The sequence below is a fragment of the Stenotrophomonas sp. GD03958 genome (assembly GCF_029839005.1).
GTDB lineage: Bacteria > Pseudomonadota > Gammaproteobacteria > Xanthomonadales > Xanthomonadaceae > Stenotrophomonas > Stenotrophomonas hibiscicola.
Genome location: NZ_JAOBZT010000024.1, coordinates 1 through 57,553, shown reverse-complemented (window position 1 = coordinate 57,553; position 57,553 = coordinate 1). Strand labels below are relative to the sequence as shown.

The following is a 57,553-nucleotide window of genomic DNA, read 5'->3' as shown; positions in this document are numbered from 1 at the left end:
CAGCGGGGCCTCGAGCACCGCCGGCAGTCGAACCGCCCTTCGAGCCACCACCGGCCTTCCCAGCCGATCCACCATTACCCTTCGCCATGTTCGTCTCCTTGTTAGCCCCACACGGGGCAAGGAAATATTGAACGTCGGCGCGCTCCGCTTAAGCCCTAAAAGTTCACAGGTGGACGTTGCGCTGGTGAGGCTGACGTAGGCCCCACCAGAGGGCTTAACTGAAGTGTCCGTGTTAGTGGGGGTGAACCCTCTCGAAAAAACGGAGTACCCCCCATTCATCATCGATGCTATCCTCTCAAAAACTTTTGACGAAGAGCCAAAAGCGAGAAAGTGAAGCATCAGGGGGATGCATGTTGGAAAAAGATTATTACGAAGTACTGGGAATCCGTCCCAGTGCGTCAATCGATGAAATCGATCTCGCGTACAAGGGGCGGCGGAGCCAGTATCACCCGGATCGTTACGCCAGTTCCGATTCCGAAACCCTCGCTTGGGCCACGGAAAAAATGAAGGAATTAAACGCGGCATACGCCATCCTGAAGGATAAGGGTGAGCGAGCCCGGTTTGATCAACAGCGTGGGAAGCAATCCGCCAGACCGGCAGCTTCGCCACCACCCATTCCTGAGCCGGAAGAGCGCAGCCCGTTGCTGGATTTTCTTCAAAGGTATGTACCGGACAATGAGTTCTTCCAGAAGATACATGTCGCTCCCCACATCCCGCAGAAAAAGCTGGGTGGCGCCCTGGAAAGCTATGGCCGTGGGCTGAAACCGCGAAATGTCATCGCGCTGATCGACGACACCGTGTTCGGCAGTGCCAAAGAGGGTGTGCTTATCACGGAGCAAGAGCTCAGGTTCAAGGCGGTCTTCGAATCCCCCCGCTCGGTCCAGGTGGAAAAAATCGGGAGCATCGAGGCTTATAAGAGCAGGATCACGGTCAACGGGCAGGAGTTGGGCAAACTGAACGTGCCGGACTCAGATGAAGTCCATCAATTCTTTGACTTCTTCAATGCCTTTTGTCAGCAGCGCCGCGCCGATGCGCCGCGCGAGACCAAGCACAAGCGCCCGGCTTCTGCCGGGACAGGGCACCAAGCCTTCACGCTGCTGGAAAAGGGCTACTACAAGAGCTTTGAGCAAAACATAGACAGGAGGATCAAGGCTACTCAAGGAAGGGAGCAAGCGGTCTTGCAGCTCGCCAGCCTGCTTCTGCCGATATCCTTGTCGCTTGCAGAATGGATTGAATCGGAGAGCGATATTCCTCGGGAACTGCGCTCACTCTGGATGAGCGACGCCGTTCGCTTTGAGCTCCTTATCTACTCGACGGCCGCCGCTGAGCATCTGATCAGAGCAAATATCCCGGATGGGCGTGAGTATGCGGATGAGATTGCAGCAGCTACCGCGACCACCCTGCTGATCGAATGCATCATCGAGCTCAGTGGTTTCAATAAAATCAGAGGTCTCCACAAGATGGAGACCATCCAGCAGGAGCTGAGGAAGTCGGGATTCTTCAACGAGTTCATGCGCAGATGGGGCCGATACAAGCTCCTGATATCAGAGAGGGATGCCTCCGGCCTGATTGATGAGTTCGAGCATTCCATCCGCTCACCCGCACTTATGGAGCTCTACCCAGTGACCGCCTTCGGCAACGAGTTCCTGGGTTTCATGCAAGAGGCAACAGATAGATATCTGCCCACGAATGCCATTCCCGGGTTTTTGGATGACATCGATGACGATATCGAGAGCGCGCTTCTTGAGTGGATTGCCTAGTGCCAATAGATGACTGCTTCAAATCCAAGGAATGACCGTGAAGAATCTGGCCGTACTTTATTTCATCATTGCAATCATCTTCGCTTTCTACGGGAACTGGTGGGGCGACGACGCTTACAGGGGCTTTGCATACAACCTGGGCAAGTCAATCATCTGGCCTGCAATTATCTTCCCGTCGCTGGGGAAGATACTCGGCGGCATTGTTCTGCTTGGCGTACTCGGTATGGTCTTGGCATCGAAGAGGTGAACCACATGGCGAAGAACGCAACAATCATCCTCATGGCGATGATCGTCTCGATGCTGCTTGTGGCATGCGACGGAAAGTCGCGAAGCAGATATGTGGCCAGTTGTACCGCTCAGGGCATCGCGAAGGAAATGTGCTCATGCACGTACAAGGAGCTGAAAGGCAAGTTCAACAGCAGCCAGATCGACGACTATGTTCGAGTCGAGAAGCTTCCCGACCGGGAATGGAATGGGGCAATGGTCGACGCGCTTGAGAGCTGCGGGGTCGGTAAAGAAGCCGCCTTCCTAGTGAGGCGCGCGTTTGGACTTGACCAGCCGGCAGGCCTTCCCGAGCCGGAACTTGCTCAGCCCCCTGCAACGCCTCAGCAGGAGTCTCAGCCTCCCCTGCAAGAGCCGGCGTTCTCGCAATGCGGAAAGGACACTGACTGCAAGGGTGACCGGATATGTGAGTCTGGCCAGTGCATGGCACCTTCCAATGCCGGTTCCATTCAGTCACCTGCGGAGCCTGCACACTCGTCGCTATCAACTGGCGCAACGACATGCACAAACGCTGAGCGATTGATCTTCAGCTGCACCACCACGAATCAAAAGGAGGTGGCGCTGTGCGATTCCGGCTCGGCACTGCGTTACATCTTCGCACGGCATACGGGGAAGTCCGAAATGAACCTCTCTGTCCCCAACAGCATGGTGTCAGTGGCGCGAACCTCGTCGATGGATACGGTCAGAATTCCTACGGGAAATACGGTCTATAGCATCTTCGACCAGACCAATGAGAGTGGCGCCAGGGAGGCGGGCGTCAATGTCGAGATCAATGGCCGTCACGCCGCAACAGTTCAGTGCGAGCCAGCGTCCGTCGAAAGCCTGATCGACAACCTTCGTCCATAGGTGAGCGTGTGCAGGATTTTTTGTGTCGACGTCCTCCCGTCTTCAGTAGCGGGGCTGTTTAGAGTCCGGTGCTCATCGTAGCGGTATTGGCCGCGAGTTGTCGTGCATAGGCGGCGGGCGTCAGCCCGCCGAGTGCCTTCTTCGGCCGCTCCTCGTTGTATTCACCCCGCCAGGTTTCGATGACGGTGCGGGCCTGCAGCAGGCCGATGAACCAGTGCTCATTGAGGCATTCGTCGTGCAGGCGGCCGTTGAAGGACTCGATGTACGCATTCTGGTTCGGCTTGCCGGGCTCGATCAGGCGCAGCGCGACGCCGCGCGCATACGCCCAACTCACCATGGCCTTGCCGCAGAACTCCTTGCCGTAGTACATCTGGAAGCATCCCCAAGACGTGGGCAGCCACCGTCTCCAAGGTCATCCTGAGGGTTCTCACACACCACAGGAGCTTGCCGACGATGACTGCCCAGCCCAATGCTACGCCTGCGGCCACGTGGGTCGCGATTGATATTGCCAAGCGTCACCATGCCGTCCTGATTGAAACGCCTGACGGCAAGCAGCAGCAGTTTCGGATGGCCAGCTCGATGGAAGAGCACGATCGTCTGGTCGCTCTGCTGCGTGGATTACCCCAGCCTGCCAGGATCGCCATGGAACCCACTGGAGACTGCCATCGAACGCTGGCTTTCCGGCTTCTCACGGAAGGCTTCGACGTTTGCCTTGTCTCATCGGTCGCTGGCGCCCGCTACCGCGAAGCAATGTTCAACTCATGGGGCAAGAACGACCCGAAAGATGCCCGCGTGATTCTCGCCCTGCTCAAGCAGGGCATGACGCTGCGCTACATTGATCCCTTGCTGGCCGGGTACCACGGATTGCAGGAGCTGTCCAAGACTCACTATCAGATCAGCCTGGCAAGGACGCGACTGCAGCACAGCTTTGATGACGCACTATCTGCCGCTGTACTTTCCCGAAATCGAGCGCTACTTCGACAGCGCACATGCGGACTGGTTCGCCCGCTTCATGCTCCGCTTTCCTACTGCGGCATCAATCCAACAGCGTGACTACGAGACGTTCCGCAAGGAGGCGTGGGACCTGGTGGGGCGCAAGGTCAACAAGGCGGCATGGCTACGCGAACTATATGAAATCGCCCTGCGAAGCATTGGCTTGCCTGTCGCCGATGACTCGCTCGAGGTTCAGAGCTTCCGCCTGCAATTGCAGCGCTTCCAGGAGCTGGTCCAGCAGCGCGACCGGCTCGCGGAACAGGCGCACCAGACCCTTTCGGGGCGCCCAGACTATGAGTCGCTGCGTTCGATTCCGGGTATTGGACCTGTGCTTGCACTGACCATTCTGGCCGAGGCTGGCGACCTGCGTCGCTTCGCCCACCATCGCCAGTTCCTGAAGTACTGCGGCCTCGATCTGGCCAAGTGCCAATCAGGCCAATACAAGGGCCAGGAGCGGCTGTCCAAGCGCGGCAATGCGCGCCTTCGCTTCGCCTTCTGGTTTGCCGCCACAGTGGCCATCCGGATGCGGGAGAACAGCTTCCGGGAGAAGTACGAGCGCTACATCCGGAACGATCCATCCAACGCCGACCGCAAAAGAAAAGCACTGACTGCCGTGGCCGCGAAGATGGCGCGTGTCGCCTATGGCCTGGTCAAGCAACAAACCCAATACCGCTGCTACTTCGAAAATGCTTTACCCCGTGGATCGACCCCTCTCCGTAGGGCCGTCGGGACCTCTTAGGATCCTGTAGATAATGCTCGGGCCTTCCACGGGACTCCATGCTGTTTTAGGCACGTTCGAGGCCGTTCCGGACCTCGTGTTCACTATGGTCAGACCAGGAGACCCTGAAGACGTGGAAGCCCACGGGACTTGGTGCAAATAGCGGTGCGACTTGCCTGACCGGACGTCAGCGACGTCCGCGGATCCGTTCGCTCCGAATTTGTTGTTGACTCCAGAGTTAGCACGTTGTCGGTGCGGATCGCCTGGGGCAGGCCGCGACTGAGCGCCAGACGGTCCAGGATCCGCGTCAGCATCAAGCCGGAAATCGCACGCTCCACCTCGATCGCCACCGCCTCGTGGGTGGCGTCGTCGACGATCGTCAGGCACTTGAGCACGCGCCCCTCGGCGGTGCGATCGAACACGAAGTCCATCGACCACACCTGGTTGGCTGCGGACGGCCGCAGCAGCGGCTGTCGCTCGGCAACCGGCACCTTCTTGCGCTTGCGTCGCTGCACCTGCAACTGTGCCTCCTGATACAGCCGCTCCACGCGCTTGTAGTTCACGTGCATCCCCGCTTGACGAAGCTTGAGGTGGATCATCCCGACGCCATAGCGCTTGTGCCGCTGCGCCAATGCCAGGATCCGCGCACGCAGCTCGACATTGCGGTCGGGCCGTGGTGCATAGCGATACGCGCTGGCGCTCATCCGCACCGCCGCCAGCGCCCGCCGTTCGCTCAGTCCCTTCACGGTCATCTGTCGCACCACGTCGCGCCGGACGGGTGGGGTCACGGCTTTTTTCGCAGGACGTCCTTGATCACGTCGTTCTCGAACATCTGTTCGGCCAGCAGCTTCTTCAGCCGGGCGTTCTCCGCCTCCAGCTCCTTCAGCCGCTTCGCGTCCGGCACGCTCATCCCGCCCAATTTGCTGCGCCACAGGTAGTACGAGGCTTCGCTGAATCCGTGCCGTCGGCACAGGTCCTTCACCCCCATGCCGGCATCGGCCTCACGCAGGAAGCCGATGATCTGTTCCTCGGTAAAATGCTTCTTCACGTCCAATCTCCTTGGGTTGCGGGATTGGACTCCAAATCGCCGTGCTACTCAAAACCGGGGGGACGTCGCCAGATCAACGCGAAGTTCGGCAGAGGCACTGTGGGAGTAGGCAACGTGGGCTGGCGGGTTGGTGGAGCCAGACTTGGAGAGCAGTCCAACGTGACTATCAACGCTCAATGGCGACCCATATTGCATTCGTTGTCGCCCAGCTATACAACGAAGTGGGGCGACCTTCTGCAGGTGCGCTGACAAGGATCGGCGACATAGCGATCATCAAATTCTATACACAACCAAAAGGATGGCGGTTGAAAATGGAAAGTAGCAACATCGAACCAGGGAAGTACAAGCCGCGCTTCGACTTCGGGAAAGATCAAGCAACAGACCAATCAACAACTGGAAGCATCAACGATCTTTTGAATGAGCTCAATTACGAGCTTACAGAAACGCCAAGTGGCGGCAAATCAAAACACTCCGATGCCTCCGGAAAAACAATAACCCGCAAGGAGCTAAATGGAGTCATTGGCTTCATCAACTCTACATTGGAACAAGAGATTCCAAACGGGAATTGCACCCTCCCAATCTCTACTCTAAAAACAATCAAGCTCCTTTACCTCAAGAACGACTCCAGCGACACTCAGTTACTCCAAAGAATCTCGAAACCAGGAACCATCAAGGCCACTTTCGAGCACTGGACAGAACGCAACACCCCAAGAAATGAAAAGACCATAAAAGCAGCCTCCTATCTCATGTCCACGCTTGAGCTTGAGATCGACGAGGAGAGACTTAAGCACATCCACATCAACAGACTCACACCATCGAAACTCCTTGAATGCTACGCAAGACACATAAAGGAGCTTATAGAACCTATCTACATGGCTTTCGCCGGCAATGATGAAGCCATTGCAAGCGCCTTTATGTTTGGCGCACATCAAATAGAAAGCTATCAACCCTCAAATGCCTTACTCGGCAAAGAAGGCGCCCCCGTACACGAAAGGCTATACATCTATTTGCTGACTCTCCCATTCCTGCACTTCGTTGGAGAGTATCAGCAGGTTGTCGAATCAGAAAACGAAGAGTTGAGCAAATACAAGATAGAGCCACTCTTCGCTCACGCCATCTCCTCACCGACGGAGTGCGATGCCCTATTGCGACCTGTCACATCACTCGCAGCTATTCACTCCTTCCTGCAAACCCATGCAAATGAGCTGGCACACTTGGTTCACCAAGCCACTGGTTATGAGTTGAGATCCAGCGAGATCAAAAACATAGCCGACGAAACGCAGAAGGTTCTGCATGCCTATGTCTTCCACGAATGGCACAGAATAGATCATGACGTCGTCAACATTTCAATGGCCGACTGCGTTGCAGCCCTTTTAGCCATTACGATACAAAAAAAGATCAAAACGAAGTACACGCCCAACTGGAAAGGACAGAGCTCAAGCGAGAAAACGGTATCTCGCCTACTGAGCCACCTGGACACCTCAAGAGACATCGAAGAGCTATATGAAGAGGACTACATCCCGCAAGGCGCGATGCTCACCCTCTATCATCGATATTGCATCGCCTACGCATTACTTTTCGGCCGCAGCAACCGAATGGAAGCGTTCATGAGATTCCAGATCGCATATCTGAAGCACATGACCGTAGCTCACTCTCATTTCGATCTTGAAGCAGGAAACGAATACGAGAGAAAGATCAACATGTTTTGCGAAGACCTTATTCAATATATCGAAGATCAAGCCACTTCGCATGCGATGTAATTTTTAACTTGCACCACCCTTATACATATGTAGAAACTCACTTGCGTCCTTCGAAGCAACAACACGAAGAACGAAAGGCATCGAAGGGAATAGAAATCAAATAGAACTGACGATGGATTACAGGCAGGGTGTGGTACGCGCACTTACCCTTTCTATCTAATCACAACACTCTTCGATCATGAGTATCTACCTGTGGCCGACAAGAACCACTCTTGTCGGCTTTTTTATTCTCCTTAGAGAAAGGGTGATACAGCAATGGCAAGCTTCCATTACAGCATCAAAAGCGGCAAGAAAGGTAGTGCACGCAGGCACGCCAACTATATCGATCGTAAAGGATCTCATAGTGACAAGGAGGACCTTGTCCAAACAGGACATGGGAACATGCCCGAATGGGCAGGAGATGATCCGAAACGGTTCTGGAGCGTTGCTGACAAGCATGAGCGTGCCAACGGAGCAGTGTACCGAGAACACGAAATCACTCTTCCGAGTGAGCTCAGTACTGAACAGCAGGTCGAACTTGCCGACCGCCTTGCAAAGAATCTCGCAGGGAAAAAACCCTACCAATACGCGCTTCATGCACCTGAAGGAAAACTCGGTGGCGATCCGAACCCGCACATCCATCTGATGTGCTCGGATAGACTGCCTGATGGCATCCCCCGTACACCTGAACAGACCTTCGCCCGCTACAACCCCAAGAACCCTTCCGCAGGCGGATGCCGCAAGGATAGTGGCGGAAAGAGCCCAATGGAGTTGAAGCAGCAAGTGACGGCACAGCGAAAGCTTGTAGCGGACACCCAGAATCAGTTCCTTGCTGAGAACGGATACTCCGCCCGTGTAGACCACCGCAGCTTGCGCGACCAGGGCATTACCAGGTCACCGGAGCGCCACCTCGGCCAACGCTTCGTCAAGGAGATGGCAGATGCAGAGAAGTCACAGTATGCTCAATGCCGTAAAGAAGCGCAGGTAGCTTCAGTCACTTAAAACCGGGCAGAGGCCAGTACCTTACCCAGTGATTCTGCGACAAAGTCGCAGAATCGCAATGGCACCTACTGACCACAGCAAAAAAGCCCCGGACTATCGCCGGGGCTTCCTCGGTGTAAAGACCGCTTACAGCGCCCTCCGATCGAAGTAGTTATTCATCAAGCGCAGATACGTCCTCTTGTCCCGGTACCCACTGCAGATCTGAATTGCTCCCTGGCCTTCAAGAACCGAGATGGCTGCATTCAGCCTTGCTCGGTTACGTACAGGTCCACAGCGCAAAACCTGGTTCTTGGGAACGCACGTATCCGAATAAATCCCTCTCCACCACTTTGCATGCAGATACCGATCCAGAGCTTGAGCATCGGCCTGATCCTGCGATACCACGAACGCAGGTGAGAACAGATGCTTGTACTCATCAACATGCCACCGAACGATCTCGAAGGCACGATTGATCGTATCGAGGGTGATGTCACCTCCCTCTCCACTGAAGTACTGCATCGATGCAGCGAGTCGTGCCACGATCTCCATGATCTTTGCCGCGAAGTCATTGATATCGCTCAAGTACTCCCCGTCGCGCAGCAAAGACTCAGTTTCTGATGCCAACTCTACCCAGCGTGCCCTGGCATCGATGGAGAAGGACACCACTTCACGAACAACGGCGCCCGAGGCTGAAAGCTCCTTGTACTTCAACAACAGCTCCGCGACCCGCTCATGGAATGCGGGCAAATGCTCCCACACCGGTTCCACGTCCTCGATTCGCCGATAGCCCATCATGGAGCGAGGCCACGCGACCAAATAGCGTGCCCAGTGCCCACTCCCCTTTGCGACAGAGCCTCGCCTATTGAGGAACTGCTTGAGCGGTTCGTACTGGGTCATGATGCTCACAGACACGCGCGGATTCATCGCAATCAGATGCTCGTTCTCCGCTCGATCCAACGGCATCATTCCTGGTGAATCCCAGAGACGATTGAGCAAGCCCACATTCGCCATTGCCTCGCTCTTGAACAGCATGTGACCTTCATCAGTCGTGATGGCGATGGACTCACCATCACCCTGAACGGCCTCCATAATGGCCTTGGCCGTGATGTCCTGCCGCAGGAAGCAGCGCAAGCGAGGCTGCAGAGGTTTCTTTTCTGCGTGCTCCTTCAGCTGTGACTCGAGTGCTTCCGCAGACTTACCTGCTGCAACTGCTTTACTGATCGCGCTCCTCAACCCCTTCATCTTGGCCGTCCAGAGTCCGTACTCGATCTCATAAGCCTCAGTCTGCTGCTTGAACGCAGTCATCGCCTTCGTATCTGCATTGCGGAAAGGCGCCTGCAGCAGCTCGAACACCGTCGACTTGCGCTCACCAGACTCAGCAACAAGCATCAAATTCTGTGTTACAGGCCGGGTCTGCCCGGTTGGCAACTTGACATCAATCAGCCCCTGGCAAGCCATCGAGATGGCATTGATGAGACCCATGCCAACCATGGCATCAGGAACCTGCACGTTGCGGAAGAGCTCAAGACCAGCCTCACGCGCAATGTGATGGAAGCTTTCCAGGGGATATTTGGGGGCATAACGCTGCCAATGGGTAGTCATCATGCATCCTCCTCTGCCGCGCCAAACGCGGTCTGCTCTTCAGCCTCGACCAACAGATGGCCACAGCTCTGGCACCGAGCAGCATCGCCCTCCGCATGGCGACGAGCACGCTCCTCATTGAGCAGCTTTCGGAACTGAATCAGGTTCAGCTCATGCTTGTACGCAGCATTGAACTGATCTACCAGGATCTTCTTGCGCATCTTCTTTGCGATGTGCTGTTCCAGGATCGGATAGGCCTGCCTGAAGTCCTGCTCGAGCTTGCTCTTGCCCTTGGACAGCTGCTCATCCAGAGCATGCTTGAGCGCCTCAAGCGGCGAGGTGTGAATTCCGTAATTAATCGCCATCACTTCACCTCCATCGCACGGCGGAACTTGGCTGCACGCCCTTCAGCCCATGCCATGGCCTCATGCGTCCAGTAGAACTTCGGGGACAGTTCGCTGTCATAGAGCGGAATGCCCTTCGGAAAGTTCGGGTCGGACTTCATCAGTTCGTACGCCTTGCTCCTGCTGACACGGAGCAGCTTGATCAGCTCCTTCAAGCGGAGCGTCGGGCTATCCGGCCACCCTGCTTTCCAGCCAGTGTTGTTCTCCTCAGCCAAAGGCATGCTTTTGTCTACGCCCTGGCGCAGACTGGACGTCATGTGCTTCATTTGTTGATTCCTTCGTTGTGTTGAACGTTTCAGGAAGGAATCCGGCCGGTTTCCTATCGAAGGGGATTGGCCTCCGACGTGATCAGTGTCGATATGCTGCTGTTGGGGGTACAGGGAAAAAAAATCCAGGTTTTTTCCAGGGACGCGCACAACCGACCAGATCAAAGAAAAATCAAACACTTACATGCTAGGGAGCTTTCGCCCCCTAGCATGTCTCGCCCTCTGCGCCCACAAATCGGTCCGTTTCATCCTCTGTCTGCTCAGGACCTGAACTGCCTCTCGTCCGAACCTGATACGAGTCCGAACCGGTGCTGCTCTCCTACGACGCCAACCGGGACGCTTGCGCTTCCAGCCTATCCTTGAGACTTTCCTTCGCAGGAGCCTGTGCAACCTCGCCATGCCCTGACGGATAGAACTCCTCGACCACGGCCGGCACGTCTTCGTCCAGATCCTCGAAGGCTCCATTTGCGAAGCCCTGTCTCGCTGCCTCATCCAGTGCAGCTTGGTCGATCCCTGCCGCAGCTCTTGCGGCGTGTCGGTCCACCGCTTCTGCGACCGCCGATTCGAGCGTCAGCCCGCTCCGAACCACCAGATCGACGTAGTAGATCGCTGATCGGTAGCTCATCGTGGTGGACTTACCTCGTAGTTTCAGCTCTAGGGGCAGACAAGACAGCCGACGACCTGACACCGCACTGAGGTAGTGCAGTCGCGCTGCGAGTGTCCGGATGGTGTTGTAGGAGGTAGTGCGCAGAACAAAGCTGCCCATCGCATCCCCCTCCCCGTCCCCAATGACCACGTTTAAACGGGCATAGGCTTTGCAGCCCCCATTGGCAAACTGACACGCATCCGGCCCTGGGCAAGGCAGCGTCTCCATGCCTTCTGGCCCAGCACGTCGACAGGTGTCTCCGTTGCCTACGCACAGCGGCCTTCCGTTCTCTCGATTGAACAGCGAGTAGTCCGCTCGCAGGTTCAGTGTTGGGTCGTCGAAGAGCAGCCGTACCGGGATGGATCGCAGCTTGTTACCCTCCGATGTCTTCCGTAGCTCCTCATCCAGTGGATGCAGTACCCAGCCCTCCCGGTTCTGCACCTGGCTGGTAAGGGTGAACTGATCGTCCTTTTCGGGTAGTCGCTTGCCATTGCGCTCCACTACCCGGCCAATGGAAATACGCCCAATCACGGGCGGTGTTATAGCCAGTCCCTTCAGCATGATTTGACCTCTTTGATCGTGGTGTTGATCCGGAAACGGCGCGAACCCGGACGGACGACCGTGCAGGCTGCAGCGATCTCCGGGTACTCGGCTGCAAGCCGCTTGGTGTCCAGGGACGTGCCATCCTTGCTGCGGCGGTAGATCACCTCCCCCAGCGAGCCAAATCTGGCAACGGATGCGTCGCCCATGGCTTGCTGCAGCGTTTGTTTCAGCAGCTCTGCCTGCTGTTCTTGCACTGCTACTGCCTCATTGAGAGACACCAGGTTGGAGAACGTCTCGACCAGCGCCTCGTCCTGACTGAAGTCGACAACCGTGTCTTTGCCCGGATACAGGCTCCGAAGCGCCCGAGCCGCTGATTCCGAGCCATCGGCTGGAGGCTCGATGTCATTGATGACGTGCTCCCAGAAACGGGCTTCCAGCACCACCAATCGACTGATGATTTCTTCGTCTCGCTCGATGCGGTGGATCTGCAGAGCCTGACCGCACAACAGAACAGCCACCTCAGCGGCCTGCTTGCCCGTCACAGCTAGCTGGTGCTGAACCTGGAGCTGTACATACTCGGGCACCCCGTCTTTCCACAGCCGAGAGCCGAACTCCCCAGCTGTCTTGCACTCAAGAATTTGGACCGCCGGGGAACCAATTACCTCTCGATCGAGGTTGGCCAGCATGTGCGGGAAGGTCGGATGCTGCAGAACGGCGTTGACCCGGCGTACCCGGTTCCCCGTGCGCTCCTGGTAGGCCGTGGCCACCATGGGTTCGAGCAGGGTTCCCCAGTAGCGGGGATCCTCTTGTCCAGGGGGGATCTCTTCCATTGGCTTTCGGCCCGTCTTCTCCTGCCACAGCTCCAGCTGGCTCTTGTAGGGGTTCAACCCGACGGCGGTGGCAGCATCCGAACTACCGATGCCGCCATTGCGGACCTCCAGCCACTGCTGGCGATCCAGTGAACGCGTATCAACCAAACGCAACGCGGTGTGCTTGCTCATTGGCAATCTCCGGAATAGAAAAGGCCGCCTTGATGGGCGGCCTTGGTCAGGTCTTTCATTTCAAGCTATCGATGTGGGCAAGATGGATGGGCGAAGCGACAGCACTGATCGCTGCAGCTCTGTCAGACCATGCCTTGAGAGGCCATCGAGACCACCTCATGGCTGGTGACAACGAAATGGTCCAACAGCCTCACGTCCACGGTGTCCAAGGCAGCCTTCAGCCGCGCCGTGACTGCCCGATCTGATGCAGATGGCTGCAAGCTACCGCTTGGATGGTTGTGAGCCATGAGTACCGCCGATGCATTGTGTGCAAGTGCCCTCTGAACCACGATCCGAGGATGGACCTCGGCTCCATCAATCGTCCCTGAGAAAAGCCGCTCAACTGCGATGAGCTGGAACTGCGTGTTGAGAAAGGCGACCTCAAAATGCTCGCGGTCTTCACCCCCCAGACGTAGCCGGAAGAACAATGCGCTCTGGGTTGCTCCTCCCAGCACTTCCCCTGGCAACGATGCCCGTTTCTGCAGGATCTGCAGCGCCCTCGCAATCGTCCTGTCCTCACGTACCCGGATCCTGCTGTCTTCCTCTTTGGATCCGGCCCCTGATGTGGTCAAGTGATAGGCCTGCGCTTCCATCAGGCCACCAACTTCATCACTTCATCCCACGCGCGCTGCTTGAGCTGAGCTCCAGCACCGAACCATGCCGCATCACGGCGGTGATCATCGCTACGAGCTCGTCGGTGGTGGTCAACGTACTCCGTGACGCTGTTGAGTACACCCCAGGCCGTTGCACGGCTGGAAGGCAACAACGCGCCTCGACCGCCGCCCTCATACAGGGCACGGACACTGGCCAGCGCCTGTTCGTTGACGACCTCAGCGGCGCTGCCCTGGCCTTGGTAGGTAAGCACCCGTCGCAACAGACCATCGACCGTATCGGGGTTAACTGGATGGTCGCAGAGGGCTTTCATGCGAGCCACGAAGCTGTCCCAGGTCGAGACGGTGATCCCCAACTGGCGCTTCACAGCATCCGGGTCGAACTGACTACGATGCGGGACCTTGATGGCTCCGCTGCTGTCTCCCAGAGCGATCTGCAGGGTGTTGTTGCACACCACCCGCACCGAGGTGAACTGCGCCGTGGTGGCCAACGTACCGTCACAGGCAGTAGCAAGCAAAAGATAGCCATCCACCCGGTCACGTCCCTTGAGCGAAGTGCTCTGGCCCGTCCGAGCCATGGCCCAGAACTTCTTGCCACCCTTGAGCACCCCCGCCGTCTCCAGTTCAAAGCCACTGTGCTGCGTCAGATCACGGTAGAACTCCAGGATCTCTCCCGGCTGGACAACCTTGAACCGCTTGGAGACGACAGCCAGCGGCTTCCTGGTATCGGAGCGATAAAGCACCTTCTGCTCCGGGAAGGAGTGGATGGCACCGATGGCATTGCTACCCGTGATGAAACGGACCTCGGAGTCCTCGATCTGCCAATCCATGCCTGCCTGACGCTTCCAGACCTCAATGGGCTGGTGCTGTTCAAGCTTATTGCCCAGACCATGCCATGGCTTAGCGCCCGCATAGGCCATTGTTTCAATCAGATGCATCGTATTTTCCTCGCTTCTTACGACACAAACGCACAAGGCCCGGACGATGCCGGGCCTTGTGCGTATGCCAATGCAGTATCAATTAAAGGGTTCGATGTCTTCACTGCCCGAAGACAGAGCACACCGAGCAACCGCAGCGATGATGGAGGCTGCGACAACCAAAACACAGTACAGACAATCGGATCTTTCTTTCATACAGCCATACCCAAGGAAGATGCTTCATTGCGGAGCATCGACACGCGAAGCCAGCAACCACCGGCATCAACTGGGTAATATGTGTTTGAAATTTAATAGAATGATGATTTTCCTAATCAAAGTGAAAAAATCAGAAACTAACATCCCTAAAAAGCTAACTCCAAGCTGTACTCATCAGAGTAGCCAGATCGCGTCTTGATAGAACCTCCGTGAACTCACGCCAATCCTTGTCCGGTGGCATCATCGTGCCGGTGTAGCGTAGATCAAAGCCCGTCGCGGTTTTCTGCGCGTTGATGTAGTCATCCAGCTGCTCACCCAGCGTTTCGATGTCCTCGATCCACTCATCCTTGATGGTGTCTGGCAGCGACCCGAAGAGGTCGTAGCGGTTCTTCATGCGCTCGGAAAGGCGCTCGTAAATCTTTTCGTCCACGGTCTGCTCGAACACGAGGTTCAGCATGTCAACGGTTTCACGCCGCTGTCCGAAGCGTTTGATGCGGCCAATCCGCTGTTCGAGGCGCGTTGGGTTCCACGGCAGATCGACGTTAATTAGCGTTCCCAACGTTTGCAGGTTCAAGCCTTCGCAGGCGGCATCGGTAGCCACCATGATGCGAATCTGGTGCTCGGCGACCATCCGCTTCAGGGTTTCACGCTCGACACTAACGCTGTCACCACGTTGGTACAGACGGCTCCGGCCCGCACCCGCATAAAGGCCGACAGCTTCTTCCGGGTAACGCGACGCCAGCAAGTCCGCCAACCACTTCGCTGTGTCGTAATACTGACTGAAGATGATGACGCCCAATTCCAGCCATTTCTCCTTGTCGAGGAAGTGGACGACGGCCTCCATCTTCGGATCGGCTTCTAACCGCTCGAGTCGGGTAATCAGACGTTGAAGAACCTCGCGCTCCTCACCTGTCTCGACTGTGAGATCAACTTCCAATTCTTCGTCTTCCTCATGCTCGGCATCGCCTTGTAGCAAGCGCTGGGCCGACGCTAAGCCCGCGTGTACGCTGGAGCAGATGCGCTGCTCCATCATGTTCTTCATGAAACCGCTGCCTTTACCGCGTTTGGCCAGTGCCTTGCCGAACGCACGTGCTTCGCCGTACGCCTGCCTGAAGTCTTCGGACGTGCGCAGTGCTTTGCCCTCGAACAAGGCATCGAAAGCGCGCTGCTCCGATATTTGCCCTCGTTCCGGATGCACGTCCACGCCGACGCGAGCCAGTAGCCCAGCGTCTTCAAGCTGCTGGCGTTTGCGAAGAACGACATGGCGTACCAGCGGGTTTTCGCGCTGAAAAAGCGTTGCACCTGATATACGGCGCTCCAACTCCTCTTCCAGAATCTCCCGTGTTTCCTCCGTCAGATCTGCCAGCGAACGGTTGGTTTGCCACTCGCCGTTCTGCAAACCCAAGTCTTGCCGGATAGCTGAGAACAAGCGACGAGCGCGAGGCTCACTGGTTGATTCCGTGCGCGGAAGCGGCGAGCGCAACAGTTCCCACGCATGGGTGAGCGATTCGACCTCCACGCGGCCCGCGAGAATGTCAAGCACTTCGTCGGGTCGGTGCCACGTCGCCAGGTCGTGGCCGAGCACGAAACGGCCTGGGCCTTGATGCAGGATGCCAAGCAAGTCCCATAGATCAGCAGGGTTGGTCTGTATCGGCGTGGCCGTTCCCAGCAGCACGTGATCTGCCCGGGCGGCGATCTCGCGCATGAAGGCCAGCAGCTCATTTGGTGTTCCAGCTTCCTTTCCGAAGCCCTGGCGGGTTCTGGCTTTGTGCGCTTCGTCGAGAATCACTACGCCGAAGCGCATACCCAGCAGGTACTGCTTTTCCAGCGAGTCGCGCATCATCAAGCCGGTGGAGACAATGCCGATGCGCAACGGGCAATGAGCAATTTGCTCGCGCCCGGCAGGCGACAGCACTCGTTCGTCAGCATCCAGCCAGACTTTGCCAACGGTATCCCAGCGGGCGGTCGGGATGCCCAGCTTGTCCAGCATTTCGGTCTGCCATTGTTCGGTCAGCGTGGCAGGTGCAAAGATCACGACCGGACGACGCGGCCCATTGTCCTTGTCGGACAACAAGCAAAGCGTCAACGCGGCGGTAGCGAGCGACAGCGTCTTACCCAGGCCTACTTCGTCTGCCAACAGCAAGCGCACCGTGCCGTACAGACGCTGGTGGCGTAGGCACTCGGTCAGAAAGCCCTGCTGCCACGGCTGGAGTTGTTGACCTTCTCGGTACAGCGGTGATTCGATCAGGGCTGCAGGAGCAAGACTCTCGTCATCATCGATCTCGATAAACTCGATCTCACGCCGGTAGCCACGCCGATGTACCTCGCGAATCACGGCCTGCGGGAGGGACTTGGCGGCGTTCCAGAGGAAGTCGAATTCTTCCTCGATCCACGCCACGCCCTCTGGCGATTCGTCCTCCCACAGGATTTCGTAGTGGCGCTGCCAGCCGTTTCGAGTCTCATTCATCGACCCGAGGAACCCCAGCCTACGGCTATCAGCCAGGGTAATCACACCTGCCTTGCCATGCACAAAACCGCAGATATCGTCCGGTGCTATGCGCACCGCCTGCCCATGCTTGGCGAGGAAGGCGTCCAGCCGCCGATAGCGTTCGCGGTTCAGCAGTGCCTCGGCCTCCAGGGCGCGCTCGTTCCAGCGGCCGAGCATCTTGCTCTCGCGCAGTTGCGCCACTTTCAGATCGTCCGGGTGGATATCCACGTTGCAGACGATCTTGACCTCAGGAATGTGCTCCAGTGCTTCCCCTGCTACCTCGAACAAAGAACTGGTGAAGTAACCAGCGATGCGCTTGTAGCTTTTGGCACCGGCCAGATGCTGCATCAGGAAGCTAGCATCCAGCCGATGGGTACGCGAAGAGAAACGCCGAATGCTCATAAGTGTTAATTCTTGGGTTTCACGCCGCCGCGGCGACCCAAGCCGAAACCGACGCGGTACAGGTCGGGCATGTCGATGCGACCATCCTTTCTGACTTCCAACAATCCCAGGCGCTGCAGATCCTCACGTACACCGCTCCAGCCACGATCAACGTGCTGTGCGGGCAGCTGGGTAGTGCTAATGCCTTGTGCGCCGTCAGGAAACGCCTCTTGCCACTTAGCTAATACCACATCGAAATCAATTGGCACGTTCATACCGCTCAGAGCGGCGAGGACCTCAGGCACCCACGGGTAGTCTTCGGCCATTTCCTGCACACGGATTTCCGATGCCTTCTGAATGCCGCGCTTGATGCTCTCAAAGTGCAAGGCATGGTCATGCTGCGGATAGCGCTCGCTGGAATCTTCCGCCGCGCGCCTAATGGCTGCGAGGAAGGAGCGTGGCGAGGTCTGGCCGCGCCCATCGGCCAAATGACCCACCGACCATGTGTAGGGCACACCCCGACGCCGGTCACGCCCCATCCACGGCCCGGCCAGGGTTGCAAATGCCTGCTTTTGCGCCTCTGACTCCGATTTCATCGGCTGCGCGACACGCCACACGCCATTTTGCTGTTCGTGCGGACAAACATCGCGCAGACACACGCCACTTGGATCGGGCGCATTGATCAGACGTTGCCAGAGCAGGCCATGCAGGTCATGTCTGGCCCAAGTCAGTTCAGCCTTGGTGGCGGTGAGCTTGGAGGCATCCGGGAAATTGAACACGGTGCGCTCGGCCTGGTCCTCACGCAAGAACACCTTGGCGTACAGACCGGCAAAGGCCTTCAGCCAAAGCGTTGCCCGCAGTAGACCGCGCACGATGCCGTCCATGCGCCGCCAGTCGGTGCTGGTGCGATCCAGCGCATCAAAGAGCACCAAGCCTTTCCAGTTACGTGGACGTTGCATCAATCGCGCCGCGTCTTCCGGCTGTTGCTTCAACCAATTGACCGTTGCTTGCCAGCTGGTAAGCGGAATCTGCTCGCCGGCCTTTTGCGCAACCCTGCGCACAATCACGGCGCGCCACAAATCATAGGGGTCGCCATCCTGGTCAAGAAAAGCGGCAAAAACGTCGGCATTCGGATAGTCGTCAATGGCCTCGGCATTGCTGAAGCCGACGAAAACTTCAATGCCCTGCAACTCAGTGACCGCAGTGCCCAGTTGCTGGAGAAGCGGGTTCGATTGCAGGGCTGCCGTCCAGAATGATTTGCCCACGCCTCGCCCCCCTACAACAACGTGCGCATCCAACCTCAATGCCTTGAGGTGCGAAGGGGGTAGATACAAGGTTCCGGCTTGCGGGGTTTCCGCGAAATTGCTGGTTTCCAGGGGCGCGGCCAGAATGGCTTCGCGCAACTGCTGAGCTGACGTCATGACAAACTCCTTGATTCAATGGCGTCGCGCACACCGCCGATCAGCGGGCCGAAAACGGTCTGCACCTCCTGCGCATCAATGCTGGCGAGCCGACCCTGCAATGAGCGCAGACCGGCAAAACTGCGGTGCCAGTTCACTGCCCACGGGTAGTGGGGCGCGCCTTCATCCGCCTCGTCAAAGTTCCAGCCTTCTACCAGCTCCTCAACCCGCCACTTCCCGTCACCGCTCGCGCTCGGCCCGATGGCGGCTGGATTGGCCGGCGCAATCTCGTCGTAGAGGCTGTCGGCAAAAATGCCATATGCGCTCTCGCGCAAGCCCTCCAGATAAGTCACCCGATCCAGCTCAGGCACGATGGCGCCTACAACCTTCAGGCGCTCACGGATTTCTTCGGCCACCTGGGCACGCTGCCATTGCTCGAACAGCATTCGATAACCGTTCCAAGTCTGCTCACCTTCGAGCGCAAACAGCAGAATCAGATTTGCACCCATATCAGTGATGCAAGCAGAGGCGATTTCGTCGATGCCGGAGCGCGAGTCGATCAGCAGCACATCCGGCTGGATACGCGCCTCCAGCGTATGCAACAAGCGCTCAAGCCGAGCCGACCACGCCTCGCGCCTTCCATCAGCGTGCAATTTGGGCATCCAGACGCGGCCCAACTTTGCGATGTATTCACCGTGTTTCGCACCATGAGCAGGAACAACATGGATTTCACCGTCATGAGAGAGATTGCTGGTAGCAACCATGCTGTCGAGAACGACATCGCCGTTGCCCACCATGTCTTCAACTAGCCAGTCGGTGATGCCGTACATCGGCTGCCGTTCCACCGGCAATAACGCGGAGGACAGTCCGGGCGACTCCAGGTCAAGGTCCAACACCAGCACCCGCTTGCCAGCCTGCGCCAGTTGCCACGCCGTGGCAGCCAGCGCCGTAGAGCGGCCAACGCCGCCCTTGATGGAAAAGAACACAATGCGCGGAGCACCTTGCGTTTCCGGCGCGATACGCGCCCAGTTGGCCTCGGTGGCCAGTCGGTCCACCACCCACACGTTCTCGAATCCGTTCACGTCATAGCTGGATGCGCCCTGCCTAGCCTGCTCTAGATTGGCTTCATACAAAATGCCCATCGCCGGCTGATAAGCGTGCGGCGCCAGGCGCTCGGCCAGTGCTTGGTAAACAGCCTCGATAGTCGCACGCAGGCCCTGGTCCTCGCGGACTTGCTCTGGTGCAATAAAGCGCACTCGCCCGTTAAGGTCGCGATTGATGATCAACCATTCCAGCCGCGACAGTGTGTCGCGATGAGCCGCCAGCACCCCAGTGGTGATCGGCAGAATCTGATCGAAGGTGGTCATAGCAAGCCCTCGTATTGCGCCTTGGTAATCAGGCTGCGTACTGTCTGAGCGCCGGCTTGATGCCCCTGCGCTCGCGCTTGATCGAAGTTGGACTGATGGGCATAGCGATCGGAAACGCCCCAGTCTGCAAATGGATTACCGGGCGACAGCGCATAGCTCGTCCCTTGCGCATGGCCGCTGCGATAGCTCTCGAAACGCGCCCAAGTGCCATCCGCATGCACCCGGTCCTGTTGGCTGGCAGGTCGATCCTTGATTGCATCGTATTGCATTCCAAACGCCAGCATCAGCCGCTTCATTCCACACTCCGCCGCCATGCCGTACAGATGATCGGCATTGGCCCAGCGCTGCGACTGAAACAAGCGTTCCGCATCATCCCAATGGCGTTCATGTGCATCGAGAAAATCCGCCTGCATGTAATTTCCCTCAATCGCCGAAGCGCATGTTCTTCAAACGCGCACCCAACACCTCGGCGGCAGAGCGCACCTCAGATTCGGGCGCTTTGCGCTCGATGAAGCCCAGCATGTCCACAAGCAGGGATCGGGCCTCCAGGAAGTCCGCCATCTCGGATCGCAGTTGTTCGACGATAACTTGCGCCTCCGTGTCCTTGAGCAGCTGTTGCAATGCGATGATGAGCTGACCCAGCCGCGTCACGCCGATCTCGGCGGCATCTGTCAGATCGCGCGAAGCGTATTCGCTGACGCGCTTGAGGCGTGCGTTGTTGGGGCGCATGTCGCCCATCACGCGGCTGTAGTCCGTCACGCGGAACGCCTTGGCGAAGTTCTGATAGTTGTCCAGCTTGGACGTGCCTGCGGTTTCCATGTCCATCATCCGCAGTACAAAGCGTTCGATGCCAGTGAGGCGCCCCCACGCGTCGGCGGTGAGGCCCTCTGGAACGAGCAGGCTGGATGCGGTTTCCGCTGCCTGCTGGACGATTTCGTCCACCACGGTCACTTCACCCCGTGCGCGCGGGCGCAGGGCAAAGGTGGTGACGTCCTCGTCGCCGATGCGTGTGTAGGCGGTCAGCACCTTGAGCGCTGCCGCATAACCGGCCATCTGCAAATCGGAGTCGCCCCACACCGGCTCACCGTGATGGGCGGCCACGGTGTCGTTCAAGTGCATCATGGTTTCGATCTGGCGCGCCACTTCCTGCCGCACAGCGGGTAGCAGGCGCTGTTTGAAGCCAGTTCGCTCGCCAGCCGCTCGCTTCTTGAGCATCAGGATGACGGTGCCTTGGACAAAGCTTCCCTTCTTGATGGCTGCATTGGTTTCCGTTGCGATGTACCACGCCGCCACAACTTGTAGGCCCGCAGCCCAGAAGATGCCGATCAGGTCGCCCCAGACGGCGCTGTCCTGATGGGTAAACATCACGCACTGCATGCCGTTGTCAGGCATGTGATCGGCCATTGCTTTGTAGGCGGCAGCCATGCCACGTCGAAACTCGTCGTGTGACCCCTTGATCGCCAGTGCGCGGCGCGAATCCCACACCCAGTCATCGAAGGGTTTGGGTGGGTTCTTGCGCAACCAGGCAATGAAGTATTCGGTGATCTCGTGGTAATTCACCGCATCCGCATAGGGTGGATCGGTGATCCAGATATCGGCGTCGTCTTCAAGCTTGGCTGCATCACGGCACTTGATCGACCGGCGAGTCTCTGGAAGCGGACTGTTGGCAAAGCCGAACGACCGGCCTGCTTCGTGGCTGAAAAAGCAACGGATGCCGTAGTTGTAGAACGTGTTCAACGCTTGGTTGTAGAAGACGTTGTTGGTCTTCTCCCAATGGTTCATCCAGTTGGCGATCCGGGAGTTCCAATCCAGCGACTTGGCGTTGAAGACGTAGTCTTCCGGCGTGCGATGCTGGAAGTAGCGCGAGATCAGAAGAAGCTGGCGGGCGTTGAACAAATGGTGCCAGTGCGTCCAGCCGCGTTCACGGAATAGACGCGTCGTTTCGTCCCCGTGTTCGATGGCCATATCCGGAACCAGTCCTTCATCCTGCCACTGGCTCAGCTTTTCGGCGACGAGCGTTTCCACGCGGCGCTCACATTCCCAATCGGCGTCGGTCGGGGCGGCAAACCAAGTCTCCTGCCGGGACTTGGTGAGCGAGTCCTTGGCGATCCAGTGAATGGCGTAGAGCCGTTCCTGAAACACATCATCAGGGCGAGGCTTGAAATCGTTCTTCTCCCAACGGCGTAGGCGGTTGCCCGTGCTGCCATCGGCATTCCGATAGTCGCCGCGCAGCGTCTTGATGGGCGTGCGATAGGTCTTTCCGTCCAGCGTATAGACCATGTCGCCGTCTTGTACCGTACCCTGATCAGCAGCCGCTGCTTCCTTGTCCGAAACGCCACTGACAATCTCGATGTCGAATCGCTTGTTGCCGTGATCCGGCTTCAGGCGAGCGATGATGTTCCGGCCCTTAGAGATCACCCACGAGGGAGACAGAGGAACCATCCATCCCGTCTCCGGGCAACGGGCTTCTACGCAATAAAGATATGACTTGGCTCGATTGCCTTGCTTGTCGTGCTCGATGCCCAGCTTCGTAATCTCCGCATCCACCGACTTGGCAACACGTTCCTGTGACTTCTCGATTTCTTCGCGTCGCTCCGGGCTTGAACCAATGATGTTCAATGCGCCCCAAGTCAGCATGCATGCGATGGGATTGAGGTCGGAGGCATACACGTCGCAGCCGATGCGCGCAGCCTCAAAAGGGATGGAGCCGCCGCCGCTAAAAGTGTCGCCCACGCGGGCGCGGTGGCCGTAGCGCAATACGCCCAGCTGTTCCACCAGCTCGGGCAAGGACTGCACGCTCAAACCGAGATGAGCATAGTGACGGTTGACCTCTGCCCACACCGGGGCGAAGAGCCAGTCTTGATCCAGTTCTTCGGGGCGTTTGCTGATGCTGGCCTTTTCTTCGTAACCTGACAGGGTGGCCAGCGCCTGGCGGTACAGCACCAGCTTGTCGTCATCGGTGATGTCGCGTCGCCAACCACGTCCGCCAAAGTAGCGCTCCGGGTCCGAGATGGGGATCATCTCCTGGAGCTTGGACACCGAGAACGCGTTGGCAGCCAATGCCCGCCGGGCCAATCCTTCATCGTCGAAGGCCATAAGCTTTTCGAAGATGGCGAGATCGGCTTCCGCGTCGTCAGTGGGCGGTAGCAGAGTGCCAAGCACGATGGCTCGCACCAAGATCAGTGGCTTGCGACCCTTCCAGTAGGAGCCCAGCCCGGTCAGGGTTTGGCCAAGATTTGCCTTCCGCTCCTTTTGTGCCTCGAACGACACCTTCTGGGCGGGAAAAACCGACTCGATTAGCGCGGGCGCATCTTTCAGGGCCAAGGGCGTGAGAGTGATTGTTGTTTTTTGCATTCCCTGATGAATCCTTAATGGGCCGAAGCCACGTCAGGTGATAGCCAGCCGTGGGAGCGCAGCCGCTCTTCGGCAATGGCAAGCTGGCGCGGGGTGAACTGCTGCTTGCGTACGTTCCAGCTGTAGACCTGACGTTCCACGCTTTCGTGCTGTGTGGCACCCTCGCGGCTCATCACCCAATGCACTGTGGCGAGGAGTTCTAGCCCGTAAGGTGATTCGAAGCCCTCGACCAGCTTGGTGACGCGCTCGAAACGGGCGCGGCTGATGTCGTGCTGATCCAGGTAATCCTTGGCGTCTTCCACCGCACCGGGCACCAGCGTGAGCGGCTTGTCCGGCGCATCGCCGCCGTCGGCATAACCCGCGATCAAATGGCCTTCCACCGCCTTCAGCACATGCCGAAGGTTCTCGGCGTAAGGGCCGTAGTGATGCTTGACGTACTGGAGACGCAGCGGCTCGCCTGCTTCCTGCATGAAGTACATCAGCTTGTGGACTTCCAGCAGGTTGACAAAGGGGTCAAGTAGGCCGCCAAGATAGCGCTGCATCAGTTCCACCAAGGCGGCGCGACCCGCCGTCATCTTGGGTACCTCGCGCACGTGTGCCATCTTGTCGTTGGCAGGGGCTCCCTTGGGCTCAAACACCAGCACGCGTACTTCGGCAAGCTCTGCCAGGGCGCGCTCAATGCGTGGTCGCACCTCGTTCCAGTCCAGCCCGCCCAGGCCTGCGCCCAGGGGCGGAATGGCGATGGAGTGAATGCCCTTGTCGCGTATGACATTGACCAGATCGACAAGGCCCGCATCGATGTCTTCAATACGGCTCTTGCCGCGCCAGTGGCGTTTGGTCGGGAAGTTGATGATGAAGCGCGGCAATGTGAGCTGCCCCGTCTCAAAAACGAACATGCGACCAGTGTGCACGGCTTCGCGTTTGCAGGCGGCCTCGTAAGCCTTGAAGTTTTCGGGGTAGACATTCTTGAACTGCAAGGCGATGCCACGCCCCATCACGCCGACGCAATTGACGGTGTTGACCAGTGCGTCGGCCTCACACTGGAGGATGTCGCCCGAGGTGTACTCGATCATGGCTGTGCTCCTCTCATTCAGTAATACCAGTCCGGGCGCACTTCGACCGGAGGCCGGTGTCCGTGCGCCGGAAGGGCGTTGACGACTTGTCGATAGACCGTGGCCGACTGCACGCCGATGCGTTCGATCAGGTGCCACGGAAAATGTTGCTCCAACAGGAACTCGGCTTGTTTGCCTTCTTTCAGGCCGCCACTCCAGTTGTTCGCCTGCACCGCCGCCCAGTTGATTTCACCAAGACGCGCCAAGTCATTGCGGTCTTCAAAAAAATACGATCCGGCGTTTGATAGCGTGAACGCCCAGCGAGCGGGTTGCGCGTTGGCCCAGGCCACAACTGCGCCCAAATCCGCTTGCAAGTGGATGATGGGTTCCTGACCACCTTTATAGGCCAGTTCTGCATTGCGCCGGTGGATCAAATACAGCATCACGGAGCGCGGACAGAAGTAAAACGGCACGCAGGCACCGACGAACAAGCCGGGGTGGCTGGCAAGTTGAAGCTCGGTCAGTCGGCGCTGTTTGATGTGGTTCATGCCCACCATCGTTCCGCCCAGCGCCTGCGCTTGAACCAGCGCATCCGACAAAAGCCCGCCCGTCGCCACGATGGACGGCAGACGATCCACATGGGCAATGTGATAAATCTTCGGCTGCTGGGGCACGGGCACGGCGTTCATGGCGCGTCTTCCCCGAACAGGCCCAAGGAGATCTGGACAGCGTCTTGTTCCGACTTGACACGTCGCGCACGCGGTGCAAGCAGTTCGCTCTGCGCCACATCGCCCAAGGCGTGTTTGAGCGCTGCGCGCCAGCCCTTGCCCCCATCCATCACCCCGCCGGTGCTCATGGCCGTCATGCCAAACAGCCACCAACGTTCCTCCGGGCGCAGCGCCAACCAGTTGCGCACAGCGACTTGAATCTTCTCCATCTCCATCTGCTCGACGGCCCAGGCCAGTACGCACAATTCCTTGCCGAGCAGGCGATCCACCGGGTTGTCGCCGACCTTCCACGTACCAGGCTTGATGCCGTGCGCGGCCAGACGAGCGTTGAAGGCTCGTTGAACTTCGGCGCGGATGGCGGACCAGCGCGGCCGATCCAGTAGAACGCGGTCGATCACTGCGTTGTCGTTGCTTGCAGACTGCAAGCCAAGGTGTTCGCTGATCTGAACTTTGCCCGTGCTGGCCTTGGGAATAACGACCTTGAAGTGATGAGGATCAGAAGTCGCAGGCACGCCAAAACCCAGCGTGTGCAGCACTTGCGCACGTGCCTTGGGCAATGGTGTGTTACCTGCAACTTTGGACATCCTCATTCCTCCTGATTGATGTCGCCCGGCTTCAGCTCTATACCGGCGAGCTTGGCGAACTCTTTGAGTGCAAAGCCGGTATCGAAGGCGATGCCGTCGGCAATGGCAATGTTGAGCGGGGCGTCGGGCTCCTTGAGCACATCGCGCAGGCTGTTGACCACGCCTTCGATGATGGCGGCGGTGACTTCGCGCTCTTGGAAGCGCACGGTTACGGTGTTCTCGCCCTCACCGATTTCGACGCGCACGCCTTTGAAGCGCGTGCCCGGCTGGTCGCGAAAGCGGTTGATGACGCTGAAGACACGGTCGGTGGAGTCAAGCGCAACGCGCTTGCTTTGTAGGCGTGCAGGCTTGCTGTCGACGATCTGCACGGTTTTGTCGCCGCTGGCCGGGATCTGGAAGTCCGCTGTCTTGTTGGCCTCGCCCGCGCGGGCAAACACCAGCAGGCGGGCACTTGCGGAACCGATCTCGAACGGCGCGTCGTAGCGGGTGCCGTCTTTGGGATTGGAGCCGTCCAGGGTATAGAAGATGTCGGCGTGCGGTGTAGCTGCCAGGGTGACGCGGCGCTTGTCCGCCGCAGGCTCGATCTGATGACGAATCTTGAGATCGGCCAGCCAGCGAGTGGCGGGGCCGCTTTCGTAGCGCCCGGTGGGCTCCTTCACCATGAAGTAGACCGTGCCCTCGCCGGTGGCGAAGTTATCCAGGTCTTCGACTTTGTTGTCCTTGTCGGAAACGTCGGGCTTGCTCGACCAATAGACGATGGGGCTGTCGCCCGCGTGGCGAGGCGTGAGGCTCAGAATCGTTTCGCCGGTGTCTGGCTTGACGTTGATGACCGAGACGTTGACGGTTGCCTTGTCCTTGGGGAACGGGCCCTTCTCGATGTAGCCATCCTCACCCAAACGCCAGCGGCCTTGCTTCAGGGCTTCGGTCTTGAGCGTGTCGAGGCCGCTGGAACCCGGCATCCACGGCCAGATCGGCGAGCACTTGGCGCGGGTGGTGACATCCTTCCAAGGGGTGCGGCGGTTGTCCTTGCCGGACGGCCACAGGTACTCCTCGGCCTGCGCGAAGCATTCGTCGAAGTTGTCCTTGCCTAGCTCGGCTACGAGTTTGTAGTCGGCGCGCGGGCTAGCCAGCAGTTTTTCGATCTGCGCCTCAGCGGACTGATCGCCCTGGCCAAGCTTGAGGCCCTGATCAATAGTGACTCCAGCCAAGACGTCACGCCCATCCACCGGGTCGTTGGCTGGGAAATAAATCCGGTTGTAGGCTGCCGACAGGGCCTTGCTGAAGCGATCCTCGGATTCCTCGAAGCGGTCGCGGGCCTCATCAAACAGAGTGTCACCGGGCTTTAGGCGTTTGTGGATTTGCTCGATGGCATACAACTCGCGCAACCGCTCCTCAACTGCGTCGGCTAACAGGCTGTCCTGGCCGCTCAGCACCAGCAGGTTATTCTTCTCCTGCTGGTAATCGAAGAAGTTTTGCAATTCGCTCGGCGGCACCTTGCCATCCGGCTTGATAACGATCAGCGTGCGCGGGCCACCGAGCTTGAGTTCATCCAGCCGGGGCAGTACCTGCACGGCCTGATAGGCGATTTTGCTGACCGGGGCAAGGATGCCCGAAAGGCGATTGATGAGCGCCTGATCGACCTTGGTTTGCGGAACTTCCTTGGCGTTGCGCTCGATCTGGCGCGAGAGATTCTCGGTTTCCTTGATGAAGAAGCGTTGCTCTTCACGGTGGAGGTACCACGCCGATTCGCGCAGGCGCTGCAATGCCTGCAGGAACTCGTCGGGCTTGCGTTGCGGCGCAGCCAGGAACTCGATCAACTCGCTTTCGGAGAGACCGATACGGCCACCGACAGCACGCGACAGGCTGGATGACAGCAGCAAGGTCATGACCTGCTGCGCGGCATCGTCTGCCAGTTCGATGTCGATATGCTCGGCGATGGCGTTGCCCGCATCTGCGATATCGCGCGTCACAGCCGGCATCAGCTTGGGCGCAATACGCTCGATCTCGTCCTTGACCTGCTCGTCGTTCAAGTTCAGATGCTGTGTGCCGATCAGGAAGACATCGTCGGCTTCGCGCTCACTCACACTCTTGAGCAAGCGTGCGGTGAACTGCATCAGGCCACGGGTCTGGCGGAAGCCTTCGTTCTCTTTGAACAGCGCGACAAGGTGCTTGAAGGACGGGTGGAAGGGATAGGTTTCCCTGACCTGCTCGGCGATTTGCTCGATGCTGCTGGCGACTATATAGCCGCCATCCTCGGCCTTCTTGATCTGCTGCGCGTACTCCTCCGCAATGTCGGAGATGACGCGTTCGTCCGGCAGTTCGTCGATGAGACGCTTCTTCAGGATCTCGTAGATTTCGTTGCCCGCCAGTTGCACAGGCGTGATGGTCATCGCCTGGCGGCGGGTTTCCTGCTGCAGGTTGGAGATGGCATCAGCCAAGGCCTTTGTCTGAGCCTTGTAACTGCCCGAGAGGTTTGCAACCACGATGGCGCAATTAGGCAGTTCTAGCGCAGCACTCATCAGGCTGGAGAGGCTGTAAACCGCCATGTTGGCAAGCGTGCCTTGGCCAAACACCTGAGTGCTGGCGTTGTCCAGATAGGGCGGCAGTTCATCGAGCAAGATCAGCGTCGGCTTGTCGCCGATGATTTCTTTCCACTGACGCTGATCGACGGCCTTGGGGCCGTTCGCCCAATAGGGCTTGATGGCTTCTGCAGCTCCAAGTTGGGTGGCGATCTCGCCCCAGATGAAGTTGTCGGGGTTGTTGCGACCGTTGAACGCAGCAATACGCGCTTGGCCAAACTCGATGCGCGAGGCCAGATCCGCAGGCAGAACATCCTTGCGCAGATGCGAATGGCGGGCGAGCAAGCCCAGCGCGATCATCATGTGCGTTTTACCGCCACCCATCGCTTGGGTCAGCTCGAAGACGGCCTGGTCGGACTTGCCGGACAGTCGCAGCAGAGCTTCGCGGAAGAGCTGATCCATGCCGTGGGTGACGAAGTTACGCGAGAAGAACTCGCTGCCATCGCCAGCGTCATTGATGAGGTCTGCGAGGTTCTCGATGCCCTGAGCCATACGATAGTCACGGATGACGGGATTGAACCTGCAGGCCTGCTTGACAGTCTTGATCATGAACGCACTCCGTTGCTGTTTGGTTTTCCGACCGAGCGCTCTACATCAATGCCATGTCGCTCGCAGTGGCTGCGTATAAGAACTTCGATCATGTTCGCAATCGATCGATGCTCATGCTCAGCCGCAACTCGAAGAGCCTCCTTCAAGTCTGGATCGATCCGAAGTGTCAGTGTGGCAGTCTTGGACGTGGCCATAGCCCCCCAGGGCGGCTGCATATGTACTGCGGTATACAGTACCAAAACATCAGCTAATTTTGTCAGCATCGTCTAGCTACTGCCATTCATTTGAATGGCCAGCGAAGCCTATCGCAAGGCACACAGCGACGTGAGCTGCTCCGTATAGCGATCTATGGCATGCAAACGTCCCTTTCAGCAAGGCACACCATCTGTGCCAATTGCAGACGCGCCCCGTCCAGATGGATCCAGCAGCAGCCAGCCCCCGATGGCATACCAGATGGCATACCAGCCAGGCCACAAATGAAAAAAGCCCTTGAAATTCAAGGGCTTAGTTCAAGTATCTGGCGGAGAGGGGGGGATTCGAACCCCCGAGGCGCTATAAACGCCTGCCTGATTTCGAGTCAGGTACATTCAACCACTCTGCCACCTCTCCGGGTGGTCCCCGGCGGACCGGGGACGCGCATCATACGAGGAAGTGAGGCCGACGACAAGTCATTCCGGCCCATGAAGTGAAAATTTCCTGGGCGCATGCCTTGCCGGATGCGTGCGGCCACCCGATGATGCCTGTCTCCCCAGCAACACCCTGCCCCAGCCCCCATGATCGAATTCGGACACCTCACCCACCCCGGCATGCGCCGCGAGCTCAACGAGGACACCTACTACGGTGACAGCGAGCTGGCCCTGTGGCTGGTGGCCGATGGCATGGGCGGGCACGCCTGCGGTGAAGTGGCCAGCGCGCTGGCACGCGAAACCATCGTGCGCGAGATACGCCGTGGCGCGCCATTGGCCCAGGCCATCCGCACCGCCGACGAAGAGATCATCCGCACCTCACGCCGTCGCAATGACAGCCTGCCGATGGGCACCACCGTGGTCGCCGCGCGCGTGCAGGGCAACCGCTATGAAGTGGCCTGGGTCGGCGACAGCCGCGCCTACCTGTGGCGCGATGGACAGCTGGCACAGCTCAGCCAGGACCACAGCGTGGTGCAGGAACTGGTCGCGCAGGGAAACCTGACCGCCGAACAGGCGCGTGCGCATCCGCATCGCAACGTGGTTACCCAGGCGCTGGGCGTGACCGATCCGGCACACCTGAACGTGGCCACCACCAGCGGTGAACTGCGCCCGGGAATGCAGCTGCTGCTGTGCAGTGACGGCCTGACCGAGGAGGTGGACGACCGCAGTATCGCCCGCACCCTCGCCTACGAAGATGCCAGCGCGCAGGAATGCGTGGACACGCTGGTCGCAGCCGCACTCGACGGCGGTGGCCGCGACAACATCAGCGTGATCCTGGTGCGCTGCCATTGACCGGTAGATCCACGCCACGCGTAGATGCGGTAATGCCGGCCGCTGGCCGGCTCACCGGGAAACCCCGTATCACGTAGATGCCGGCCAGCGGCCGGCACTACCTCGATGTATTACGCGCTGACGGGTTCTTCCACCTTCGGGCCATCCCACAGCGCGTGGCCGGCCTTCTTGCGCAACCGCTCCAGCCGCGCGGCATGCGCTTCCAGCTCCGACCGCGTGGCCACTACGCGCGGGCGCGGCAGCAGCTTGCTGGTATCGAAGGCCTGCAGCGCCGCACCGGCGCCACCGCCATCGTCATCCCCCAGGCCGAATCCGATCTCTTCCTGCCCCGAGGTCAGCGCGATGTAGACGTCACCTAGGATCTGCGCATCGAGCAGGCCGCCATGCAGCGCACGGTGCGAATTGTCCACGCCCAGCCGCTTGCACAGCGCATCCAGCGAATTGCGCTGGCCCGGGAAGCGCTCGCGCGCCATCACCAGGGTATCGATCACCGTGCAGCGATCGGTGATCTTCCCGTACTGCGGGCCCAGCAACGACAGTTCGTTGTCGAGGAAGCCCAGGTCGAACGCCGCGTTGTGGATGATCAGCTCGGCGCCATCGATGAAGGCAAGGAATTCATCGGCGATCTGCGCGAAGTCCGGCTTGTCAGCCAGAAACTCCAGGGTCAGGCCGGTGACTTCCTGCGCGCCCTGTTCGAACTCGCAGTCCGGCTTGATGTACTGGTGGTAGTTGTTGCCGGTCGGGCGGCGCTTGAACAGCTCCACGCAGCCGATTTCGACGATGCGGTTGCCCTTCTTCCACTCCAGGCCGGTGGTTTCGGTATCGAGGATGATCTGACGCATGGGCTCAGTTTACCGGGCTGGCGTCGCGGATCTGGATGGCCGCGTTGCGGGCCAGGGTATCCACCCGCTCATTGTCCGGATCGCCGGAGTGGCCCTTCACCCAGCGCCAGTCGATCTGGTGCCGCAGCGTGGCCGCATGCAGGCGCTCCCACAGCTCGCGGTTCTTCACCGGCTCACCGCCGGCGGTCTTCCAGTTCTTGCGGATCCAGCCCGGCATCCACTGGGTCAGCCCCTGCCGCACGTACTGCGAATCGGTGTAGAGCACGATGTTGCACGGCTCGGTCAGCGTCTCCAACCCGGAAATGGCGGCCATCAGCTCCATCCGGTTGTTGGTGGTGTGCGCTTCGCCGCCGCTCAGTTCACGCTCATGGCCCTTGTAGCGCAGCAGTGCAGCCCAGCCGCCGGGGCCGGGATTGCCAAGGCAGGAACCGTCGGTGTGGATTTCGATGCTTTTCAATACAACTCCAGAATCAGGTGGCTACGGTGCCGTGCCAGCGCACCGGCAGCGGTGTCGGCCCGGGCAGGGCCAGCGTGCGCTTTTCAGCATGGAACAGGCAGGCCGCGCGCAGTGGCGCCCACCCGCCCGGGCGACGGCTGCCGGCACCGCGCCAGAGGGGGCCGATGTAACGCATATCGTCGCACTCCAGCCCGTGGCGGCCGAGCAGCAGGCGAATCCGCTGCGGCGTGCGCACCACCAGTCCGTGCTGGCGCCAATGTGTACGGTAGGGGCTGAACGGGTTGAGGCTGCTCAGCCACAGGTGGCCGCCCGGCATCAGCACGCGCTCGCACTCATCCAGCAGCTGGTCGGCATCGCCGGTGGTCACATGCTGCAGCACGATCGCGTTGACACTCTCGTTGGCCAGCGGCAGCGGCAATGCGCAGCGGGTATCGCCGGCATAGCCCTGCCCCTGCCGGAACAGGCGCAGGCCACGCCCGCCGAGCTGCGCATCATCAAGCCAGCACGCGCTTGGCGCGATCCACAACCAGGGTTGTGCCGGCAGCACTGACAGCTGCGGCAGCAGTAATTGCCGCTCCAGCATGCGCAGGGATTCCGCCGGTTCACTGTCGAACCACGGGGTCTGGCTCGCTTGACGGGTGCTCTGCAGCGCGGGCATGGTCCAATTCTATGCGACTGACTGCCCTGCCCGCATTTGCGGACAACTACATCTGGACGTTGATCGACGACGATGGCGCCGCCGTGGTCATCGATCCCGGCGATGCCGCGCCGGTGCTTGCGGTGGCCGATCAGGGCCTGCGCGTGGACACGATCCTGCTCACCCATCATCACGATGACCACATCGGTGGCGTGCCCGCGCTGCAGGCGCGTTTTCCCGGCGTCCGGGTGATCGCGCCGGTCGAGGAGCGCATTCCCACTGCGACCCACCGCGTCGGCGAAGGTGAACGCGTTCAGGCACTGGGCCGGACGTTCCACGTACTATCCGTGCCCGGGCATACCCGCAGCCACATCGCGTTTCACACTGCTGAACATCTTTTCAGCGGAGATTCGTTGTTCAGCCTGGGCTGTGGACGCCTGTTCGAAGGTACGCCGTCCCAGCTGCTGGCGTCGATGCGCAAGCTGGGTGCCCTGCCCGCGCAACTGCTGCTTTGTTGCGCTCATGAGTACACCGTGTCAAATGCCGTCTTCGCGCGGCATGTCGACCCCGCCAACGCTGCCCTGTGGCAGCGCCAAGAGGAGGCTTTGGCCATGCGCCGCGATGACCGTTCCACCCTGCCGGTAACCCTGGCCAGCGAATTCGACTGCAATCCCTTCCTGCGTGTGCACGCGGCGCCGATCCGTGCGTCGGTGGCGGCGCACCTGGGCCGTGACGTCGTGGACGACGTCGACGTGATGGCCGGTCTCCGGCACTGGAAAGACGGCTTCCGCGCATGATGCGCCGAAGTCTGCCGCTGGCCCTGGGTCTTGCGCTGGGGCTGGCAGGAACCGCAGGCGCACAGTCGCTGGGCGCAGGCATCAGCCAGAACCTGACCGCTGCCGCTGCGCTGCCGCTGGATCCATCGGCGCTGCCGGCCGCTTCGGTACGCAACGGCCAGGAGATCTTCACAAGCTTCCGCGACGGCCTGGCCGAGCCCAGCTGCGATGCCGAGGCCACCAGCCCGCGCTGGCAGAAGCAGTTCGCCCATGCTCCCTCACGCCTGGCCAACCAGGACGACGATGCGCTGGTGCTGTTCGGCTACGTGGTCGAAGAGCTGCGCAAGGCCAACCTGCCCACCGAATTCGCACTGATTCCGTTCGTGGAAAGTGGCTATCGGCCCAATGCACGCAATGGCAGCGGTCCGACGGGCCTGTGGCAGTTCATCGCCACCACCGCGCGCAACCATCGGGTGCCCATGTCCAACGGCTACGACGGCCGCCTGTCGGCGGTCGATTCCACCCAGGCCGCGGTACGTTACCTGAAGACCCTGCACGGCATGTTCGGCGGCGACTGGCGCCTGGCCACCATGGCCTACAACGCCGGCGAGTACCGGGTCCTGCAGTCCATGCGCAAGGCCGGCATGAACGCGCAGAACGCCAAGCCATCGGCGCTGCCCGGCCTGTCACCGGTCACCCATGCCTATGTCGAGAAGCTGCATGCCCTGGCCTGCGTGCTGGAGGACGTGGAAGACCAGCCCGGCGTGATGGCCTCGCTGGACCGCACCGTGCCGGTGCTGAAGGACCACACCCTGCCGGCCGGCACCAGCATCCAGCAGTGGGCCGCACAACGCGCCCTGGACCCTGCCAGGATCGCCCGCCTCAACCCGGCCCTGGCCGCGGGCAACCGTGCCTCGGGAACCACCCGGGTGCTGGCCCCGGTCTCGGCCACCAATGCGACGGTGACGGAAACCGCGACCACGCTGGTGGCCAGCACCGCACCGGCTGCCACGACCACACCGACGCCGCAGGCGGCCAAGACCGTCGCCACGATTGCCGATCGCCCGCGCAGCCGCCGCCACACCGTGCGCGATGGCGAGTCGGCATGGACCATCGCCCGTCGCTATGGCATGCCGGTGAAGGCGCTGCTGTCACTGAACGGCCTGAGTGGCAGCAGCGTGCTGAAGCCGGGCGCGGTGCTGCGCGTCGAGGACTGACGCGCCAGCCAGGCCCTCCTGTAGAGCCGAGCCCATGCTCGGCTTCTTCATGCCTGCGCGCAGCAGATGCAGTCGAACACGGCTCGACTCTACAAAAGGCGGTCGAGCAAGCTCGACCACTGCCAAAGCGCAAGCGCGACACAAACGACGCGAAGACAAAAAAGGCCCGGCAATGCCGGGCCTTCTTCGATCTGCTCGCCGCGAGGCTTACAGGTTCGCTTCGGTGGTCTGGATCATGAACTTCTTGCGCATCGCATCCACGTAGGCCTTGGCTGCGGCCATGCCATCGATCTGGCTCAGCTGCTCCTTGAGCTGCTTCTGCTGCTCGGCGGTCACTTCCTTGATGTCGCCCGGGTTGACCTTGTTCACTGCAAACAGCAGCGCGTGACCGTTGACGTCGACCTTGCCGTAGCTCGGCTTGCCTTCGGCCGGCACAGGCGCGCTGAAGATGGCGCGGTTGATTTCCGGGGTCGGCACCGGCTGGCTGCGCGGCAGGCCCGGCATCGGGCTCAGCTGCAGCTTCTCGCTTGCGGCCAGCGACTGCAGGGTGGCGCCCGCCTTCAGCTTGGCCAGGATGGCATCGGCCGCCTTGTCGCTGGCCTGGCGCTGGCGGTCAGCGCGGATCGCGGCGATCACCTGCTCGCGGGCCTTGTCCAGAGGCAGGGCCTGTTCCGGGGTATGGGCGGCCACTCGGATGACCACACTGTGGTTGGTCGTGCCGCCCAGCGCAATCGGGTCGCTGGCAGTGCCGTCCTGCACCAGCACTTCAGAGAAGGCGGCACGCAGCACGGCCGGGTCAGCGGCGATGCCACTGGCGGTTGCGCGGGTGATCGGCCCCAGGGTCTGCAGCGGCAGGTTGACTTCCTTGGCCGCAGCGGCCAGATCGCTCGGGCTCTTGTTGATGGCATCCACCAGACGACCGGCCAGCTCGTTGAAGCCGCGTTCGCCGTCGGCCTTCAGCTGCTCGGCGGCCAGCGTGTCACGTACTTCCTCAAACGACTTGCCTTCCCCGCCACGCACCGCGGCGACCTTGATGATGTGGTAGCCGAAGTCGGTCTTGACCGGGCCGATCACGTCACCGGCCTTGGCAGCGAACAGTGCGTCTTCGAACGGCTTGACCATCGCACCGCGCTCGACCCAGCCCAGGTCACCGCCCTGGTCCTTGGAGCCCGGATCTTCCGAATTGGCCTTGGCCAGCGCAGCGAAGTCGGCACCGGCCGCCTTGGCTTCGGCAGCGATCTTGTTCGCCTTGGCTTCGGCGCCGTCACCGGTGATCAGGATGTGCGAGGCCTGGCGCTGCTCCGGCGAGGTGAACTTCGCCTTTTCTTCTTCATAGCGCTTGCGCAGGGTCGCTTCATCGGCCGGAGTCGGTGCCGGCAGGTTCGCACCGTTGATCTCGACGTATTCCAGCGAGACGCTCTCGGCCTGGCGGAAATCCTTGCCGTGGCTGTCGTACCACTGCTTGATCTGCGCGTCAGTCACCGGCGCGGTGTCAGCCGGTACTTCCGGCAACGCGGCCAGTTCGACGTCGCGGGTTTCACCCAGCAGCTTCAGCAGGCGCTCGGTTTCGGCCTGGGTGACAAAGCCCGAATTCTGCAGGCCCGACGGGATCACCGACTGCTGCAGGCTCTCGCGCACCAGTTCCTGGAATTGGGTCGGGGTACGCGGCGGATTGCCACCGGCCAGGGCCAGGCGATAGTTGTTTTCGTTGAACTTGCCGTTCGAATCGAGGAAGGCCGGGATGGTGGCGATGTACTCGCGCACCGCACCATCGCCAATGACAACGCCGGCTTGTTCACCGACCAGGCGCACGACCTGCTCATCGATCAGCTGGTCGAGCACGGCCAGCTTGTTTTCGGTGCTCTCGAAAGCGCGCGGGTCGAAGTTCTCGCCCTGCTGCTGGCGCTCACGCATGCGCTCCTGCTCGAAACGGGTGCGGAAATCCTGCGCGCTGATCTCATGGTGCTGCCACAGCATGCGCACCGGCCACCACGACGGTGCCGAACGCCACCAGGTCGGCGGGGCGGAAACCTTGGCCACGTTCTGAGCGCCAACGCCACCGAGGTAGCTGTTGTCGATCACGAACAGGAACGGAATCATCAGCAGCCCCAGGATCACGGTGACGATCCAGCCTGAGGTCTTGTCGCGGAGTTTCTGCAGCATGGTGAGGAATCACAAGGCCTGATTGGCGAGCCCGGCAGTGTAACCCGCTTCGCCGCAGGGACCAAAAGCAGCGGCGGCGCGGCCTGCGCATCACTTTGCGACGGCCTAAAGAAAAAGCCCCCGGCTTGCGCCGAGGGCTTTTAGAGTTGGCGGAGCGGACGGGACTCGAACCCGCGACCTCCGGCGTGACAGGCCAGCATTCTAACCAGCTGAACTACCGCTCCGCGCTGAAACTTTGCAGGCGCCCAGTATATCCGAAGACTCCCTGGAAACCCAGCCCGATGAACACTTTTTTCAAAGTTTTTTCACAGGGATTTAAGACTCTGCAATGGCGGAGCGGACGGGACTCGAACCCGCGACCTCCGGCGTGACAGGCCAGCATTCTAACCAGCTGAACTACCGCTCCATTCTTGCAAGAACCTATTCGCCTTCTTCCCGAACCTTCCGGGGAGAAGACAAGGCCCCCAGCTTTAGGCCGGGGGCCTTGATGTAGTGGCGGAGCGGACGGGACTCGAACCCGCGACCTCCGGCGTGACAGGCCAGCATTCTAACCAGCTGAACTACCGCTCCGCATTGTTGCTTTTTTGTTTTCCCATCGGCCTGGACCTGGGAGAAAACAAAGCCTCCAGCTTTTGGCCGGAGGCCTCGTTGAATGGCGGAGCGGACGGGACTCGAACCCGCGACCTCCGGCGTGACAGGCCAGCATTCTAACCAGCTGAACTACCGCTCCACACTCAAACGTTACCGCGGTGCTGTGGTGGGTGCTGAGGGTTTCGAACCCCCGACCCTCTCCGTGTAAAGGAGACGCTCTACCGCTGAGCTAAGCACCCCAGCGAGCCGCTTAGTTTACAGCATCCTTCAGAGCCTTGCCAGCCTTGAACGACGGATTCTTCGAAGCAGCGATCTTGATGGTGTCGCCGGTCTTCGGGTTGCGGCCGGTGCGGGCAGCACGGTCGCGGACCTGGAAGGTACCGAAGCCAACCAGGGTGACCGCATCGCCGTCCTTCAGCGCCTTGGTGATGGCAGCAACGACGGCATCGACAGCGCGGCTGGACTCGGCCTTGGTCAGGTCCGCAGCTTCAGCAACGGCATCGATCAATTCGGTCTTGTTCATTCTCTACAACTCCTTTGGCGGTGGGTTCCGCTTATTCGACAGGGAAGCAACCGCACGCCTTCTGCATGCGGCCGCCATGTGGAAACGGTTCGCCGATTCAGTCATCGCTGACAGCGATCACTCATTCGCGAGTGCTGCTTTTATACCAGTGGCCCTACCCCCACGCAAGCTGGAAAGCCAGCAACGACGCGGGTTTCGGGCCATTGGACGGTGCGCGTCAATGCTTGACGCGCGCACTTCCACTCGGTTTGGCCTTGCTGCGCACCGTGACACGCTGCGCACTCTTGCGTGCCTTCTTCGGTGCCAACGGGCGCTCCAACGCCAGGTCCAGCACTTCCTCGATGTACTTCACCGGCACGATCTGCAGATCGCGGGTAACGTTTGCCGGAATGTCTGCAAGGTCCTTGCGGTTCTCTTCCGGAATGATGACCGTGCGGATGCCGCCCCGCAATGCGGCCAGCAGCTTTTCCTTCAAGCCGCCGATGGCGGTGACACGGCCACGCAGGGTGATCTCACCGGTCATCGCCACGTCGGCACGCACCGGCACCTTGGTCAGCATCGATACCAGCGAGGTGACCATCGCCGCGCCGGCACTCGGGCCGTCCTTCGGCGTAGCGCCATCGGGCACATGCAGGTGCACGTCGTGCTTCTGCAGGAAGTCGCTGTCGATGCCGAAGCCGACGGCGCGCGAACGCACCACCGACAGCGCCGCTGAAGCCGATTCCTTCATCACGTTGCCGAGCTGGCCGGTCAGGATCAGCTGGCCCTTGCCCGGCACCAGTGTCGATTCGATCTGCAGCAGATCGCCACCGACCTCGGTCCAGGCCAGGCCGGTGACCAGGCCGATCTCGTTCTCTTCCTCGGCACGGCCGAAGTCGAAGCGACGCACGCCCAGGTACTTGTCCAGGTTCTTGCTGGACACATTGACCAGCGCCTTGGGCTTCTTCGCGCCCTTCTTCGCCTTCACCGGCTGCGGGCCGGCCAGCGCGATCTCCTTCACCACCTTGCGGCAGATCTTGGCGATCTCGCGTTCCAGGTTGCGCACGCCCGATTCGCGCGTGTAGTAGCGCACGATGTCCTGGATGGCGTCACTGCCGATCTCCAGTTCTTCCGGCTGCAGGCCGTTGGCCTTGACCTGCTTGGGCACCAGGTAACGGGTGGCGATGTTGAGCTTCTCGTCCTCGGTGTAGCCGGGGATGCGGATCACTTCCATGCGATCCAGCAGCGGGCCGGGAATGTTGAGCGAGTTCGAGGTGGCCACGAACATCACTTCGGACAGGTCCAGGTCCACTTCCAGGTAGTGGTCGTTGAACGCGTTGTTCTGCTCCGGGTCGAGCACCTCCAGCAGCGCCGACGACGGATCGCCACGGAAGTCCATCGACATCTTGTCGATCTCGTCCAGCACGAACAGCGGGTTCTTGCTGCCAACCTTGTTGAGGTTCTGCACGATTCGGCCCGGCATCGAACCGACGTAGGTACGGCGGTGGCCACGGATCTCGGCCTCGTCACGCACGCCGCCCAGCGACATGCGCACGAACTTGCGGTTGGTGGCCTTGGCGATGGACTGGCCCAGCGAGGTCTTGCCCACGCCCGGCGGCCCGACCAGGCACAGGATGGGGCCCTTCATCTGCTTCACGCGCGACTGCACCGCCAGGTATTCAAGGATGCGCTCCTTGACCTTCTCCAGGCCGTAGTGATCGGCATCGAGGGTGTCCTGCGCCACCTTCAGGTCCTTGCGCACCTTGCTGCGCTTCTTCCACGGCACGCCCAGCAGCCACTCCAGGTAGTTGCGCACGACGGCGGCTTCAGCCGACATCGGCGACATCTGCTTGAGCTTGTTCAGTTCATTGCGCGCCTTGGCTTCAACCGCCTTCGGCATGCCGGCCTCGGCAATCTTGCGGGCCAGTTCTTCCAGCTCGCCCGGCGCGTCGTCCAGGTCACCCAGTTCCTTCTGGATGGCCTTCATCTGTTCGTTGAGGTAGTACTCGCGCTGGCTCTTCTCCATCTGCGACTTCACGCGGCCGCGGATGCGCTTCTCCATCTGCTGCACGTCGATCTCGCCGTCGACCAGGCCGACCAGCATCTCCAGGCGGTCACCGACGGCCAGCGTTTCCAGCAGGCGCTGCTTGTCGGCCAGGCGCACGCTGATGTGCGCGGCGATGGTGTCGGCCAGGCGTGCCGGCTCATCGATGCCCGACAGCGTCTGCAGCAGTTCCGGCGGCAGCTTGCGGTTGGTCTTCACGTACTGCTCGAACAGCGACATCAACGAGCGGGCGATGGCCTCGACCTCGCGCGCCTCGCGCTCGTCGGTGGCATCGATTTCCACTGCCTGCCCGTGCAGCGAGCCGTTGCGCTCGTCAACATGGGTGACCTGCACGCGCGACAGGCCTTCGACCAGCACCTTGATGGTGCCGTCGGGCAGCTTCAGCAGCTGCAGCACCTGCGCCAGCGTGCCGACCTGGTAGAGGTCGGCCGCATGCGGGTCGTCGGTCTCGGCCGACTTCTGCGCCAGCAGCAGGATGCGCTTGTCTGCCTCCATTGCCTGTTCGAGCGCGTGCATGGACTTGTCACGGCCGACGAACAGCGGGATGACCATGTGCGGGAACACCACTACGTCGCGCAGCGGCAGGACCGGCAGGTCGAGGGTTTCACTTGGGGAACGGGCCATGGGGGCTCCAGGGAAGGGGGAAAACCGCCTCCGGGAGGGCATCTTCCGGAGACAAAAAAAGCCGATGGCCCCGTTATGGGGCCATCGGCTTTCAGATGCAAGGCATTCCTTGAAAATCCTTTCCAATCAACAACCTGGAAGGATCACTCGGCGCCTGCGGCCTTCTGTTCAGGGGCCGCCGGGGTCTGGTAGATCAGGTACGGCTCGGACTTGTGCTCGATCACCGATTCGTCCACCACCACCTTGCTGACGTTCTCCTGCGACGGCAGGTCATACATGGTGTCCAGCAGGACCGATTCGACGATCGTGCGCAGGCCGCGGGCGCCGGTCTTGCGCTTGAGCGCCTTCCTGGCGATGGCCGACAGCGCGTCCGGACGGAACTCCAGCTCCACGTTTTCCATCTCGAACAGCTTCTTGAACTGCTTGGTGATGGCGTTCTTCGGCTCGGTGAGGATCTTGATCAGGGCCGGCTCATCCAGCTCTTCCAGGGTCGCGACCACCGGCAGGCGGCCGACGAACTCGGGGATCAGGCCGAACTTGATCAGGTCTTCCGGCTCGACCTCAGCCAGCACCTTGCCCACTTCCTGCTTGCGCTCGCTGCTCTTCACCTTGGCACCGAAGCCGATGCTGCCGATGTCGGTGGAACGGGCCTGGATGACCTTGTCCAGCCCGGCGAACGCACCGCCGCAGATGAACAGGATGTTCTTGGTGTCCACCTGCAGGAATTCCTGCTGCGGATGCTTGCGGCCGCCCTGCGGCGGGACGCTGGCCACGGTGCCTTCGATCAGCTTCAGCAGGGCCTGCTGCACGCCTTCGCCGGATACATCGCGGGTGATCGACGGGTTCTCGCTCTTGCGCGAGATCTTGTCGATTTCATCGATGTAGACGATGCCCTGCTGCGCCTTCTCGACATCGTAGTCGCACTTCTGCAGCAGCTTCTGGATGATGTTCTCCACGTCCTCGCCCACGTAACCGGCTTCGGTCAGCGTGGTGGCGTCGGCCATGGTGAACGGCACGTTGAGCAGGCGGGCCAGGGTTTCGGCCAGCAGCGTCTTGCCCGAACCGGTCGGGCCGACCAGCAGGATGTTCGACTTCGCCAGTTCGACGTCGTCGTTCTTCTGCCGGCTCTCGATGCGCTTGTAGTGGTTGTAGACGGCCACGGCCAGGGTGCGCTTGGCGCGGTTCTGACCGATCACGTACTGGTCGAGGACCTCGAGGATCTCGCGCGGCTTGGGCAGCGAACTGCGTGCCGACTGCGCCTTCTCCTCAAGCTCCTCACGGATGATGTCGTTGCACAGCTCCACGCACTCATCGCAGATGAATACGCTCGGACCCGCAATCAGCTTGCGCACTTCATGCTGGCTCTTGCCGCAGAAAGAGCAGTAGAGGATCTTGCCGGTGTCCGTGGAACGACCTTGGCGGTCTTCGGTCATGCTTCGCTTACCCAGTTACCCCACCCGCTGAACGGGGGTTCGATTCGAGAATAGCACAGGGCCGAGGGGACACCAGTCCCGCCCGACCCTGCAGGAACGGGGCCTCCATGGCCCCGTGAAGGCCGGTCAACCGGCCTGGATCGACTCATCCGGACGACGCTCCAGGACCTGGTCGACCAGACCGTAGGCCTGCGCCTCGAAGGCGCTCTTGAAGTTGTCGCGCTCGGTGTCGCGGGCGATCGTCTCCAGCGACTGGCCGGTGTGCTTGGCCAGGATCTCGTTCAGGCGCGAACGCAGGGTCAGGATCTCTCGCGCATGGATGTCGATGTCGGTGGCCTGCCCCTGGTAGCCACCCAGCGGCTGGTGAATCATCACGCGCGAGTTCGGCAGCGCGTAGCGCTTGCCGGCTTCGCCCGCGGCCAGCAGCAGGGCGCCCATGGAGGCGGCCTGGCCGATGCAGGTGGTGCTCACATTCGGCTTGATGTACTGCATGGTGTCGTAGATCGCCATGCCGGCGGTGACCACGCCACCCGGCGAGTTGATGTAGATGTTGATGTCCTTTTCCGGGTTTTCCGATTCCAGGAACAGCAACTGCGCCACCACCACGTTGGCCATGTGATCGTCGATCGGGCCCACGAGGAAGATCAGACGCTCCTTCAACAGGCGCGAATAGATGTCGTAGGCACGCTCGCCGCGGCTGGTCTGCTCGACCACCATCGGAACCAGGTTCAGGGCTTTGGTTCGGTTGTCCATTACGTGAGGTACCTATCTTGGGGGGCAACAACCCCGCGCCGGCAAAGGCGCGGGGCATCCGGTGATCCGCGGACTTACTGGCGGATCGCGTCCTGGAACGAGAGCTTCTCTTCGGTGTGCTGGGCACGCTCGGCGATCCAGTCGATCACCTGCTCTTCCATCACACGGTTCTGCAGGCCAGACATCAGCTGGGGGTCGTTGCGGTACATCTCAATGACCTGCTCCGGCTCTTCGTAGGTCGAAGCGATCAGACGCATCGTTTCGTTCAGGCGCTTGGCTTCCAGGCGCAGGTCGTTGATGCGGGCCACTTCACCGACCAGCAGGCCGACCAGCACGCGCTTGGCGGCAGCGTCCTTGAAGCCTTCGTGGGCATCGGCCGGGATCTCGCCGACGTTCTGGCCGTTGCGGCGCAGCTGCTCGACCTGCTGGGCCAGCATGGCGCGGGCTTCGTTCTCGACCAGGCGCGGCGGCATTTCGACCGACGAGTAGGCCGCGATCAGCTGCTCGCCGACTTCACGGCGCAGGCGGTTCATCAGCGCGCCCTTCAGCTCACGCTCCAGGTTGGCGCGGATGTCGCTGCGGAACTGCGCGACGTCGCCACCCTTCACGCCGAAGCTCTTGATGAAGGCTTCGTCGACCGCCGGCACGACCGGCTCGGACACTTCGGCAACCTTGACGGTGACCTGCACGGTCTTGCCGGCCAGCACCGGCACGCGCCAATCAGCCGGGAACTCGACGTCCAGGGTCTTCTCTTCGCCCTTGGCCAGGCCGACCAGGCCCTTTTCGATGGTGTCGAACATCATGCCCTGGCCGAGAACGATCGAGCCCTTCTCGGTACCCTCGGCCGGCAGGCGCTCTTCGCCGGCCTGCGACCAGGTTTCCACCGCGACCAGGTCGCCTTCCTGTGCACCACGGCTGACCGGGGCCCAGGTACGACGCTGGTTCTGCAGGTTCTCGATCATCTGGTCGATGTCGGCTTCGGTGATCTCGGCGGTGTGACGCACGACGGTCAGCTTGCTGACGTCGATGTCGCCGAAGTCCGGCACCACTTCCACGGTGGCCACGAAGGAGAATTCACCCTCGTCGCCCTTGTCGATTCGCGGGCTGCCGACGACGCGCAGGTCGTGCTCGCGCACGGCCGCGTCGAAGGTTTCGCGCAGCAGGCCGTCCAGCGCCTCGCCACGGACCTGCGCGCCGAAGCGCTGCTCGATCACCTTGGCCGGCACCTTGCCCGGACGGAACCCCTTGATGCGGGTGGTACGGGCGATTTCGCCCAAGCGGCCGGCGATGTGGCTCTGCAGACGCTCTTCCGGCAGCGAGAAGCTCAGGCGGCGTTCCAGGTTGCCGGTGGATTCGATCGAAGCTTGCATGTTGACTCCTGCCACCGGTGGCCCACGCCCCCGGCTCGATGATTGGGATGAAACGGTTGTAAGGACGCGACGTCTGGGACGCGCCTGCTTGCCGCAGCCCTTTAGTTTCGCCCAATTCGGCCTGCACTGCCAGCGCGTGCCGGTCAAGGGGCGCAGATGGCCCGATCAGGGCGGGGACAGGCCGGCACTGGTGCGAAAGGGGGGACTCGAACCCCCACGCCTTGCGGCACTGGAACCTAAATCCAGGGCGTCTACCAATTCCGCCACTTTCGCGTGGCCGGCTCAGGCGTTCATTGTCGCAGGCGATGGCAGGAATCGGAAGGCCTGCACAAAACTGAACATGGCGATCGCGCGGCGCGCGCGTTGGACCACCCCGGGGAGCGCAAGCTGATCCGGGGTGGCAGGGTTCACTGCTGCGGCCTGGCCTTGGCCGGCGCCGTATCGGACCCCGACTCGGCCGGAGGATCCACCTTGCGGATCTCCACGCCCTCGTCTTCGGTGCGCCGCAGTGCCGCCGACTCCGGCGTGGCCTTGCGTACGTCCACCGAACCATCCGCATTGCGCTGCACGTCCACCGCGTCGGGCAGGGCCTCCCCTTCCGCGGGCTGAGCCGGCTGCATCCGCATGGCCTCACCCACCGGGCGCGCCGGAGCGCTCTCGGTGCCAGCATCGCGTTCGACGGTCTGCGCGGGATCGTTGGCCGGCGTGCAGGCCGCCAGTGCCAGCAACGCGAAGGGAACCCACAGCGTGCGGTGCAATCGATTGATATCAGCCATCAACATCTTCCTTCGTGCATGCGCCACTGGCGCGGAAGATCCATTGGGTGCGATACAGGACGCGACGCGGTGAGAAGCAGCGCACAGCATTGAAAACACTGATGACGCGTATGCCCCTGATTTCAGCATCGCTTCAGTAGATCCACGCCATTCATGGATGACGTGCGACCGGGCGTGCAGGCATCCGCACGCTCAACCCGGCGCGCAGACAAGAAAAAAGCCACTTGGCGAACCAAGTGGCTTTCGTCTGGTGGGCTGTCAAGGATTCGAACCTTGGACCTATTGATTAAGAGTCAACTGCTCTACCAACTGAGCTAACAGCCCGAAATCGGGGCGCGAATTATGACCCGATCCGCTCGGTGGGTGCAAGCACTTTTTTCAACGCCGTTGAAACCAGCACTGCGATCCCGCTGCCGTTGCAGATCCGCGCCGAGCGGGGCCTGCAACGCGTGATCCATCCAAATGAAGGAGTCACACTTATAAGAAAAAAGCCACCTGGCGTACCAGATGGCTTCTGTCTTGGTGGGCCGTCAAGGATTCGAACCTTGGACCTATTGATTAAGAGTCAACTGCTCTACCAACTGAGCTAACGGCCCGTGAAACTCAGACGCACATTGTAGCGTGCATTCTTTTTATTGCAATACCGTTTCGGCTGCGCCGGCACGGTTGAAACAGTGGGGTGGCTGAGGGGATTCGAACCCCCGACCACCGGAATCACAATCCGGTACTCTAACCAACTGAGCTACAGCCACCACTGAAACTTTCGCTCCACCGCCGATACCGCCAGCACTGGAACCTTGAAACCTTGCCTGGAGACTGTCACCGAAGTTCCGGTCCGCCGAAGCGAGTCCGATATTCTGGTGGAGTCTTTACGCTTTTGCAAGCACTTCTTCACATCGGCCGATGCGATCCCGGTACTCGCCGGTGGCGCGCCCGACAGGAATCGAACCTGTAACCGCCGGCTTAGAAGGCCGGTGCTCTATCCAGTTGAGCTACGGGCGCCCGAACCGGAACGGTGTCCAATCCGACGTGACGTGGGATTGGTCGGGGTAGAGGGATTCGAACCCCCGACATCCTGCTCCCAAAGCAGGCGCGCTACCAGACTGCGCTATACCCCGGTCTTGCAATCCCCTCGGGCCAGGCCCGGGGAGTCGTTCATTGTGGCCAAGCACATCGTGAGCTGTCAACGCAGGCGAGACCAGCCATGAAACCGCCACGGCGCGATGCGTGGTCATCGGCTATGCTCGCAGACATCGGCCGGACGGCCGTCCCGACCTTTCATTCGCACGGAGAACACGCATGCGCAGCGGCAATCCGGCTCTTTCCGAGTCGACCTTCCTCGACCTCGCCAGCGGCTCGGTGGTGACCAGCCCCGACCAGGCAATGACCCTCAACGGCACCGTCAACAAGACCGGCTTCCTGTTGCTGTTGACCGTGCTGACGGCCGCTTTCGCCTGGAACCAGACCATCGATGACTACGGCCAGGTCATGGCCGGAGCCAAGCTGTATGCCATGGGCGGCGCCATCGGCGGCCTCGTGCTGGCGTTGATCACCGTCTTCAAGAAGGAATGGTCGCCGGTCACCGCGCCGATGTACGCGCTGGTGGAAGGCCTGTTCCTCGGCGCCATCTCGGCCGTGTTCAACGCCAAGTTCCCCGGCATCGTGTTCCAGGCCGTGCTGCTGACCTTCGGCACCCTGTTCGCGCTGCTGTTCGCGTACCGCAGCGGCCTGATCAAGGCCACCGAGAACTTCAAGCTGGGCGTGATCGCGGCCACTGGCGGCATCGCCCTGCTCTACCTGGCCTCGTTCGTGCTGGGCTTCTTCAACATCAACGTGCCGGTGATCCATGACTCCGGCTGGCTGGGCATCGCCTTCAGCCTGTTCGTGGTGGTCGTGGCCGCGCTGAATCTGGTACTGGACTTCGACTTCATCGAGACCGGTGTCGCCCAGCGCGCGCCGAAGTACATGGAGTGGTATGGCGCATTCGGCCTGATGGTGACCCTGGTCTGGCTGTATGTGGAGTTCCTGCGCCTGCTGTCGAAGATCCAGCAGCGCTGAACCGGATAGAGCCATAAACGACAAAGGGCGCCTTCTGGGCGCCCTTTTCTCTTTGTTACGCATCGCTGCATTTCCCGGCTAGCCAGTCGCGCCCACCTGTGCAGCGTAGTGCGCCGCAAGGTGCTCGACCAGCGCGCGCACTTTCGGCGCCAGCGCCCGCGCATGCGGATACAGCGCGAAGTAGCGCCGCTGCCCGGCGTGCCAGGCGGGCAGCACACGGATCAAACGACCGGCGCGCAGGTCTTCCTGCACGGTCAGTGCGGTGAACAGGCTGATGCCCATGCCCGCCAGCGCGGCGGCATACAGCGCCGGCGTTGCATCCACCCGCAGGCGTTGCCCGGCCTCGATGCTCGCGCTGGCGCCGCGCGGCCCCTGCAGCTGCCAGGGCGACATCGCCGCTGCAGGACTGAACCCCAGCAGCGCGTGCTGCGCAAGGTCCGACGGCTGACGCGGCAGGCCATGACGCGCCAGGTAGGACGGTGCAGCGACCAGGATGCGCGGGCAGCTGGCCAGTTCGCGCGCGACCAGCTGGCTGTCCGGTAGCGAGGCTGCAATACGCAGCGCCAGGTCGAAGCCACCACCGACGACATCGACGAGCTGATCATCGGCCGACAGATCCAGCGCGACCTGCGGGTAGCGCTGCAGGAAGGACGGCAACCAATGCGGCAGCTCCTGGCTGGCCACCACCTGCGGCACGCTGATCCGCACCCTGCCACGGGGTTGCGCCTGCCCGGCGCGGGCACGATCGTCCGCCTCCTGCAGGCGGTCCAGCAGCATTGCCGCCTCGCGATAGTAGTCGCGCCCGGCCTCGGTCAATGACAGCCGGCGGCTGTTGCGATCGAGCAAGCGAACCTGCAGATGTTCTTCCAGCTGGCGCAACTGCCGTGACATCGCCGAGTGGGTGGTTCCCAAGCGTTCAGCGGCCGCCGTGAAACTGCCCGCGTCAACGATGGCGCGCAGCGCACGCAGGGCGGCGAAGTGATCCATCGGCTAGTGGCTCCACGTTGCGGTGCCCACGGCATGCGGGCCCCGCCAGCTTATCAAGCGCCGTCGCCAGCCTTGCGCACCGGCAACGCCAGGATCGCGTCGGTACTCATGACATCCCCGAACGCGTCTTCGATCTGCGCCAGCGAGGCGTCATGCAGCGCGCGATGGCCAATGCGCTGGCCACCGGCCAGGTCCAGGTCGCGGCTGGCGCTGGCGTCGGACGAGACGATCACCCGGTAGCCACGTGGTGCGGCCGCTGCGTCGCGCGCAGCACCGGCGACGCAGGCATGGGTCTGCAGGCCGGTGACGATAAGGGTGTCGATACCGGCATGCTTCAGCACCGTGTCGAGCACCGCGGCCGAGCTGCCAGCGAACACGCTGACGTTGTCCTTCTGCACCACGGTCTCGCCCTTGCGCGGCTGCAGGTCGCGATGGAAGTCGGCATTGACGCTGCCCAGCGCGAACAGCGGTGCGCCGGCCGGCAACACATGCTGCACGTGGATCACGCGGATGCCGTGGGCATCGGCGAACGCGACCACCCGCTTGGCCTGGCGCAGTGCGGCCACGCCATCGGGAATGACCATGCGGCCACCGGCGAAGCCCGGCGCGGCGCTGGCGTCGAAGTACTCGTTCTGGAAGTCGATCACCAACACCGCAGTCTTCGCCGCATCCAGCGAGGCCGCGACCGGCGCGCCCGCCATATGGCGGATGGTGGGATGGGCCGGCTCGGCGGCGACGACCGGAGTGGTGGCGGCCATGCCGATCAGGCTGGCCAGGCCGAAGGCGGTGAGATTCATGGAGCGACTCCTGTGCAGTGGAAAGTGGGCACAGGATGCGGAGCGAATGGCGCACCAACCAGCCACGTATCGGTACATGATCTGTGCGATTTTTGCACAGACGGCTCATGTTAGTGTCGAGCTCTACCAGGCCAGCTTGACCCCATTGAGTCGCACGATCATCGCGTGGTCACGACCCAGCACCACTTCGGCGGTATTGCTGCCCATACGCACGGCACGTGCAAGGCCCGCCGGATACTTCACTGGGACGCCGGCCAGCGTCTGCACATGCTGGGCCGGAGAGATCCTGCTCCTGATCACGAATGCCGCACAGCTGCCTTCGAGCAGATACACAGGCAATCCTGCCGGAAATTCGACCAACCGCAGGATGCGCGCCTCGCTCTCCCGCAGGCTGCGGAGGGGCACCCCATGCCTGCTCAAGCGGCGCAGCGCACGCTGGGCACGGGACCACGGCCAGTAGAAGGTGGCGTAGATCGCCACGCCGATGGCATAGACGGCAACGGCCGCCACGACCCACACGGCCGCCTCAGGCATCTGGAAACATCCTGTTGGTCAAATCCCGCGATTGAAAACGTAGACGGGCCGTACAAGGACGGCCCGTCTTCAACGCTCCGCGTCCCCGACTGGACGTCGCCCGAGGGCGATCTCCAGCCGGAATGCCAGCCGCTTACAGGCGGCTGGCGATGGCCCGGGCAAAGCTCATGGTGGTACCGGTACCGCCCAGGTCGCCGGTCAGCGAATCCTTGGCTTCCATGGTCGCCACGATGGCCTTGCGCAGGCGTTCGGCGTTTTCCGGCTGGCCAATGTGGTCCAGCATCTGCGCGGCTGCCAGCAGCAGCGCGCACGGATTGGCCTTGCCCTGGCCGGCGATGTCCGGCGCGGTGCCGTGCACGGCTTCGAAGATCGCCGCGTCCTTGCCGATGTTGGCACCCGGGGCCAGGCCCAGGCCGCCGACCAGGCCGGCGCACAGGTCGGAGATGATGTCGCCGAACAGGTTGGTGGTGACGATCACGTCGAACTGTTCCGGACGCATCACCAGCTGCATGCAGCAGTTGTCGACGATCATTTCCTGGAATTCGATGTCCGGGTACTGCGCGGCCACTTCACGGGCGACGTTCAGGAACAGGCCCGAGGTCGACTTGATGATGTTGGCCTTGTGCACGGCGGTGACCTTCTTGCGGCCGGTGCTCTTGGCCAGCTCGAAGGCGTAGCGCACGATGCGCTCGGAGCCCTTGCGGGTGATGCGGGTGCCGGAGAACGCGGTCTCGCCGTCGGCAGACACTTCCTGGCCTTCGGCCAGGTAGGCACCTTCGGTGTTCTCACGAACGGTGATCAGGTCGACGTTGTCGAAACGCGACTTGGTGTTCGGGAAGGTGTGGGCCGGACGCACGTTGGCGTACAGATCGAAATGGCGGCGCAGGCTGACGTTGATCGAGGTGAAGCCACCACCGACCGGGGTGGTCAGCGGGCTCTTCAGCGCGACCTTGTTGCGCGCGATCGATTCCAGGGTCACCGCCGGCATCAGGTCGCCGTGCTTTTCCAGGGCCACCAGGCCGGCGTCAGCGTCTTCGTACTCCAGGCCAGTCTTGAGCTGGTCGAGCACGAACAGGGTGGCGTCCATGATTTCCGGGCCAATGCCGTCGCCGCGGATGACCGTAATTTTCTGCGTCATTGATCGATGTTCCGAACAGGGGGAAAAACGCCGTCCGGACGTGCCCGGAAACGCCGGCGCAAAGGAAGTTTCACCGGCAATTATGCCTTAGCCGGGGCTGGCTACCCAAGTAGACCATGGTCCTGACCCCGGCAAAGGCATAATTGCCCGCGCATTCTTCCTCTACCCCCGCCTGTCGGCGCGCCCCTTCAACAAGAAGGGGCTCCTGGGCTGTTGGATCTTGGGGAAGGCCCCTCGCGGGTGCGGTAGTGCCGGCCGCTGGCCGGCAGCCCCGGCCATGCCGGGTTCAGGCGATGCCGGCCCGCGGCCAGCACACCCCTCAGTGCTCGTGCGCGGCTGGCGCGGCGGCGCCGCCTTCGAGCTGGTCGAGGAAGTCGACCGCGCGGCGCAGGTGCGGGATAACGATGGAACCGCCGACCACCAGGCCGACCGAGAAGGTCTCGAAGAACTCTTCGCGGGTCACCCCGGCGTCCTTGCACTGGGCCACGTGGTAGCTGATGCAGTCGTCGCAGCGCAGCACCATCGAAGCCACCAGGCCCAGCAGTTCCTTGGTCTTCACGTCCAGCGCGCCGGCCTGGTAGGTCTGCGTGTCCAGCGCGAAGAAGCGCCGCACCACCTGGTTCGGTTCGCCCAGGATGCGTTCGTTCATGCGCTTGCGGAAGTCGGTGAACTCGGCGATGCGGTCCTTGCTGCCGTCGTCGGCCGCGCTCATGCCTGACCCTGCCCGGCCAGCAGCGGCTCGAGCTTGCCTTCACGGTGCAGGGCCATCATGTCGTCGTAGCCGCCGACATGGACGTCGCCGACGAAAATCTGCGGCACGCTGGTACGGCGGGTCTTGGCCACCATCTTCTCCCGCTCGGCCGGGTCCAGGTCGATGCGGACCTCGGTCCACTGCTGGCCCTTGCTCTTCAGGAAGTTCTTGGCGGCCACGCAGTACGGGCAGACGGCGGTGGAATAGATGGTGATGGCGGGGGCACCGCCGGCGGTCTGGGCTGTCACGGGAAACTCCACGATGGATCGACGGTCTACATATGGTACCGGTGCGCTGGAATTTCCACGCCACGGCCGCAACACTGTGGATTAACGAATGGTTGCCCCCTGCCCTGCCACGCTTGGCGCGCCCCGCCCGAGGACCCCCTGCTTGCGAGCCCTGCTGCTGACTACCGCCGTCACCCTGGCCCTGGCCGTGCCGCTGGCCCAGGCCCAGGAGAAGCTGCCCGACATCGGCTCCTCGGCCGGTGAGCTGCTGACCCCGGCCCGCCAGGCCGAGTACGGCGCGATGATGCTGCGCGAGCTGCGCAACTATGGCTACCTGCTGGACGACCCGCTGGTGAACGACTGGCTGCAGACCATGGGTACCCGGCTCGGCTCCAACAGTGACCAGCCACGGCAGCCCTATACCTTCTTCGTGATGAAGGACCGGCAGATCAACGCCTTCGCCACCCTCGGCGGCTACATCGGCGTCAATGCCGGCCTGGTCCTGACCGCCGAGCGCGAGGACGAGGTGGCCGCGGTGCTGTCCCACGAAATCGCCCACGTTACCCAGCAGCACGTGCTGCGCGGGGTAGAGCGCGCCCAACGCGACCAGATCCCGATCCTGCTGGGCATGCTGGCGGCGGTGGTGGCCGCGCAGGCCAGCAACAGCACGTCATCCGGCAACGCGACCATGGCCGCGATCAGTTCCGGCATGGGCCTGATGCAGCAGCGGCAGATCAACTACACCCGTTCCAACGAGTCCGAGGCCGACCGCCTCGGCATCCGCACGCTGTCGCGCAGCGGCTACGACGTGGATGCCATGGCCGGCTTCTTCGAACGGATGGCATCGGCGATGCGCGGCAACGAAGGCGGCTACAGCGTGCCCGAGTTCCTGCGCACCCACCCGGTCAACATCACCCGCATCAGCGAGGCCAAGGCCCGCGCCGAGCAGATGAAGAAGGACACGGTGCTGCTGACCACCACGACCCCCAGCGGCGAGCGCAGGGAGCGCGTGGACCCGGCCGACCCCAGCCTGGCCGAGCCCCTGCTGCGCGGAAACAACCCGCTGCTGCCCAGCAACGTGCTGCGCATCCCGATGGGCCAGCTCAGCCGCGGCGCCAGTGGCGACTTCGACTGGGCGCGCGAGCGCCTGCGCGTGCTCAGCGCGGACTCCACGCCCGAGCTGGAACGCGAGTACGCCGATCTGGCCAAGCGCCAGAAGGACGGCCTCAACGATGCCCAGCGCTATGGCCAGGCGCTGGCGGTGATGCGCGGCGGACGCGCCGGCGCCATCCAGGCCCGGCAGACCTTGGCCGGCCTGCTGCAGGCCCGGCCGGACAACCTGTGGCTGGCACTGGCGCTGGGCGAAGCGGAGTCGCGGGCCGGCCAGGCCGCCCAGGCCAACAGCCGCTTCGAGCAGTTGCTGCGCCAGCACCCGAACAGCCGCCCGGTGGCACTGACCTATGCCGAGATCCTGAACGAACAGGGTACCCGTGAGGCCGGCCAGCGCGCGCAGGCCATGCTGCGGCCCCTGCTGTCGCAAAGCGGTAATGATCCGGTCTTCCAGCAGCGATATGCCCGCGCCAGCGAGCTGGCCGGCGACAGCGTGCGTGCCAGCGAGGCCTATGCCGAGGCGGCCTTCCTCAGCGGACGGCCGGAGCAGGCGCTGCTGCAGTTGCAGGCGCTCAAGCGCAACCCGGCACTGGATTACATCGGCCGTGCGCGGGTTGACGCGCGCATCGAATCGATCACCCCGACCGTGCTGGAGCTGCGCCGCCAGGGTGTGCAGGATCCGGACCTGGACCGGCGCTGAGCGCTGCATGACCGGCCGATGGCAGTCCCAGCCGGTTCCAGGCCGGGTAGTCACAAACATGTCATCAAACCGTAGTCTACTGGCACCACTCCAGTAACCGAGCCCTACGGTGTCCTCGTGCAGAAACGCATCCTGATCGTCGATGACGAGCCCGCGATCCGTGAAATGGTCGCCTTCGCCCTTCGCAAGGGCGATTACGAACCGGTCCACGCCGGCGATGCCCGGGAGGCCCAGACTGCGATCGCCGACCGCGTCCCCGACCTGATCCTGCTGGACTGGATGCTGCCCGGTACGAGTGGCCTGGACCTGGCCCGTCGCTGGCGCAAGGAAACGCTGACCCGCGAAGTGCCGATCATCATGCTGACCGCGCGCGGCGAAGAGAACGACCGCGTTGGCGGCCTTGAAGCCGGCGTCGACGACTATGTGGTCAAGCCGTTCTCGGCGCGCGAACTGCTGGCCCGCATCCGCGCGGTGATGCGCCGCGCCCGCGAGGACGACGAGGACGGCAGCGTGGCGGTCGGCCCGATCCGCATCGATGGCGCGGCGCATCGCGTATTCGCCAATGACCAGCCGGTGCCGATCGGCCCGACCGAATACCGCCTGCTGCACTTCTTCATGACCCACCCGGAGCGCGTCTATACCCGCGCCCAGCTGCTGGACCATGTGTGGGGCGGCAGCGTGTACGTGGAGGAGCGCACCATCGACGTGCACATCCGCCGCCTGCGCAAGACGCTGGAACCGTTCAACGCCGAGAACATGGTGCAGACCGTGCGCGGCGCCGGCTACCGTTTCTCCACTGCCACCTGAGTCTCGTCGTGCCGGCGCCACGCACCTGCGGGTGCCGGCGCCGGCAACTCTGCTATAACCCTCGGTTCACCCCAGTGAACCGCCGCACCTCAACGACGAGATCGCAATGCCCCGCCACATCCGCTCTGCCTGGTTGAAGACCCTGGCCACCGTTGCCGCGGTGCTGCTGTTCGCCGGACTGGTGGGGTGGCTCTCGGGGCATCTGTGGCTGTGCATCGCACTGGGCGCGCTGGCCACCCTGGCCTGGCACTACTGGCGGCTGCGCAGCGTGCTGCGGCGGCTGACCGCGCGCCAGCGCTGGGACACTGCCGAGGAAGGCAGCGGCGTCTGGAACGAGCTGGACCGCCTGCTGTACCGCAACCAGGTGGAAATGCGCGTACGCAAGCGCCGCCTGCTGGACATGCTGCGCAGCTACCGCGCCGCTGCCGCCGCGCTTCCCGATGCGGTGGTGGTGCTGGACCGCAACAGCCAGCGCGTGCAGTGGTTCAACGAAGCGGCTACCGCCCTGCTCGGCCTGCACCATCCCGGTGACCTTGGCGAGGCCCTGGTCGAACGCCTGCAGCCAATGCCGCTGGCGCACTGGCTGGCCGGTGGCCGCAACGCCGAGCCGATCCTGGACGTGCCCTCCCCGGTCGACCCGGCGATCCGCCTGAACCTGCGCCTGATTCCCTATTCGTCGGATTACTGGCTGCTGATCGCGCGTGACGTCAGCAAGCTGCTTCGCCTGGAACAGGTGCGCCGCGACTTCGTGGCCAATGTTTCACACGAACTGCGCACGCCGCTCACCGTGGTCCACGGCTACCTGGACATGATGGACCCGGAGGATTTCCCGGGAACCGGGCCGATGCTGGAAGAAATGCGCAAGCAGAGCCAGCGCATGGCCCAGCTGGTGGAAGACCTGCTGACGCTGTCACGCCTGGAATCGCAGGAACACAGCGAGGAAGAGACCGTGGCCATGCAGCCGATGCTGGCAACCCTGCGCCGCGAGGCCGAAGCGCACAGCCAGGGCCGCCACCAGATCAGCATCGACGATCTGGCCGGCGTTGACCTGCAGGGCTCGACCAAGGAGCTGCACAGCGCCTTCTCCAACTTGGTCACCAACGCGGTGCGCTACACCCCGGCCGGTGGCCGCATCGCGGTGGAGTTCCGCCGCGAGGGCGACGGCGCCGTGCTGGCCGTGCGCGATTCCGGCTACGGCATTCCCGCCACGCACCTGCCGCGCCTGACCGAACGCTTCTACCGGGTTTCCAGCAGCCGCTCACGCGAGAGTGGCGGTACCGGACTGGGCCTGTCGATCGTCAAGCACATCCTCGGCCTGCACCACGCACGGCTGGAGATCGAAAGCGAAGTCGGCAAGGGCTCGGTGTTCTCCTGCCATTTCGATGCCGACCACGTGCGCCCGCGCGAGTCCGCCCCCCTGACCTCCATCGAAGAATGACGCCATGAGCAGCCTCGGATCCCTCCCCCTCCCCGTGAGCCCGGACAACGATCCGTTGCGCGACTCGGCGCTGTACATCAACCGTGAGCTGTCGCAGCTGGATTTCAACTTCCGCGTGCTGGCCCAGGCGATGGACCCGCAGGTGCCGCTGCTGGAGCGCCTGCGCTTCATGTGCATCTCCTGCACCAACCTCGACGAGTTCTTCGAGATCCGCGCCGCCGCCGTGCGCCACGCGCAGGAGTTCGGCCTGCCGCCGGCACCGGACGGGATGAGCCCGCAGGCCATCCTCAGCGCCATCCATGACCGCGCCGCCGAACTGGTGGACCAACAGTACCGCTGCTGGAACGAGACGCTGCGCCCGGCGCTGATGGAGGCCGGCATCGGCGTGCTCGGCCGCCATTCCTGGACCGATCGACAGAGGCGCTGGTTGCGCGCCTATTTCCGCAACGAGATCATGCCGGTGCTGTCGCCGCTGGGCCTGGACCCGGTGCATCCGTTCCCGAAGATCCTCAACAAGTCGCTGAATATCGTGGTGGTGCTCAAAGGCACCGACGCGTTCGGCCGCGCCGGCCACCTGGCCATCGTGCGTGCGCCGCGCTCACTGCCGCGCATCATCCAGCTGCCGGAAAAGCTGGGCGGATCACAGAATTTCGTGTTCCTGTCGTCGGTGCTGTCCACCTTCGTCGATGAGCTGTTCCCGGGCATGGAAGTCCAGGGCGCCTACCAGTTCCGCGTTACCCGCAACTCCGAGCTGGTGGTGGATGAGGAGGAAGTGGAAAACCTGGCGCTGGCGCTGCGCGACGAGCTGGTGGACCGCGGCTACCGGCCGGCGGTGCGCCTGGAGATCGCCCACGACATGCCGCGTGAGATCGTGCGCACCCTGCTGCAGAATTTCGGCCTGACCGAGAACGCGGTCTACCGCATCGATGGCCCGGTCAACCTCAACCGCATCATCCAGCTGTACGACCTGATCGCGCAGCCGGACCTGAAGTACCCGCCGATGACCCCGCGCACCCTGCGCGACAGCGACGGCATCTTCGAGACAGTGACACGCCAGGACTTGCTGCTGCACCATCCGTTCGACGCCTTCACCGCGGTGCTGGACCTGATCCGGCAGGCGGCGATCGATCCGAACGTGCTGGCGATCAAGCAGACCCTGTACCGCACCGGCAAGGATTCGCTGATCGTCGATGCACTGATCCAGGCCGCGCGCAACGGCAAGGACGTGACCGTGGTGGTTGAACTGCGCGCGCGCTTCGACGAGGAAGCCAACCTGGGCCTGGCCGATCGCCTGCAGGAGGCCGGCGTGCAGGTGGTGTACGGCGTGGTCGGCTACAAGACCCACGCCAAGATGCTGCTGATCGTGCGCCGCGAAGGCCGCAAACTGCGCCGCTATGTACACCTGGGCACCGGCAACTACCACAGCGGTACCGCCCGCGCGTACACCGACATCAGCCTGATCACGGCTGACCCGGACATCGGCAACGACGTGCACCTGCTGTTCCAGCAGCTGTCCGGCCTCGCCTCGAAGATGAAGCTCAAGCGCCTGCTGCAGTCGCCCTTCACTCTGCACACCGGCATCCTCGGCCGCATCGAGCGCGAGACGCGCATCGCCGCCGCCGGCCGCCCGGCGCGGATCATCGCCAAGATGAACGCGTTGAACGAACCGCAGGTGGTGCGCGCCCTGTACGCGGCCTCGCAGGCCGGCGTGCAGATCGACCTGATCATCCGCGGCGCCTGCACCCTGCGCCCGGGTGTGCCGGGCATCTCGGACAACATCCGCGTGCGCTCGATCGTCGGCCGCTTCCTGGAACACAGCCGCGTCTACTGGTTCGGCAACGACGGCGCTCCAGAAATGTACTGCGCCAGCGCCGACTGGCTGGAGCGCAACCTGCTGCGCCGGGTCGAGACCTGCTTCCCGATCCTCGACCCGGAGCTGGCCAAGCGGGTCTATCGCGAAGTGCTGCAGAACTACCTGGACGACAATCTCAACGCCTGGGAACTGGATGCCGACGGCATCTACCACAAGCGCGCGCCGGCGCACGACGAAGCGCCGCATTCCGCGCAGATGGCATTGATGCAGGGGCTGTGACCCGGTGTGTCGACCAAGGTCGGCGCGTTTGGACTCATCCACGCATAGCGTGGATCCACCGTGTCGACCAAGGTCGACACCCACCAACAGCCGCACAGCACGCCGTCCCGGCAGATCGCAGGGAACTGTCGGAAGCGGGGTGGGTCCGGTTGCGGGG

Annotated in this window: 46 protein-coding genes, 12 tRNA genes and 3 pseudogenes; 14 read left to right on the top strand and 47 right to left on the bottom strand. The window is 61.7% G+C overall.

Annotated elements, in window-relative coordinates; translation table 11 throughout:
* Positions 1-350 precede the first annotated feature (350 nt).
* From N5C25_RS09675 to N5C25_RS09665, 3 genes are read left to right on the top strand one after another with little or no spacing between them, the layout of a single operon-like run.
* Positions 351-1,760 carry a DnaJ domain-containing protein gene (locus N5C25_RS09675; protein ID WP_171968771.1) on the top strand — a complete coding sequence of 470 codons (1,410 nt, stop codon included), beginning with the start codon at positions 351-353 and terminating at the stop codon, positions 1,758-1,760.
* 37 nt (positions 1,761-1,797) lie between these two features.
* A complete protein-coding gene (locus N5C25_RS09670) occupies positions 1,798-2,007 on the top strand; it encodes a hypothetical protein (RefSeq protein ID WP_197581381.1) in 210 nt (69 codons plus the stop codon).
* Between the two features lie 5 nt (positions 2,008-2,012).
* Positions 2,013-2,888, top strand: a complete 876-nt coding sequence (locus N5C25_RS09665) for a hypothetical protein (RefSeq protein WP_171968772.1) — start codon at positions 2,013-2,015, stop codon at positions 2,886-2,888.
* 58 nt (positions 2,889-2,946) lie between these two features.
* On the opposite strand, the pseudogene N5C25_RS09660 reads toward N5C25_RS09665, so the two are convergent.
* Positions 2,947-3,249, bottom strand: a pseudogene (locus tag N5C25_RS09660) (transposase); the annotation flags it as partial.
* 92 nt (positions 3,250-3,341) lie between these two features.
* Here N5C25_RS09660 and N5C25_RS09655 point away from each other — a divergent pair.
* Positions 3,342-4,620: pseudogene (locus N5C25_RS09655) on the top strand (IS110 family transposase).
* Between the two features lie 224 nt (positions 4,621-4,844).
* Here the strand turns inward: N5C25_RS09655 and N5C25_RS09650 are convergent.
* Positions 4,845-5,587 (bottom strand): annotated as a pseudogene (locus tag N5C25_RS09650) (IS3 family transposase); the annotation flags it as partial.
* 236 nt (positions 5,588-5,823) lie between these two features.
* Here N5C25_RS09650 and N5C25_RS09645 point away from each other — a divergent pair.
* Together N5C25_RS09645 and N5C25_RS09640 are read left to right on the top strand one after the other, a co-directional pair.
* Entirely contained in the window at positions 5,824-7,407 is a 1,584-nt protein-coding gene (locus tag N5C25_RS09645; protein ID WP_171968762.1) for a hypothetical protein, read from the top strand.
* A 255-nt stretch (positions 7,408-7,662) separates the two neighbouring features.
* Positions 7,663-8,388, top strand: a complete 726-nt coding sequence (locus N5C25_RS09640) for a MobA/MobL family protein (RefSeq protein ID WP_171968774.1) — start codon at positions 7,663-7,665, stop codon at positions 8,386-8,388.
* A 126-nt stretch (positions 8,389-8,514) separates the two neighbouring features.
* Here the strand turns inward: N5C25_RS09640 and N5C25_RS09635 are convergent, their stop codons facing one another.
* The 18 genes from N5C25_RS09635 to N5C25_RS09550 form a co-directional block, all read right to left on the bottom strand.
* On the bottom strand, positions 8,515-9,972 hold the full coding sequence (locus N5C25_RS09635; RefSeq protein WP_171968775.1) for a YfjI family protein: 1,458 nt from the start codon (positions 9,970-9,972) through the stop codon (positions 8,515-8,517).
* Positions 9,969-10,313 carry a hypothetical protein gene (locus N5C25_RS09630; protein ID WP_171968776.1) on the bottom strand — a complete coding sequence of 115 codons (345 nt, stop codon included), beginning with the start codon at positions 10,311-10,313 and terminating at the stop codon, positions 9,969-9,971. The genes N5C25_RS09635 and N5C25_RS09630 overlap by 4 nt, the downstream gene beginning before the upstream one ends.
* A complete protein-coding gene (locus tag N5C25_RS09625; RefSeq protein WP_171968777.1) occupies positions 10,313-10,618 on the bottom strand; it encodes an AlpA family phage regulatory protein in 306 nt (101 codons plus the stop codon). The genes N5C25_RS09630 and N5C25_RS09625 overlap by 1 nt, the downstream gene beginning before the upstream one ends.
* Positions 10,619-10,937: 319 nt before the next feature.
* Positions 10,938-11,825 carry a hydrolase or metal-binding protein gene (locus N5C25_RS09620; protein ID WP_279936865.1) on the bottom strand — a complete coding sequence of 296 codons (888 nt, stop codon included), beginning with the start codon at positions 11,823-11,825 and terminating at the stop codon, positions 10,938-10,940.
* Positions 11,819-12,808 carry a lambda-exonuclease family protein gene (locus tag N5C25_RS09615; protein ID WP_279936864.1) on the bottom strand — a complete coding sequence of 330 codons (990 nt, stop codon included), beginning with the start codon at positions 12,806-12,808 and terminating at the stop codon, positions 11,819-11,821. Before N5C25_RS09615 ends, N5C25_RS09620 begins: the two co-directional genes overlap by 7 nt.
* A 122-nt stretch (positions 12,809-12,930) precedes the next feature.
* Positions 12,931-13,440, bottom strand: coding sequence for a JAB domain-containing protein (locus N5C25_RS09610; protein ID WP_241898718.1), 510 nt, complete (start codon positions 13,438-13,440; stop codon positions 12,931-12,933).
* The gene (locus tag N5C25_RS09605) at positions 13,440-14,396 is read right to left on the bottom strand and encodes a DUF932 domain-containing protein (protein WP_279936863.1); all 957 of its coding nucleotides are present in this window, start codon (positions 14,394-14,396) and stop codon (positions 13,440-13,442) included. Before N5C25_RS09605 ends, N5C25_RS09610 begins: the two co-directional genes overlap by 1 nt.
* A 349-nt stretch (positions 14,397-14,745) precedes the next feature.
* Positions 14,746-17,481 carry a phospholipase D-like domain-containing anti-phage protein gene (locus N5C25_RS09600; protein WP_053462292.1) on the bottom strand — a complete coding sequence of 912 codons (2,736 nt, stop codon included), beginning with the start codon at positions 17,479-17,481 and terminating at the stop codon, positions 14,746-14,748.
* Positions 17,482-17,486: 5 nt separating this feature from the next.
* Positions 17,487-18,881, bottom strand: a complete 1,395-nt coding sequence (locus tag N5C25_RS09595) for a hypothetical protein (protein ID WP_279936862.1) — start codon at positions 18,879-18,881, stop codon at positions 17,487-17,489.
* Complete coding sequence (locus tag N5C25_RS09590; RefSeq protein ID WP_279936861.1) at positions 18,878-20,227, bottom strand: ArsA-related P-loop ATPase; 1,350 nt, start codon at positions 20,225-20,227, stop codon at positions 18,878-18,880. The genes N5C25_RS09595 and N5C25_RS09590 overlap by 4 nt, the downstream gene beginning before the upstream one ends.
* Positions 20,224-20,640, bottom strand: coding sequence for a hypothetical protein (locus tag N5C25_RS09585; protein WP_053462289.1), 417 nt, complete (start codon positions 20,638-20,640; stop codon positions 20,224-20,226). Before N5C25_RS09585 ends, N5C25_RS09590 begins: the two co-directional genes overlap by 4 nt.
* Before the next feature lie 10 nt (positions 20,641-20,650).
* Positions 20,651-23,581, bottom strand: coding sequence for an anti-phage-associated DUF1156 domain-containing protein (locus tag N5C25_RS09580; protein ID WP_279936860.1), 2,931 nt, complete (start codon positions 23,579-23,581; stop codon positions 20,651-20,653).
* A gap of 14 nt (positions 23,582-23,595) precedes the next feature.
* Positions 23,596-24,654: a macro domain-containing protein gene (locus tag N5C25_RS09575; RefSeq protein ID WP_279936859.1), complete on the bottom strand. Its 1,059-nt coding sequence runs from the start codon at positions 24,652-24,654 to the stop codon at positions 23,596-23,598.
* Between the two features lie 17 nt (positions 24,655-24,671).
* Positions 24,672-25,322, bottom strand: a complete 651-nt coding sequence (locus tag N5C25_RS09570) for a DUF4433 domain-containing protein (RefSeq protein WP_080375613.1) — start codon at positions 25,320-25,322, stop codon at positions 24,672-24,674.
* Positions 25,319-25,945 (bottom strand): anti-phage-associated DUF3780 domain-containing protein, encoded by a 627-nt coding sequence (locus N5C25_RS09565; protein ID WP_279936858.1) that lies wholly within the window; start codon positions 25,943-25,945, stop codon positions 25,319-25,321. The genes N5C25_RS09570 and N5C25_RS09565 overlap by 4 nt, the downstream gene beginning before the upstream one ends.
* A gap of 2 nt (positions 25,946-25,947) precedes the next feature.
* Entirely contained in the window at positions 25,948-29,073 is a 3,126-nt protein-coding gene (locus tag N5C25_RS09560; RefSeq protein WP_053462285.1) for an anti-phage-associated DUF499 domain-containing protein, read from the bottom strand.
* The gene (locus N5C25_RS09555; RefSeq protein WP_080375642.1) at positions 29,070-29,267 is read right to left on the bottom strand and encodes a ribbon-helix-helix protein, CopG family; all 198 of its coding nucleotides are present in this window, start codon (positions 29,265-29,267) and stop codon (positions 29,070-29,072) included. The genes N5C25_RS09560 and N5C25_RS09555 overlap by 4 nt, the downstream gene beginning before the upstream one ends.
* 324 nt (positions 29,268-29,591) lie before the next feature.
* A tRNA-Ser gene (locus N5C25_RS09550) sits at positions 29,592-29,682 on the bottom strand.
* 164 nt (positions 29,683-29,846) lie between these two features.
* On the opposite strand from N5C25_RS09550, the gene N5C25_RS09545 reads away from it, so the two are divergent.
* Positions 29,847-30,551 (top strand): PP2C family serine/threonine-protein phosphatase, encoded by a 705-nt coding sequence (locus N5C25_RS09545; protein ID WP_019659519.1) that lies wholly within the window; start codon positions 29,847-29,849, stop codon positions 30,549-30,551.
* 110 nt (positions 30,552-30,661) lie between these two features.
* On the opposite strand, the gene dnaQ is transcribed toward N5C25_RS09545, so the two are convergent.
* Genes dnaQ through N5C25_RS09530 form a run of 3 tightly spaced genes read right to left on the bottom strand, consistent with a single transcriptional unit; the run spans position 30,662 to position 32,508 of the window.
* Entirely contained in the window at positions 30,662-31,393 is a 732-nt protein-coding gene (gene dnaQ, locus N5C25_RS09540) for a DNA polymerase III subunit epsilon (protein WP_279936857.1), read from the bottom strand.
* Positions 31,394-31,397: 4 nt separating this feature from the next.
* A complete protein-coding gene (gene rnhA / locus N5C25_RS09535; protein WP_279936856.1) occupies positions 31,398-31,850 on the bottom strand; it encodes a ribonuclease HI in 453 nt (150 codons plus the stop codon).
* A 13-nt stretch (positions 31,851-31,863) separates the two neighbouring features.
* Positions 31,864-32,508: a hypothetical protein gene (locus tag N5C25_RS09530; protein ID WP_279936855.1), complete on the bottom strand. Its 645-nt coding sequence runs from the start codon at positions 32,506-32,508 to the stop codon at positions 31,864-31,866.
* Positions 32,509-32,519: 11 nt separating this feature from the next.
* On the opposite strand from N5C25_RS09530, the gene gloB reads away from it, so the two are divergent.
* Positions 32,520-33,284, top strand: coding sequence for a hydroxyacylglutathione hydrolase (gloB, locus tag N5C25_RS09525; protein ID WP_021204521.1), 765 nt, complete (start codon positions 32,520-32,522; stop codon positions 33,282-33,284).
* Positions 33,281-34,480, top strand: a complete 1,200-nt coding sequence (locus N5C25_RS09520; protein ID WP_058980316.1) for a lytic transglycosylase domain-containing protein — start codon at positions 33,281-33,283, stop codon at positions 34,478-34,480. Before gloB ends, N5C25_RS09520 begins: the two co-directional genes overlap by 4 nt.
* 207 nt (positions 34,481-34,687) lie before the next feature.
* Here N5C25_RS09520 and N5C25_RS09515 read toward each other — a convergent pair whose 3' ends face one another.
* The 18 genes from N5C25_RS09515 to N5C25_RS09430 form a co-directional block, all read right to left on the bottom strand.
* Positions 34,688-36,643 (bottom strand): peptidyl-prolyl cis-trans isomerase, encoded by a 1,956-nt coding sequence (locus N5C25_RS09515; RefSeq protein WP_279936854.1) that lies wholly within the window; start codon positions 36,641-36,643, stop codon positions 34,688-34,690.
* A 147-nt stretch (positions 36,644-36,790) separates the two neighbouring features.
* Positions 36,791-36,867, bottom strand: a tRNA-Asp gene (locus tag N5C25_RS09510).
* Positions 36,868-36,972: 105 nt separating this feature from the next.
* Positions 36,973-37,049 (bottom strand) — tRNA-Asp (locus N5C25_RS09505).
* 87 nt (positions 37,050-37,136) lie between these two features.
* A tRNA-Asp gene (locus tag N5C25_RS09500) sits at positions 37,137-37,213 on the bottom strand.
* 83 nt (positions 37,214-37,296) lie between these two features.
* Positions 37,297-37,373 (bottom strand) — tRNA-Asp (locus N5C25_RS09495).
* Between the two features lie 25 nt (positions 37,374-37,398).
* Positions 37,399-37,473 (bottom strand) — tRNA-Val (locus N5C25_RS09490).
* Positions 37,474-37,484: 11 nt separating this feature from the next.
* The gene (locus N5C25_RS09485; protein ID WP_005408270.1) at positions 37,485-37,757 is read right to left on the bottom strand and encodes an HU family DNA-binding protein; all 273 of its coding nucleotides are present in this window, start codon (positions 37,755-37,757) and stop codon (positions 37,485-37,487) included.
* Between the two features lie 217 nt (positions 37,758-37,974).
* Positions 37,975-40,425, bottom strand: coding sequence for an endopeptidase La (gene lon / locus N5C25_RS09480; RefSeq protein ID WP_058980318.1), 2,451 nt, complete (start codon positions 40,423-40,425; stop codon positions 37,975-37,977).
* Positions 40,426-40,568: 143 nt separating this feature from the next.
* On the bottom strand, positions 40,569-41,858 hold the full coding sequence (gene clpX / locus N5C25_RS09475) for an ATP-dependent Clp protease ATP-binding subunit ClpX (RefSeq protein WP_279936853.1): 1,290 nt from the start codon (positions 41,856-41,858) through the stop codon (positions 40,569-40,571).
* Positions 41,859-41,984: 126 nt separating this feature from the next.
* Positions 41,985-42,611, bottom strand: coding sequence for an ATP-dependent Clp endopeptidase proteolytic subunit ClpP (gene clpP / locus N5C25_RS09470; protein WP_019659528.1), 627 nt, complete (start codon positions 42,609-42,611; stop codon positions 41,985-41,987).
* Positions 42,612-42,685: 74 nt separating this feature from the next.
* Positions 42,686-43,981, bottom strand: a complete 1,296-nt coding sequence (gene tig, locus N5C25_RS09465; protein ID WP_019659529.1) for a trigger factor — start codon at positions 43,979-43,981, stop codon at positions 42,686-42,688.
* 188 nt (positions 43,982-44,169) lie between these two features.
* Positions 44,170-44,254 (bottom strand) — tRNA-Leu (locus tag N5C25_RS09460).
* A 134-nt stretch (positions 44,255-44,388) separates the two neighbouring features.
* Positions 44,389-44,757 (bottom strand): hypothetical protein, encoded by a 369-nt coding sequence (locus tag N5C25_RS09455; protein ID WP_279936852.1) that lies wholly within the window; start codon positions 44,755-44,757, stop codon positions 44,389-44,391.
* 248 nt (positions 44,758-45,005) lie between these two features.
* Positions 45,006-45,081, bottom strand: a tRNA-Lys gene (locus N5C25_RS09450).
* Positions 45,082-45,277: 196 nt separating this feature from the next.
* Positions 45,278-45,353: transfer RNA gene (locus N5C25_RS09445), tRNA-Lys, on the bottom strand.
* A 79-nt stretch (positions 45,354-45,432) separates the two neighbouring features.
* Positions 45,433-45,509 (bottom strand) — tRNA-His (locus tag N5C25_RS09440).
* A 173-nt stretch (positions 45,510-45,682) separates the two neighbouring features.
* Positions 45,683-45,759: transfer RNA gene (locus N5C25_RS09435), tRNA-Arg, on the bottom strand.
* A 39-nt stretch (positions 45,760-45,798) separates the two neighbouring features.
* Positions 45,799-45,875, bottom strand: a tRNA-Pro gene (locus N5C25_RS09430).
* Positions 45,876-46,056: 181 nt separating this feature from the next.
* Here N5C25_RS09430 and N5C25_RS09425 point away from each other — a divergent pair.
* Positions 46,057-46,815, top strand: a complete 759-nt coding sequence (locus N5C25_RS09425; RefSeq protein ID WP_021202979.1) for a Bax inhibitor-1/YccA family protein — start codon at positions 46,057-46,059, stop codon at positions 46,813-46,815.
* A 78-nt stretch (positions 46,816-46,893) separates the two neighbouring features.
* On the opposite strand, the gene N5C25_RS09420 is transcribed toward N5C25_RS09425, so the two are convergent.
* The 6 genes from N5C25_RS09420 to grxC all read right to left on the bottom strand — a co-directional run bounded on the left by N5C25_RS09420 (position 46,894) and on the right by grxC (position 51,270).
* Positions 46,894-47,802 (bottom strand): LysR family transcriptional regulator, encoded by a 909-nt coding sequence (locus N5C25_RS09420; protein WP_279936851.1) that lies wholly within the window; start codon positions 47,800-47,802, stop codon positions 46,894-46,896.
* A gap of 53 nt (positions 47,803-47,855) precedes the next feature.
* The gene (locus N5C25_RS09415; RefSeq protein WP_171952406.1) at positions 47,856-48,599 is read right to left on the bottom strand and encodes a cysteine hydrolase; all 744 of its coding nucleotides are present in this window, start codon (positions 48,597-48,599) and stop codon (positions 47,856-47,858) included.
* Between the two features lie 123 nt (positions 48,600-48,722).
* Entirely contained in the window at positions 48,723-49,133 is a 411-nt protein-coding gene (locus N5C25_RS09410) for a hypothetical protein (RefSeq protein ID WP_279936850.1), read from the bottom strand.
* Positions 49,134-49,266: 133 nt separating this feature from the next.
* Positions 49,267-50,271, bottom strand: coding sequence for an isocitrate dehydrogenase (locus tag N5C25_RS09405; protein ID WP_058980324.1), 1,005 nt, complete (start codon positions 50,269-50,271; stop codon positions 49,267-49,269).
* A gap of 319 nt (positions 50,272-50,590) precedes the next feature.
* The gene (locus N5C25_RS09400) at positions 50,591-50,983 is read right to left on the bottom strand and encodes a carboxymuconolactone decarboxylase family protein (protein WP_005408260.1); all 393 of its coding nucleotides are present in this window, start codon (positions 50,981-50,983) and stop codon (positions 50,591-50,593) included.
* Complete coding sequence (gene grxC / locus N5C25_RS09395; protein WP_019659535.1) at positions 50,980-51,270, bottom strand: glutaredoxin 3; 291 nt, start codon at positions 51,268-51,270, stop codon at positions 50,980-50,982. The genes N5C25_RS09400 and grxC overlap by 4 nt, the downstream gene beginning before the upstream one ends.
* Before the next feature lie 88 nt (positions 51,271-51,358).
* On the opposite strand from grxC, the gene N5C25_RS09390 reads away from it, so the two are divergent.
* The 4 genes from N5C25_RS09390 (at position 51,359) to ppk1 (ending at position 57,396) form a co-directional block, all read left to right on the top strand.
* Positions 51,359-53,059, top strand: a complete 1,701-nt coding sequence (locus tag N5C25_RS09390) for a M48 family metalloprotease (protein WP_251103210.1) — start codon at positions 51,359-51,361, stop codon at positions 53,057-53,059.
* A 117-nt stretch (positions 53,060-53,176) separates the two neighbouring features.
* Positions 53,177-53,866: a phosphate regulon transcriptional regulator PhoB gene (phoB, locus tag N5C25_RS09385; RefSeq protein ID WP_005408258.1), complete on the top strand. Its 690-nt coding sequence runs from the start codon at positions 53,177-53,179 to the stop codon at positions 53,864-53,866.
* A gap of 106 nt (positions 53,867-53,972) precedes the next feature.
* Entirely contained in the window at positions 53,973-55,304 is a 1,332-nt protein-coding gene (phoR, locus tag N5C25_RS09380) for a phosphate regulon sensor histidine kinase PhoR (protein ID WP_019659537.1), read from the top strand.
* A 4-nt stretch (positions 55,305-55,308) separates the two neighbouring features.
* A complete protein-coding gene (gene ppk1, locus N5C25_RS09375) occupies positions 55,309-57,396 on the top strand; it encodes a polyphosphate kinase 1 (protein ID WP_262214585.1) in 2,088 nt (695 codons plus the stop codon).
* Positions 57,397-57,553 lie beyond the last annotated feature (157 nt).

Bases quoted from the DNA above. Each gene is read 5' to 3' on its own strand.
- N5C25_RS09675 (WP_171968771.1), top strand. From the start codon at position 351: ATGTTGGAAAAAGATTATTACGAAGTACTGGGAATCCGTCCCAGTGCG.
- N5C25_RS09665 (WP_171968772.1), top strand. From the start codon at position 2,013: ATGGCGAAGAACGCAACAATCATCCTCATGGCGATGATCGTCTCGATG.
- N5C25_RS09645 (WP_171968762.1), top strand. From the start codon at position 5,824: ATGGCGACCCATATTGCATTCGTTGTCGCCCAGCTATACAACGAAGTG.
- N5C25_RS09640 (WP_171968774.1), top strand. From the start codon at position 7,663: ATGGCAAGCTTCCATTACAGCATCAAAAGCGGCAAGAAAGGTAGTGCA.
- N5C25_RS09635 (WP_171968775.1), bottom strand. From the start codon at position 9,972: ATGATGACTACCCATTGGCAGCGTTATGCCCCCAAATATCCCCTGGAA.
- N5C25_RS09630 (WP_171968776.1), bottom strand. From the start codon at position 10,313: ATGGCGATTAATTACGGAATTCACACCTCGCCGCTTGAGGCGCTCAAG.
- N5C25_RS09625 (WP_171968777.1), bottom strand. From the start codon at position 10,618: ATGAAGCACATGACGTCCAGTCTGCGCCAGGGCGTAGACAAAAGCATG.
- N5C25_RS09620 (WP_279936865.1), bottom strand. From the start codon at position 11,825: ATGCTGAAGGGACTGGCTATAACACCGCCCGTGATTGGGCGTATTTCC.
- N5C25_RS09615 (WP_279936864.1), bottom strand. From the start codon at position 12,808: ATGAGCAAGCACACCGCGTTGCGTTTGGTTGATACGCGTTCACTGGAT.
- N5C25_RS09610 (WP_241898718.1), bottom strand. From the start codon at position 13,440: ATGGAAGCGCAGGCCTATCACTTGACCACATCAGGGGCCGGATCCAAA.
- N5C25_RS09605 (WP_279936863.1), bottom strand. From the start codon at position 14,396: ATGCATCTGATTGAAACAATGGCCTATGCGGGCGCTAAGCCATGGCAT.
- N5C25_RS09600 (WP_053462292.1), bottom strand. From the start codon at position 17,481: ATGAGCATTCGGCGTTTCTCTTCGCGTACCCATCGGCTGGATGCTAGC.
- N5C25_RS09595 (WP_279936862.1), bottom strand. From the start codon at position 18,881: ATGACGTCAGCTCAGCAGTTGCGCGAAGCCATTCTGGCCGCGCCCCTG.
- N5C25_RS09590 (WP_279936861.1), bottom strand. From the start codon at position 20,227: ATGACCACCTTCGATCAGATTCTGCCGATCACCACTGGGGTGCTGGCG.
- N5C25_RS09585 (WP_053462289.1), bottom strand. From the start codon at position 20,640: ATGCAGGCGGATTTTCTCGATGCACATGAACGCCATTGGGATGATGCG.
- N5C25_RS09580 (WP_279936860.1), bottom strand. From the start codon at position 23,581: ATGCAAAAAACAACAATCACTCTCACGCCCTTGGCCCTGAAAGATGCG.
- N5C25_RS09575 (WP_279936859.1), bottom strand. From the start codon at position 24,654: ATGATCGAGTACACCTCGGGCGACATCCTCCAGTGTGAGGCCGACGCA.
- N5C25_RS09570 (WP_080375613.1), bottom strand. From the start codon at position 25,322: ATGAACGCCGTGCCCGTGCCCCAGCAGCCGAAGATTTATCACATTGCC.
- N5C25_RS09565 (WP_279936858.1), bottom strand. From the start codon at position 25,945: ATGTCCAAAGTTGCAGGTAACACACCATTGCCCAAGGCACGTGCGCAA.
- N5C25_RS09560 (WP_053462285.1), bottom strand. From the start codon at position 29,073: ATGATCAAGACTGTCAAGCAGGCCTGCAGGTTCAATCCCGTCATCCGT.
- N5C25_RS09555 (WP_080375642.1), bottom strand. From the start codon at position 29,267: ATGGCCACGTCCAAGACTGCCACACTGACACTTCGGATCGATCCAGAC.
- N5C25_RS09545 (WP_019659519.1), top strand. From the start codon at position 29,847: ATGATCGAATTCGGACACCTCACCCACCCCGGCATGCGCCGCGAGCTC.
- dnaQ (WP_279936857.1), bottom strand. From the start codon at position 31,393: ATGCGTCAGATCATCCTCGATACCGAAACCACCGGCCTGGAGTGGAAG.
- N5C25_RS09530 (WP_279936855.1), bottom strand. From the start codon at position 32,508: ATGCCCGCGCTGCAGAGCACCCGTCAAGCGAGCCAGACCCCGTGGTTC.
- gloB (WP_021204521.1), top strand. From the start codon at position 32,520: ATGCGACTGACTGCCCTGCCCGCATTTGCGGACAACTACATCTGGACG.
- N5C25_RS09520 (WP_058980316.1), top strand. From the start codon at position 33,281: ATGATGCGCCGAAGTCTGCCGCTGGCCCTGGGTCTTGCGCTGGGGCTG.
- N5C25_RS09515 (WP_279936854.1), bottom strand. From the start codon at position 36,643: ATGCTGCAGAAACTCCGCGACAAGACCTCAGGCTGGATCGTCACCGTG.
- N5C25_RS09485 (WP_005408270.1), bottom strand. From the start codon at position 37,757: ATGAACAAGACCGAATTGATCGATGCCGTTGCTGAAGCTGCGGACCTG.
- lon (WP_058980318.1), bottom strand. From the start codon at position 40,425: ATGGCCCGTTCCCCAAGTGAAACCCTCGACCTGCCGGTCCTGCCGCTG.
- clpX (WP_279936853.1), bottom strand. From the start codon at position 41,858: ATGACCGAAGACCGCCAAGGTCGTTCCACGGACACCGGCAAGATCCTC.
- clpP (WP_019659528.1), bottom strand. From the start codon at position 42,611: ATGGACAACCGAACCAAAGCCCTGAACCTGGTTCCGATGGTGGTCGAG.
- tig (WP_019659529.1), bottom strand. From the start codon at position 43,981: ATGCAAGCTTCGATCGAATCCACCGGCAACCTGGAACGCCGCCTGAGC.
- N5C25_RS09455 (WP_279936852.1), bottom strand. From the start codon at position 44,757: ATGGCTGATATCAATCGATTGCACCGCACGCTGTGGGTTCCCTTCGCG.
- N5C25_RS09425 (WP_021202979.1), top strand. From the start codon at position 46,057: ATGCGCAGCGGCAATCCGGCTCTTTCCGAGTCGACCTTCCTCGACCTC.
- N5C25_RS09420 (WP_279936851.1), bottom strand. From the start codon at position 47,802: ATGGATCACTTCGCCGCCCTGCGTGCGCTGCGCGCCATCGTTGACGCG.
- N5C25_RS09415 (WP_171952406.1), bottom strand. From the start codon at position 48,599: ATGAATCTCACCGCCTTCGGCCTGGCCAGCCTGATCGGCATGGCCGCC.
- N5C25_RS09410 (WP_279936850.1), bottom strand. From the start codon at position 49,133: ATGCCTGAGGCGGCCGTGTGGGTCGTGGCGGCCGTTGCCGTCTATGCC.
- N5C25_RS09405 (WP_058980324.1), bottom strand. From the start codon at position 50,271: ATGACGCAGAAAATTACGGTCATCCGCGGCGACGGCATTGGCCCGGAA.
- N5C25_RS09400 (WP_005408260.1), bottom strand. From the start codon at position 50,983: ATGAGCGCGGCCGACGACGGCAGCAAGGACCGCATCGCCGAGTTCACC.
- N5C25_RS09390 (WP_251103210.1), top strand. From the start codon at position 51,359: ATGGTTGCCCCCTGCCCTGCCACGCTTGGCGCGCCCCGCCCGAGGACC.
- phoR (WP_019659537.1), top strand. From the start codon at position 53,973: ATGCCCCGCCACATCCGCTCTGCCTGGTTGAAGACCCTGGCCACCGTT.
- ppk1 (WP_262214585.1), top strand. From the start codon at position 55,309: ATGAGCAGCCTCGGATCCCTCCCCCTCCCCGTGAGCCCGGACAACGAT.